Source organism: Acinetobacter sp. YH16044 (assembly GCF_013417145.1).
GTDB classification, from domain to species: Bacteria; Pseudomonadota; Gammaproteobacteria; order Pseudomonadales; family Moraxellaceae; genus Acinetobacter; species Acinetobacter amyesii.
Map to the genome: position 1 here is coordinate 1 of NZ_VPEK01000004.1, position 57,671 is coordinate 57,671.

The window sequence follows — 57,671 nt, forward strand, 5'->3', positions numbered from 1 at the left end:
GCACTAAAAACAATGCTCAAGTATAAATGCGAGAACGCAGGCGTATTGTTTGAAGAAGTCCAAGAAGCCTATACCACCCAAATCTGTTCGTGCTGCGGTGAGATCACCTCAAGTAGTCCAAAAGGTAGGACAGATCTTGGAATAAGAGAATGGGAGTGCATGAGCTGTGGTACAGCTCATGATCGAGATATAAACTCAGCTCTAAACATTCTTGCGCTTGGGCATAAGCGTCTAGCTGTAGGAATCACCCTCTTTTAAGGGGGGGAGGATGTCAAGAATTGGCGAATCTTGAGATGAGTCAATATCAGCCTAAATGGTCTGATCATTTTCAAAGTAGTTATGAAACAAATATGCTGATTGATTTAGCTGAAAAATATGGTTTAAAAACGACGCCATATAACCAAAAGCGTTTGCAATATATGGCTCAAAGTAGCGTATTTGAAAAAATGTGGATGCGAATCAAAGAATTTTTTAGCTCGAAGACATAAACAAAACTGGATCTGGAATTAATCCAGATCTTCCGGTTTTGAATGGACTTTAGAGTGAAAGGCACGGCGCCGAGTTCGTTGCCAAGGAAGAGGGCGATTGAGCGCTTCTGGTGCATCACCACTCATCGAGCGCAGTCGTAAATGTAATGCCGCTTGCGCCATAAGGTTTGCAGAAACCGGTGCTGTAATAAAGGCAAAGAGCGTGATCAAGATCTCTGCAAAACCAAAACGGCCTTGAAATGCCGCATAAATAATTGCAGCTATTAGAAAACTTCCTAAGCCTAAGGTGCTCGATTTGGTCGGTGCGTGCAGACGCATAAATAAGTCGGGTAGGCGAACCATGCCAATACCGCCGACCAACATGAAAAAAGCGCCAATAACCAAAAAAATCGAGACCAAAATTTCCATGACTAATTGCATATTAATGTACTCCTAGTCGATGACGTGGCCAGTGGTGAAATATCGTGCTAAAGCGGCTGTAGACACAAACCCCAGCATGGCAACCAATAAAGCCCCTTCAAACATCGATGTACTTGCCCAATAAATACCTAAAATGACAATTAAACAGGTAGCATTTAAAAATAAGGTATCTAAAGCAAGTAGCCGGTCTACGATTGAGGGTCCCATCACCAAGCGAATGAGACACAGTAACATCGAGATCGTCACAGCAACTAAACAGATGCCAAGCGCATACGGTAAAATTGTCATGCGGATTCTCCTGTATCAGCGCCAAAAATGAGGATGAGAGGGCGTTCATAGCGCTCTTTAATGGTTTGAATTTCCGCTTCAGGGTCATCCGTGCTCAGCGCATGGACCAAAATATCACCACGGTCTTGGTCAATCCCAGCAGACACCGTACCGGGTGTGGTGGTGATGATCATCGCAAGTAAAGAATTGACTTCCTCATGCTGTGTATCGAGAGGAACACGGAACCATTTCGGATGAAGTTTATGTGTTGGCCCAAGGACTAATTTTGCAACATGGATATTACTGACAATAATATCCCACAGCACCACAAAGAATAATTTACATGCCGCCAGCCAGTTGATATTCGGCGTTCGGTCAATAAAAGGGCGAACCAATCGCGGAATAACAATGGCTAAAACCAAGGCCATACAGAGTGTGGCCGCATCTAGACTGTGCGCCAACATAACCCAGCTCAGACCAACCATGACTGATACCAATGGATGCGGAAACCAGCGATTTAATACAGATGTTTTCGCCATGTTAAGGTGCCTCCATCGGTTTTAGTTGGGTCTCTTCAGGTAGTTTTTCTTCTTGTTGCTGTCCCTGAATTTGGCGTTGCTTGTACTCAGAAATATGCTTGCCATGTAGAGTTTCAGGTGCGATCAATGCAGGAATGAGGTGTGCATTTGGATCGGCTGATTCACCACCATATTTGGTTTCAGGTAAATTTTCAGGATCATAAGGTTGAACACTGATGATTTGGCCTTTTTCATCCTTTTTCAGTAGCAACGATTCATATAATGGATTGTCTTGAATTTGCTGTGCAGTTTTGTAGGTATAGTCATAGATCGGCGCAGCAAAAACCATATATCCCACAAGCGCTGTTAACAGCAGATAAATGGTTTTGTCATTACGAAGCGGTGCCTTATTCGGCAAAGCCTGATAACGCTGATATTCTTCAGTATCAATATCATCTTCTGGGCGAGATGAACGCCAGAAAAGCACAAAACCAACTCGGGTGAATGCGATAATACTGAGTAAACTCACCAACAATACGATCAAAATAATCATGATTTGGTAAGGTGAGTTTGCCGTTGCTTGTAAGAGAAATACTTTACCTAAAAAGCCGCTAAAGGGCGGTAGACCAGCCATCATCAACGCAATGATGAAATAGCAGACAGCAACGGTATTATGCTGTTTCATATGGGGCGCAATTTTAAAATGATCTTTAAATTCGCCACGTTGTGAGGTAATCCAACCCGAGAGAATATAAAAAGCTGCACCAATGATGGTACTGTGAATCAGGTAGTAAAGCCCCGCAGCCCATGCATCCGTATTAAAGAGTGAAATCGCAACCAATATTGTCCCGATAGAAGACAAAATCATAAAACCGACAAAACGACGTAAACGATCGGTTCCGATAGCACCATAAGCACCATAGAGCGAGGTTACTAAGCCAATCGGTAACAGCCACTGTTGTAAGATTTCACGGCTAATCCCATCGTCAAACACAGTACCATTGACACGGAGAATGGCATAGATGCCGACCTTAGTCATGATGGTGAATAAGGCTGCGACAGGCGTGGTTGCCACAGCATAGGTCTTTGGTAACCAGAACCCTACAGGCAGCATTGCAGCTTTGATGCCAAAGACGGTAAACAGTAACAATGCACCAGCCACTGCGATACGATGTTGATCCGCTTCAAGCAAAGGCATAAGTCGTGCAACATCAGCCATATTTAAGCTACCTACACTGCCGTAAATCATCCCGAGTCCAATCAGGAAAAGGGCAGAGGCAAATAGGTTAATGGTGACGTAATGAATACCCAATTGAAAACGTGCTTTGCCTTGGCCGTGTAAGAGCAAAACGTACGATGCCATCAACAGGATTTCAAAGAAGACAAATAGGTTAAATAAATCGCCTGTTAGGAACGCACCACACAAACCCATCAGTAAGAAATGGCACATGGCATGGAAATAACGACCACGCTCATCCCATTCTTTGCTGGCAAACCACATCACTGGCACAGCAAGACCATAAGTCAGCACCAACATGAATGCTGAGAGTCGATCTAGAACTAAGACGATACCAAACGGTGCGGCCCATTCACTCAGGTTATAAACCAAGACTTGGCCAGAGCTGGCGATCATCAAATAACTGATAGATGTGATCAGCCCAAGGATGCCAGAAACATAGCTGATTCCACGACGCCAAGGTTGTCGCCAGTCATGCGCCAACGAGCCAGAACCGGGGTTGCCCAGCAGGACTAAAATAAATGCAGTAATTGCAGGAATTAAAATACTGAAAATCGGGCTATGCGTAGTCCAAAATTGGATGAAGTCATGCATTATGGCTCATCCTCCCGCGGGTCAATTTGCGGTATTTCTTCTTTGGAGTCCACATGATCTGTTCCAGTTTCATAGCGGCTACGCAGAGCCAATTGTACGATAAACGCAGTGGTCGCAAAGCCAATCACAATGGCGGTCAGGACCAAGGCTTGCGGTAAAGGATCGGTCGCTTTGGTTGTTTCCGTTAACACAGCTGGTGCGTTGACATGAATACGCCCCATGACAAATAAAAATAAGTTCACAGCATAGCCAATCATGGCTAAACCCAGCACGACAGGAAAGGTACGTGCCCGCAAAATCAGGTATACCCCTGTTGCGGTCAGTAAGCCAATGGCTGAAGCGAGTAAAAATTCTAAACTAATCATCTTATTCGCCTCTTGGAACTGGACCAGACATACTCGAGTGACGCGAGTCGCCTAAGACGGAAATCATTAACATCGTCGCGCCCACAACGGTGATGTAGACACCTGTGTCGAAAAGGGCAGCGGAGGCAAGGTGCATTTCACCTAAAATGGGTGGCGATACATAGATATGAGCACTGGTCAGGAATGGACGCCCCCATAGCCAAGCCGCGATACCTGTCAGCCCCGCAATGGTTAAACCAATACCAATCCAAACTTCATATAAGCGACCTGATTTTGCACCAATCAGTTGTTCAGCACGGTCTTGGCCGAGCGCAATATATTGAATCACTAAGGCTAAAGAGGTAATTAAGCCTGCAATAAAGCCACCGCCTGGTAAATTATGACCCCGTAGGAAAATATATAAGCTGATGACGAGTGCTAAAGGCAAAATCCATGATGATGTAATACGGAACATCAGTGGTGACGGATTAAAACGATAGGTCAGACCTTGCGTAATGGTGGTACCATGAGCACGCATACCATCCATCATGCACAGCGTACCAATTGCGGCAATTCCCAGTACGGTAATTTCACCAAAGGTATCGAAGCCACGGAAGTCGACCAAGATCACGTTGACCACATTGGTACCACCACCAAGTGGGATGGATTGCTGCATAAAGAACCATGAGATGGAATTATGATCGCGGGTCATGATCAGCCATGAAATCCATGCGATCCCTAAACCTGCAATAATCGCAATTATTGCATCTCGCCAACGACGAGACACACTCGACTCATAAGGTGTGAGCTGTGGTAATAATGATAAGCTCATGAGTAAGAGCACGGTGGTCACCACGTCAACAGTAATCTGCGTGAGCGCCAAATCTGGAGCGGAGAAACAGATAAACACCATAGTCACAACCAGACCGACTGCACCACTGATGAGGACGGCTTTAATCCGTTCATGGTGGAACCAAAGCATCATCCAACATGCAGAGAATAATAATAGCCACAGAACGATTGCGATGATTGGTGCATGTATCAGTTCACGGCTGCCTGTGCCGATACCTTGCAGCCAAAATGGAACAATGACGATGGCTACACTAAAGATTAAAATCCACAATAAATAGCTTTGTAATTTGCCATTTTCAGTAAAGCGACGGAACTTTCTTGAGCTGAGTAAAAGATGTTTTAAAAATAAATCGAACAGCACTTTACCTTGCAATCGACCCAAAAGTGGATCTAAGTCGATCCGGCGTAATTTGCCGCCCTTCGCCAATGCGAAATAGAAAACTAAACCACCCAAGAGTGCAATCACACTCATCAAAAGGGGGGCATTTAAACCATGCCAAATCGCTAAATGTGTACCTTCAAACGCAGGGTTTTGAATACTCGCACGTGCTGTGCTGTTGACTATATGCTCAACTAATAACGCAGGGAATAATCCAACTAAAATACATAAAGCAGCCAGTAATGTCGCAGGAGCACGCATGCCAAACGGTGGTTCATGCGCTTCTTTATTCGGAACTTCTTTCCCTAATGGACCATCAAAAAACACCCCGTGAACCAAACGTACCGAATACGCGACAGCAAAGATACCGGCAAAGGTGGCAATGATGGCTGACACGATCATCACTGGCCCAGTCAGGTTGGCTAACAGTTCAGTAAAGAACATCTCTTTAGAAAGAAAACCATTGGTTAATGGGACACCTGCCATAGAGGCCGCAGTGATCATGGTCAGCGTTGCGGTAAACGGAAGTAATTGCCATAAACCAGAGAGTTTTCGTAAATCACGCGTGCCTGATTCGTGGTCAATAATCCCCGCGATCATAAATAGGGCTGCTTTGAAGGTTGCATGGTTAATGATATGGAAAATGGCAGCGGAAACTGCGAGGGGAGAGCCGATCCCGAGTAAGCAAACAATCAGACCTAAATGACTGATGGTGGAATAGGCCAAAAGCCCTTTTAAATCTTCTTTGAAAATGGCAAAGAAGGCCGCCATACATAGGGTAAATAAGCCAATAAAGGTGACCAAGTTGTGATACAACGCCGCGCCTGCAAAGATAGGCAATAAGCGTGCAAGCAGGAAAATTCCGGCTTTCACCATCGTAGCAGAGTGTAGATAAGCCGAGACGGGGGTCGGTGCCGCCATGGCATTTGGCAACCAAAAATGGAAAGGGAACTGCGCACTTTTGGTAAAGGCCCCCATTAAAATTAATAGCAGTGTAGGTACAAAAAGTGGGTGCTGCTGAATTTGGCTACTCATCGTCAGGATTTGGTCAATCTGATAGGTGCCCGTGATTTGCGCCAACAGAACAAAACCACCCAGCATACATAAACCACCCATACCTGTAATGGTCAAAGCCATTCGAGAGCCACGCTGAGCAGCGTCGTAATTACTCCAATAACCGACCAACAGAAAAGATGAAATGCTGGTGAGTTCCCAGAAAATAAGTAATAAAATTAAATTATTAGACAATGAAATGCCGAGCATGGCAGCCATGAACAGCATCAATAAAACATACAGTTTACTGAGCGAATTCTTTGGACTTAAATAATAGTAGGCATAGATATAAATTAAGGTGCCGATCCCCGTAATGAGCAGGGAAAACAACAAGCCCAGTGCATCGAGACGGAAACTGAAATCAATGCCAACTTGAGTGAGCCACGGCCAAGTTTGAATGATGGTTTTGCCATTAAAGACATCTGGGGCCTGACTCAATAATAAAACTAAACTGCTGAGGCTGACGCCAATCGCCCCTAAAGCTGTTACCCCGCGAGAGAATTGCTTCAACCACGAGACAAGTGTTGTGCCTAGTATTAACGGTAACAATATAATAATCGGTAGCACACTCGTATCCATTGTCATGATTAGGCGGTGAAACCTAGGTGTATTTCATCTTTCAAGGATTACAGGACAGCAAAGAGCAGTCCAAAAATTCAATCTTGAAAGCCATGTGTGTCAAAAAAAATTAAAAACAAGCTGTGTTGCGCAACTCGTGAAGCGATAGCAATTTCCGATGTTACTATGAAAATTGCAAATAAAACCGATCATATTACATGCGTAAAACAACATCAATCTTTTTTATGACCCACTTACACATTATACGCCTGACGAAACTGTCTAGACATCTATTGCGGCCTTGTTGCTGAATATTTAAACATAAAGGCTATGGATTACACTCAGTAAATCAACCTCAGTATTTTTAACTCAGCGGTTGGATAGTAACGTCCTGATCACCTCGCTGTGATAAAGCCCTTACCAATTCTTGTTGCTGTTGCTCGGTCAGTTGTGTCTGAATTAATTGCAACATGTGCTGGATGGTATCCGGATTGTTTAGCGGCTCATTTAATTCAGTCTCTTCAGTTTTAGGTGGAAGCGATGGTTTAGATCCGAGTTGCAACTGCTGATAAATTTGATCATAGGTTTCTTGTAGTTTTTCAGGCTGAATCTCACTGAGCTTTTTATTCTGTAATTGTAAGCACTGAAAGCGAGAAGCCTGTTCCATTAGTTCAGGACGGTTGCCGCTGGCAATGATTTGGAGTCGTGGAAACGCTTGATTTAAACGGGTCAAAATCACTTGAGTCATATTTTGATCGAGTTGGTGGTCTATGGTGTCGATCAATAAAATCCCGTCACCTTCTTGGCAAGGATATAAGCTATGAGGATTGAGTAGACACAGGCGACGTACAATATCACCAATTAAGGCCACAAGGTTGCGCACACTATTCGATAGCTGTTGAAATAACATGTCTTTGCCTTGATAGCAGACCATTAACTGTAATTTGGGGTGATATTGCAGATAAATATTACTCACATCGGGCAACACGGTCTCTAAAGCTTGTTTTAATGATCTGAGTGATGGCGCGTGTAGGTCGGCCTGAGCTTGTGCTAGTTTATGCCCAAAAAGAGGCGTGTCTGATGCGTTGGGTATATCGGCTTGGGTTTTAGGATGTAATAAATTTTGAATTAATTCGGCACTTTGCGCATTTTCAATGTCGGATATTTCTCGAAACCACTCAAAAAAACGAATAAACGTGGTAAAGGGAATGGCCGATATTTCATAAGCATGCGAAGGCTGAAAAATAGCAGGATTATTTTTATTGAGAATATTCACATCGTTGACGAAACGTTCAGCAGGGTAATAGGCAATGAGTGGCAACCCTTGTAACGGATCAGCTTTGAGGGCTTTTTGATACAGCGCAACCATCGATTCTAATTGCTGTGTTTCGGCCTTACTGAGGCCGACGCCTTGACTGTTTAAGGTTTTGTACAATTGCCATGAACAACATTGTGGGTCTTGGTCTTGTTGATCACTTGAAAGCTGAAATGAGCCAATGTCTTCGGGAAAACTGACTTGAATATCAAGTTTCGATTGCAAGCGATTTAACATGATGTCTTGATCGAGCATTACCACGCCTGCGGTGCGTAAATCTTTATAACGTGCAGCGAACCAAGTGAGGGCCTGATAACTAAAGCGTAGTAGGGAGGTTTTTCCAGAACTTTGATCACCCAAAATTAAGGTAATCGGCAGATCGTGGTAATTAAAATTGAGGGTGATATCAGTAAAATGAAGGGTGTGCTTGAGTTGAATCGATTGTATTTTCATGGTGCACCTTTTACTGATTTATTGTTTATTCACCTTTTTCATCATACTAGCTGACCGCTTGCGCCAAAGATTTGGGCATTTGACGTTTTAAATGCTGCATCAAGTCATAAATATGATGGATATTTAAACTTACTTTAGCACGTGTGCAGGCCACGTAAAGTAACCGTAACTCTTCGTCACTAATTTTATAATCTTTATCGTTGAGCTTAAATTGGTAGTCATCTTCAATATGTACCCGATCCCATTCTAAACCTTTGGCTTTATGGGCGGTGGAGATGATGTAGTCGGCTTGATCAATCGGGGTGATTTTTGCCAGCGCCTTTTTCAGTGGGTCAGTACCGTGGTCATCGACCAACTTCACTAGCGGTTTAATATCGCTGCCGTCATTGGTTTCACAATATTCATGCACATCATGCCATGAGTTAAACCACGCAAGCTCTGGGACATCGACTACGCGTTTGCCTTGCTTGAGCATGGCTGCTGCATCGACAAAACGATTGAGTCGCGCATGATCTGCTTGCAGGCTGACCTTTTCGCCCTTAACCAAACCCGCCAATAACAGTTCCATCGCGCGTGCATTAGTACGACATAAAATGGCATCGCGCATCTTGGTATGAGGCTTATTAACCACTTTAGAGTTGAGTTGTGGATTACCCAATAACGGTACGGTTTCATTCAATGCGCCCAGCAGAGCATTGGCGTTCAAGGCAATTTCTTCACCAAAACGGAAAGACGTGGTTAAACGTGATTCAGGTAATGGGAGTTGCTGCATGGCATTGACTGCACCACGCCATGCATAAATTTGTTGATGCGCATCGCCAACATAGATGACTTGGGTATTCCGCTGTTTCAGTAAAATCCCTAGCATTAGTGGGTCAGCATCTTGAGCCTCATCGAACAGCACATAATCCGCAGGAATATTTGGTTCAGACAAAGCCCAAAGTTTTAAATAAATATCGTGTCCAATCCCTGCTGCATGGTTCGGATCAATCGACTCTAACCAACGACGTTCAATCGCAGGATATAAATGCTTTTGTAAGCTTTCGATATCGTCAGGATGCAACCAACTCGGCGCTTGTAGATGTCGTGGGGCAGGGTACTGTGAACTGGTCGAACAGAAATAACTGACAGCGTTTGCTACCAGACTCGCCAAGCGCGAAGGCATGAGTACATATTTTTCATAACGACCTCCCATCATACGGCGTAAGGTAATCGGTTCTAGTCGATATTCTTTGGCAATAAAACTCGGACTTAAACGTGGTAGACGCAGTTTGTCAGTCACTCCACGTGGAACACTACGATAGGCCAATGAGTGAAAGGTTCGACAGTCGACATTTTGATGAAAACGATTCTGTGCTTCGGTGGCAATGGCTTTGTTAAAGGCCAAGTACATGCCACGCCGCTGAGGCATGGCATCACTGATCATTTGGAGTGTGGTGGTTTTACCTGTGCCAGCATAGGCAATCACTTTAAATGATTTGCCAAGACGTGCGTTATCTATGGCAGTGGCCTGCTCATAGGTCGCGGTCGGTTTTTTAAGCTCTGGCACGGTTGCGTCTTAGTGCTGACGGTTGGCTTTTTCAACCAAACCGGAAAGGCCTTGACGACGAGCGAGTTCGTTAAGTACCAATTGAGGATCAATATCGAAATAACCCAACATCACAATGGTATGGAACCAAAGATCTGCCACTTCGTAAATCAAATCGTTTTTGTTGTCTTCATTGGCTTCGATTTTAAAATCTTTAGCGGCAATGATGGTTTCAACGCTTTCTTCACCGATTTTTTCTAAGATTTTATTCAGGCCTTTATGGTAAAGCTTCGCCACATAAGAGGACTCAGGATCAGCTTGTTTGCGTTCAGCCATCATTTTACCTAAGTAGTCGAGTACTTCGACTTGCTCAGATTGTGCATTGGATGCATTCATCGCAAGGGTATGTGGATTTGCTGATTTTTCACCATAAATTGCAGCTGGATCTTTTAATTGCGCATCGACAATTTCCCAGCCATTGGCAGTAAGTTTGCGGTAGAAACACGACTCACGACCAGTATGGCAGGCAATGCCGCCATGTTGTTCAATTTGTAGCACAATCACGTCAGCATCACAGTCCAAACGGATTTCATGCACGGTTTGGAAATGGCCAGATTCTTCACCTTTATGCCATAACTTATTGCGTGAACGTGAAAAGTACACCGCTTGATTTTTTTCTGCAGTTTGCGCCAACGCTTCACGGTTCATCCATGCCACCATCAAAACGCGTCCGCTTTGATGATGCTGTGCAATAGCAGGCACTAAGCCTTGTTCGTTAAATTTTACTTCATCGAGCCATTGCAGGTTGTTCATGAGGATTTCACCAATTCAAAAATCAAAAAAATAAATGCCGCAGCATTTGAGCAGCATCATAGTGTAAGCCATCAAGAGAATGATGGGGAGTTAATTCTTAATCAAATTTTAAATTGCGCAGTTCAGCCGCAGAATCATCTGCAGGCTTACGGGCTATGTCGGCATAATTCATTTGCCCAAACGCACCTGTTTTTAAGCCAGAAATCGTGATGGCCATTTCTTTGCGGAAAAACGGCAGCTGATACATGGAACGAAATGAAATATCACGCAGCGGCGCTGTCCAGCGATGATGTGATTGATAAAAAGGAGTCAGCAGGCGGCTAAAAAATTGGTAAAACCGCACGGACGGCAACCGCAGTTGATGATACTGCTGCCAGAGGTTTTGCAGTGAGGAATCCTGTTGATGTTGAAGTAGGGCCTGACTGATGGCCCATGCATCGAGCAGCGCCATATTGGCGCCTTGACCAAGCTGTGGACTCATGGCATGAGCCGCATCTCCTAAGATGCCGATACGGCCTTCACCGAGTTTGCTCAGCACCACATCACGATAGTTGGCAGACAGCCATTGTTGCGGATCATCAGGATGTGGAATCACATGCGCTAACCATTCTGCAACACTAGGCCAGCGTTTTGAAACCTCAAGCAGCCATTGCTGCTGCGCGCTCTTGGTTTTTAAGAATCCCGCTAAATCTGCTGTAGGTAAGCTCCAGAAAATGCTCGAAAGTCGCTGTTCAGGCTGTGTTGGAATTGCTCCTGTTGGCATCACACCCATCATGATATTGGAACGGTCATAGAACTGATGCAAGATTTGTGGATTGAGCACTTCGCATTCAGGCACGATAATCCACTTTGCACCCCAAGGATAGGCTTGGTTGAGCTTTTCCCATGCTTTAGGGCGTAAATGGCTGCGTGCACCATTGGCGATCAGCACGAGATCAAATTGACGTTGAAAGGTTTGATCTGTGGATTGCCCAATCACGTTTATACCGTCACTGGATTCTTGAAGTTCATGCACCTCATGCGCCATGCACCACTCAACGTGTTGAGGATACTCATGGACTTTGGATGCGAGGACATGACAGAGTGTGGCACGGTGAATGCCGAGTCCATATGAACGGTCATCGGCTTGTCGATAATGACTGTTAATCAGCAAGTCGCCGCCAGCCAGTTGACCTTCAAGACCGGTTACCACAGCACCTAGGCTTAAGGCATGTTCCAAAATGCCTAAATGTTCGAAAACTGCCAGTCCGGCAGGTTGTAATAATAATCCTGCACCCACAGGTTCAAGTTGTGAGACTTTTTCATATAAGCAGATCTGATGGCCTTGAGCAGCAAGCATTGCTGCAGCAGCCAATCCCGCAGTACCCGCACCGATGATGGCAATGTTTTGAGTTTTCATTGTTATAAAAGTTGATTTTATCTCAGCCCAATGTAGCAAAGTTGCTGCATAAAACCCCCTAAAAAAGCCCTCTAAAGGGCTTTTTTAGGGGGGAATCAGGTCTTACCAGTGTTCACCAGGGAATAGGCGAGCATATGCTTTTTGTACCCAATTGAGTTTTTCTTGCTTACCAATAGACGCTGAAGAACTTGGGAACAAGTTATAACCAATCGACATGAGTTTGTTGTTAATGTCTGGAGCAATTGAGTAGGTAATAGAAGCCAGACGGCCCAAATTGGTCGCCACTTTCTTTGGACGTTTCACGATGGCATAGGCAATCAGGTCAGTCGCTTGTTCTGGAGAAAGCGTTGGAACGTATTTATAAATTTTGGTTGGAGCGATCATTGGCGTGCGCACCAATGGCATGTAGACCGACGTGATGGCAATATTATGCGAGTGAACTTCAGCGCTCAGGCAACGGCTAAAAGCATCTAATGCGGCTTTAGACGCAACATAGGCAGAGAAGCGTGTTGCATTGGCCAATACACCAATCGAACTGATGTTGATGATATGACCTTCACGACGAATCATCATTTTCGGCAGTAAATTCATCACCAAACGTACCGCGCCAAAATAGTTCAACTGCATAGTACGTTCAAAATCATGGAAACGATCGGTTGATTCATGTACGGCACGACGAATAGAACGGCCAGCGTTATTAATTAATATATCGATATGATCGACGGAAGCGAGGATTTGTTGTGCCACAGCATCAATGGAGTCCATATCATTGAGGTCACATGGGAAAACATCGGCTTTACCGCCAGTGGCTTCAATTTCAGCTTTTACGGCATCAAGAGTTTCTTTGGTACGTGCAACCAGTAGAACATGTGCGCCTGCATTGGCAAGGCGATGCGCTGTGGTTAAGCCAATACCACTCGATGCACCGGTGATTAAAATAGTCTTACCGTTGACACGGTCAACGAAACGTTTCTCAAGTCTTGAATTCACGATGAGGTTCCCTGTTAAATCAGTTTTATTGTATTCATTTATCGGCCCGACAACGCTATGTGCAGGGCTGTTTTAAGTCAGCGGTATGATAGCGTTTTATTTAAAAAAAGCCATATGATAAGTAATTGATAATAAAATAATATTTAGAGTTTTTACTCTAAATTAAAATCCCTATTTACTCAATTTTTAACACATAAATATGTGAAAGAGAAGTGCTTTTATCAACATCGTTGCAACCTAAAAAAGTCGATTTTCAAGATAAATAAAATTGTAAATAAATATAGAAGCAGGGCCATAGATGCCCAAAGTTGGAAGGCGGATTATGTGGGAGTGGTTATTTAAATGAAATGGAAATAAAAACAGGCCTTAAAAATAAGACCTGTGGATTGTGCAATTATGCTTTAAACAGCAGCTAAGGCTTGCTCTAAGTCTGCAATCAAGTCATCCGCATGTTCGATCCCAATCGATAAACGAACCATATCAATGCTGACCCCCGCTGCTTTGAGTTCATCTTCATTGAGCTGACGATGTGTCGTGGTCGCAGGATGGCAGGCTAAACTTTTGGCATCACCAATATTCACGAGGCGAGTAAACAACTGCAAGGCATCGATGAAACGTGTGCCACCTGCAAGGCCATCTTGAACGCCGAATGAAAGAATCGCAGATGGTTTGCCTTTGACATATTTTTGCGCCAAAGCATGTTGTGGGTGGTCTTTTAGGCCAGCGTAGTTAACCCATTTTACTTTTGGATGCGCTTGTAAATATTCAGCCACTTTTTGCGCATTTTCGGTATGGCGTTCCATGCGCAGGCTTAAGGTTTCCAAACCTTGTAAGATCAAAAACACATTGTGCGGGCTGATCGCAGCGCCCGTATTACGCAGTGGTACCACGCGCGCACGAGCAATGTAGGCTGCTTTACCTAAGGCTTCGACATAATTCACCCCGTGGTAGCTTGGATCAGCGGTATTCAGTGATTTAAAGCGTTCAGGATATTTGCCCCAAGGGAACTTGCCGCTATCGACGATGATGCCGCCGATCGAATTACCATGACCACCAATATATTTGGTCAATGAATGCACCACAATGTCGGCACCAAATTCAAATGATTTTTGCAGGACAGGAGTAGCAACGGTATTGTCGACCACCACAGGTATGCCATATTCGTGCGCAATTTTCGAAATTGCTTCGAGGTCAATAATATTGCCCAATGGGTTACCAATAGATTCGACAAAGACCAACTTGGTTTTGTCATCGATGAGGCTACGCAGCGCTTCAGGGTTTTGATAATCAAAGAAGCGAACTTCAATGCCTTGTTTCGGCAGGGTGTGGGCAAACAGATTATATGTGCCGCCATATAGGGTCGAAACTGAAGCGATATTGTCGCCTGCTTCAGCAATAGTTTGAATCGCATATGTAATGGCTGCCATACCAGAGGCTAAGGCCAAAGCGCCAATACCGCCTTCGAGCGCTGCAACACGCTGTTCAAGTACCGCTGTGGTTGGATTCATGATGCGGGTATAAATATTACCCTGAACTTTTAAGTCAAATAAATCAGCACCATGCTGTGTGTTATCGAAGGAATATGAAGTGGTTTGATAAATTGGCACCGCAACCGCTTTGGTGGTTGGCTCCGGTGTATACCCCGCGTGAATTGCTAAAGTTTCGTCTTTATATGTCATGATTACTTCATCTAAGTGAGCTAGTTTTTAAACAGTCTATCATTTTTATATATGAATAAAAGTGCTTTATTTTTAAAATTAATATCATAATTATTCATATTGTTGAAAAATTTTCAGCTAAAGATGAGCGAAATCATGCTTAAAAACGCATGTTTAAATTTTGTTCGCCATTAAACTTGTAACAATGCATTGAAGGCGTGTGCGAAACCTTATTTTTTCACGACTTTATGCGTATAATAGCCGATTATTTTTTCGCTCAATTGAGCAGGGGCAACTTTGTGTTGTTCCGTATATGTTTTGACTATTGAGGAGTCCTAAGTGGCCCAATATATTTACACGATGAACCGTGTGTCGAAGATGGTTCCGCCTAAGCGCGAAATCCTGAAAGACATCTCTTTATCATTTTTCCCAGGCGCAAAAATTGGTGTGCTTGGTCTAAACGGTGCAGGTAAATCTACCTTGCTTCGTATTATGGCGGGCGTAGATAAAGATTTCTCAGGTGAAGCACGTGCTCAACCGGGTATCAAAATTGGTTACCTTGAACAAGAGCCGCCATTGGATGAAAGCAAAGACGTTCGCGGTAACGTTGAAGACGGTTTACGTGAACCGTTGGATGCTTTGGCGCGCCTTGATGAAGTGTTTGCAGAATATGCAGCAGAAGATGCTGATTTTGATGCACTTGCGAAAGAACAAGAGAAGTTAGAAGCCATTATCCATTCATGGGATGCACATAATATTGTGAACCAAATGGATCAGGCTGCTGCAGCGTTGAACCTTCCAGCTTGGGATGCAGATGTATCTAAGTTGTCTGGTGGTGAGCGCCGTCGTGTTGCACTTTGCCGTTTGTTATTGTCTAAACCAGACATGTTGCTTCTAGATGAGCCAACGAACCATTTGGATGCTTCATCAGTATCATGGTTGGAACGTTTCTTGAAAGACTTCCCAGGTACGATCGTTGCGATTACCCATGACCGTTACTTCTTGGATAACGTGGCAGAGTGGATTCTTGAGCTTGACCGCGGCATGGGGATTCCATACCAAGGCAACTATTCTTCTTGGTTAGAGCAGAAAAATGCTCGTTTAGAGCAAGAACAGAAGCAAGAAGAATCTTTTGCTAAAGCATTGAAAAAAGAGCTTGAATGGGTTCGTTCAAATGCTAAAGGTCAGCAAAAGAAAAACAAAGCGCGTATGGAGCGTTTTGAAGAGCTTAACTCACGCGAATTCCAACAGCGTAATGAAACGTCTGAAATCTACATTCCACCTGGTCCACGTCTAGGCAACAAGGTTGTAGAAGTTGAAGGCATCAGCAAATCGTTTGGTGATCGTACGCTTTATAAAGACTTATCATTCGTTGTACCACCTTGTGCCATTGTGGGTATCGTGGGTGAGAACGGTGCGGGTAAAACCACATTGTTCCGTATGATGACAGGCGAGCAACAACCAGATACAGGTACTGTGGTACTGGGTGAATCGGTTAAAGTGGCTTATGTCGGCCAGATTCGTGACACCTTAGATGACAACAAAACTGTTTGGGAAGAAGTTTCTGGCGGTTTAGACATCTTGAAGATTGGTGAATACGAAATCGCATCTCGTGCGTATATCGGTCGCTTTAACTTCAAAGGTCAAGATCAGCAAAAACGTGTAGGTCAATTGTCAGGTGGTGAACGTAACCGTTTACAACTTGCAAAAATCTTGCAAATGGGTGCCAACGTTATCCTGCTAGATGAACCATCAAACGACTTGGATATCGAAACTTTACGTGCGCTTGAGGATGCAATTCTGGTATTCCCAGGTACTGTCATGGTGATCTCGCATGACCGTTGGTTCCTCGACCGTATTGCAACGCACATCTTGTCATTTGAAGGTGAAACCCCTGAATTCTTCACGGGTAACTACCATGAATTTGAAGAATACCGTCGTAAACGTGACGGTGATGACTTGGTAACGAAACGTCAAAAATACCGCAAAATTGGTGGCTAATTCCTTCCTGATTTTGAAATAAAAAACCAGCCTGCGGGCTGGTTTTTTATTGCTTAAGATTCAATGACTACATAACAATATCTTCAAAGGCATGATGTAAGACGTAGTCTGCACGTTCATGACCTTGTGCAGCGGCTTTACTGAGCCAAAGCTGTGCAAGTTCATAATTGCGGTCTAAGCCGAGTTCTCCACGTAAATAACCGAGACCTAAGCGATATTGGGCATCTTTATGACCTTTTAATGCGGCACTTAAGAAATTCCACATGGCATTGCGATAGTCAGTAGGGGATTGGTCTGCTGAATCCATAGTATGGTCACTGAGAAAGTCTTGATGGTGTTGAGCCGCAAGAATTTCAAAATAAGTCCCTTGGGCGTAATCACCCTCGGCTTCTGGAATCGAAAGATGCATTCCTTGCAATTTTGGATTCATCTGTTGTGACAACAGTGCATAGATTTTTTTCAGAGCTTGTATCATCATTGTTAAACTCCTTGTTTCTAAATATAACCACTTGATTAATAAAAATATTAATTGCAGTCATTCGTGCGCTGTGTTGATTGATTTAATTGTTTTAAACAGATCACACTTAAGATGAAAATTAGCATGCTTGTCATGATATGTGAATAGGTATTGAAAAATATTTATAAGTGATTTCAGTCATCTAGATCGCGAAAAATTATTTTTAATAAATTGAAAGTAGATGCTGAAAAAAGCAGTTTTAAAGTTTGAAGGTAAAACGTAGTACTGAAGGTTGAATAATGTAATTTTATTACGTTTACTGCACCTGTTAAGCTCAAGACTGAAGAACATATAATTTATAAAGGTCAGAAAATAATGAGTGAGCATCATGGGCATGACCACAGCCATGCCGTTGTGACGGAAGGGAATGTCAAAAAATTAAGTTTTGCCTTAGCACTGACCACGACGTTTTTGATTATTGAAGTCATTGCTGGATTTATGACTCAAAGTTTGGCGCTATTGTCAGATGCGGCACATATGTTCACTGATGCCGCAGCCCTTGCTATAGCATTGGTCGCGATTAAAATTGGCAAGCTTCCTGCTGACAACAAACGCACCTTTGGCTATCAGCGTTTTGAGATTTTGGCTGCCTTGTTTAATGCCTTGATGTTATTTGTAGTTGCAATATATATTTTGTATGAGGCCTATCAGCGCTTTTCAACGCCGCCGGAAATTCAAAGTATGGGCATGATGATTGTCGCCGTTATTGGTTTGATCATTAATTTAATCTCGATGCGTATTTTATTTTCCAGTTCGCAAGAAAGCTTGAATGTGAAAGGAGCGTATCTAGAGGTGTTGAGTGATGCCTTAGGTTCGGTGGGTGTGATTATTGGCGCGGCGATTATTTATTTTACGGGCTGGATGTGGGTCGATACCCTTATAGCGGTGCTCATTGGTTTTTGGGTCTTACCAAGGACTTGGATTTTATTAAAACAAAGTATCAATATTTTATTGGAAGGCGTGCCTGAAGAAATCGACATAGAAAAGTTACGCAATGATTTATTGGCACTCAAAGGGGTGGAGAGCATTCACCAGTTAAAGGTCTGGGCAATAACGTCAAAGAATGTGCATTTGACAGTTCATCTCTTTGCACCTGAAGCCGATCGTAATGCCTTATATTTTGAGGCGATTGAAATGTTGCAACATGAACATGGAATCACGGAGATGACTTTGCAGATCGAAGAGGATGAATGTGTGGTACACCAACACACCCAAAAGTCTGATCATGCACATGAGCACCTTCAAGATGATCACGCGCATTCTCATGATGAACCACATCAGCACTAATGCTGATGTGATTTAAATGGCCTGTTTAGATTTCCCATTCATGATTACATTCGCGGCATTTCCATTTTTTCTGTGATTGCATAAAACCTTGCATTGAGATTTTAAAATCTGGCAGGTCGCGATAGAACATGAAGCCAGCAATCAAGCAGGCAATAAATACAACAACAGTCGCAGTTTGTAATGTAGTACCTGCACCGTCACCAAAAATCCACATTGCGATGCTGATAATCACCAACAGTAAAAGAATAAATACCGCAGGGATGAGGATAATCAGGCTTTTAGGCACGACAGGACGAGCAACAGGCTGGCCTGCTTGCGCAAGAGGCATAATTTTAGGGCTTTGACATTTAGGGCAACGGTATTGCATTGCAACTCCATAATTTTAATCTATGGTTTATTTTAATCAGAATGACGCAGAAAGCAAAAATACCGTAAATTTAAATCAGATAAAATTTAGGCAATAAAAAACCCAAGTCATAATGCTTGGGTTTTTTATAAGATGATTTGCATCACCTTGAATATGGCGTCCCTACGGGGATTCGAACCCCGGTTACCGCCGTGAAAGGGCGATGTCCTAGGCCTCTAGACGATAGGGACAATTTGAGGCAACTTAGAGTTGGTTGACACCATCTCTCGGTATGGGCGCTATATTAGGGGGATAACGCCCATCCGTCAACTAAAAAATCAATTAAGCTTCATCAACTGCATCATTTTTCGGCAGTTTTAGGCTTTCATTGAGTTTTTCCCATGCTTTTGTTTCTTTTTTACTCGGACCGCCCACAATTTCAAGTGCATGACGTAAGCGAGCAAAGGTTAAATCAGGACCAATGGTTACCATTGATTGCATAACCGGTGTCGAAGATGTCGAACCAGCAATAGCAATAAAGAAGGTTGGCATGAAGTCACGAAGTTTAATGTCCATTTGGTTCGCCAAATCCATAAGCGTTTGGCTGACGGTGTCATTGTTCCAAGTGAACATGCTTTCTAGACGCCAAATGGCAAATTGAAGGCTTTGACGAACTTGTTCTTCAGTCAATTTTTTGCTTTCAAACTGTTCTTTGCTGAGTGTTGGGAATTGGTTGAAATAAAAACCTGCCCAATTCACTGCTTCAGACAATAAATTAATACGCGGTTGAATCGCAGCAGCAATTTCTTCCAAGGTATTACGATCTGATTTCCAAGCCAGTAGGGTATCGAGCAATTGACCCGGTGTTAAACCTTTAATCCATTGACCATTTAACCAGTTCAGCTTTTCAACATCAAAGATCGGACCGCCAAGTGATACACGTTGAATGTCAAAGTGTTCAATCATCTCAGCCAAAGTGAATTTTTCACTTTCATCCGGCATTGACCAGCCCATGCGGCCTAAGTAGTTCAATAATGCTTCTGGTAAAACGCCGATGTCTTTGTAGTAGTTAATTGAGGTTGGGTTTTTACGTTTAGACAGTTTTGATTTATCTGGGTTACGTAACAGCGGCATGTGGCAAAGCACCGGCATGTCCCAACCAAAATATTTGTACAATAATTGGTGTTTAGGCGCAGATGGAATCCATTCTTCGCCACGAATCACGTGAGTGATTTCCATTAAATGGTCATCAACCACGTTTGCCAAGTGATACGTCGGTAAACCATCGGTTTTCAGTAGAATTTGCATGTCGACTTGCGCCCAAGGAATTTCGACTTCACCACGTAGTAAGTCGTTAAATTTACAAATCCCTTCTTCAGGCACTTTCATGCGAATGACATGCGGTTCACCAGCAGCCAAACGCTGTGCAACTTCTTCTGCAGTGTGTTTTAAGCCACGACCGTCATAACGCGGTGATTCACCACGTGCTTGTTGTTCCGCACGCATTTGATCGAGTTCTTCTGCTGTTGCGAAGCAGTAGAATGCATGACCTTTTTCAACCAGTTCCAAAGCATATTGTTTATAAATGTCCATACGTTCAGATTGACGGTATGGCGCATGAGGGCCACCCACATCTGGACCTTCTGACCAGTTCAAACCTAACCAACGCAATGAATCTAAAATCATTTTCTCAGATTCTGGGGTAGAGCGCAGTTGGTCTGTATCTTCAATACGAAGAATAAATTCACCGCCATGTTGCTTCGCAAAACATAAGTTAAACAATGCAATATAAGCAGTCCCAACATGCGGGAAACCAGTAGGAGAAGGTGCGATACGAGTACGAACAGTCATAATCAGCTTTTAATCAGAATGTAAATTGGGATCTATTATAACGAAAAAGCCTGATCACTTAATGCTTAATTCAACATTGAATGATCAGGCATTTTTAAGTATTTTTTAGACGACAGTAGGGGAACTCGTCTAAAACAATAGCTTGGATGACATGAGTATGCTGATGTCGTTATGAGTTGCTACCAGAAAAAATGGCTTGAACAAGACGAGAAAAACTTTGGTTTTGTGATGCAAAGAAACTTTGAGTCGGTGCTGCTTTAATAGACGTAAGTACTTTTAAATTATCGTCTGTACGGCCTTTACCTTCAGATTTTTGCTGATTAATCGCTTTTTCGATCAATGAGGTACGTTCAGCAGGCATCGTAAGTTTGTTATTCGATGCGGTGCTGGTTGCAGCACACAAAGCAGTCTGTGCAGTAACGCTTAAACTTAAGCCTAGGCATAGTGCGTATGAAAATTTCATGTCCAAATCTCCCCCTAGTTTTGGTGATGGAACTTTTTATTTGCAAAATAGTTTTAATATTTAGACTACGATTTAACCATCTTTCGTAATTAAAAAGTAGAACTACGTCACAATTTTTACAAAAAAACTAAAAAAGTCTGTACTAGGATTACCTAAATAGACTGTTTTCTCTAGATTTTCGGATGTTTTAGCAAACAACTATGAAGATAGCATGGAGATCGCTTCTGATTGTTGCTGTATTAGCAGAATTAAAGCTTTAAATACGTTATTTTTAGATATCTTTAAAACAGAAATAGATTTGAATTTATATTATAGATAGCTGATTGTTAAAGTTATTTTTGATTTATATAGTGCTCTCAATATCAATTTGAGTTTGAGCAGATGAAAAAAATAATAGCATCGGGAATTTTCGCTTTGTTGGGTGGGGTGGCGGTACAGGTGTATGCCGTAAAAGATTTCTTAAATGTTTCTTATGACCCAACACGTGAGTTTTATCAGGAATATAACCAAGAATTTGGACAATATTGGAAAAAACGTACAGGACAAGAGATTAATTTTAAACAATCTCACGGTGGCTCTGGCAAACAAGCTCGTGCAGTGGCGACAGGTTTGCAGGCAGATGTCGTGACTTTGGCATTGGCCAATGATATTGATGAAATTGTGGCGACTGGGCAAATCAATAAAAACTGGCAAAAACAATTTCCACATAATTCTGCACCGTATACCTCAACCATCGTATTTTTGGTGCGCAAAGGTAACCCGAAAAAAATTAAAGATTGGAATGACCTGACCAAACCGGGCGTTGAAATTATTACACCAAATCCAAAAACAGGCGGCGCACCGCGTTGGATCTATTTATCAGCATGGGGATATGCTTTAAAACAGCCGGGTGGCAATGACGCCAAAGCCAAAGAATTGGTGAAAAAACTCTATAGCAATGTCAAAGTATTGGATTCTGGCGCACGTGGTTCACTCACGACCTTTGCTGAGCGTGGCATTGGAGATGTCTTACTGTCTTGGGAAAATGAGGCACTGTTAGCGACTCAGGGCCTAGGCAAAGATAAATATGACATTATTTATCCGTCTATTTCGATTTTAGCCGAACCTTCAGTGGCAGTAGTGGATAAAACCGTCGATAAAAATGGTAATCGAAATTTGGCGAAGGGTTATTTGAATTATCTATATTCACCTAAAGGCCAAGAGCTGGCAGGTAAATATTTCTTCCGCCCTCGCGATGCAAAAGCCACAGCAAAATACGCTGCTCAATTTCCGAAAGTTCAAACGTTTACCATTGATAAAGTGTTTGGCGGTTGGGCTAAAGCGCAAAAAACACATTTTGTGAATGGTGCGATTTTTGATCAAATCTATAGTGAAAAGAATAAAGAGTAAGTCTGTAAATAAAGTTGAGTGGTGTAAAACGGATAATTTAGATTATCCGTTTTTTGCATATGTAATGCATAAAAATCTATATATAGGGAATAAGTAGATTGTTTTTGTGTATTTTAATATGAAAAACAAACAATTAAATTCGTAGCCTTAGCTGTATTCAACAAAGCGTCTAAACACGCTGCAATTGCGATTTATGACTTTATTTCATATATTTAGCAGTATTGAATATAACTTTATGCTGGCTGTTATGAAAACTCAATTTAAGGCGTGGCTCAGTGCCGCGTTGCTTGCCACTGGTGTTGCATTTTCAGCGTCTGCTCAGGCCGCTGATCGTGAATTTTTAAATGTTTCTTATGATGCAACGCGTGAATTTTATGACGAATTTAATAAGTCATTTGGTGCATATTGGAAAGAGCGTACCGGTAAAACGGTCGCATTTAAACAATCACATGGTGGTTCAGGCAAACAAGCCCGTTCTGTGGTTGACGGTTTAAAAGGTGATGTCGTGACTTTGGCCTTGGCCAATGACATCGAAGAAATTGTGAAGTCTGGTCAGATTCAGCCGGGTTGGCAAAAAGAGTTTCCACATAACTCAGCGCCATATACGTCAACGATTGTATTCATGGTACGTAAGGGCAACCCGAAACATATTAAAGATTGGTCTGATTTAACCAAACCGGGTGTACAAATTATTACCCCGAACCCGAAAACTGGCGGTCTCCCACGTTGGGTTTACTTGTCAGCTTGGGGTTATGCTTTGAAACAGCCGGGTGGTAATGAAGTGAAAGCCAAAGATTTCGTGGGTAAGATGTACCATAACGTAAAAGTAATGGACTCTGCGGCACGTGCATCGATGACTACATTTGCAGAACGTGGTATTGGTGATGTGTTATTGACTTGGGAAAACGAAGCTTTAGTTACTCAAAAAACTTTGGGTAAAAACAAATTTGATATCGTATATCCATCGATGTCGATTTTGACTGAGCCTTCAGTGGCGATCGTGGACAAAACTGTCGATAAAAATGGTAATAAATGGTTAGCTCAAGGCTATATCAATTATCTTTATTCTCCATTAGGTCAAGAGATGGCGGCTCGTCATTTCTATCGCCCACGTAATGCAGCAGTTTTAGCAAAATATAAATCACAGTTCCCGCCATTAAAAACCTTTACCATCGATGAAGTGTTTGGTGGCTGGGCAAAAGCTCAACAAACACATTTTGTGAATGGTGCGATCTTCGATCAGATCTACAATAACAAGCGCTAATACATCGAAATCTATGATTTGAGATGTTCAAAGACCTCCTTCGGGAGGTTTTTTAATGGATGGCAAAAAATAAAAACGGTTTTCTCTATGGAAAGTAATATTTCTGTACAAAAAGACGTTTGGAGCTTTGCTAAAACAAGGTAATAATGTGCAGTTACATTTTTAGCTGTGTTGAACGAACCCCTATGTCGCATATTTCTGTATTACTTCATGAAACTGTTGATGCTTTACTGGCAGATCGCAATACAGGAATTTTCGTAGATGGCACATTTGGGCGTGGTGGTCATACGCGTTTATTACTGTCTAAATTAGATGAAAATGCACGTGTTTATGCCTTTGATAAAGACCCGCAAGCATTGGCCGTTGCAGCAGAATTAGAACAAGAAGATACGCGTTTTAAAATTATTCACGCCAGTTTTGCCGATTTAAAAGAAGAACTGCGTAGTCGTGGTATCGATTTGGTCGACGGTATTATGGCGGATTTGGGTGTTTCATCTCCGCAGCTAGATCAAGCAGAGCGTGGCTTTAGCTTTATGAAAGATGGCCCACTCGATATGCGTATGGATAACTCACAAGGTCCAACAGCCGCAGAGTGGTTGGTTGATATTGAAGAAGAAGATTTGGCCAATATTATTTTTAAATATGGTGAAGAGCGTTATAGCCGCCGTATTGCCAAAGCAATTAAAGCGGCAGGGTATATTGAAACCACAGCTCAATTGGCTGAAATCGTGAAAGTTGCCCACCCGAAATGGGAAAAAAATAAACATGCAGCAACACGAACTTTCCAAGCAATTCGTATTGCTATTAACAAAGAACTCGACGATATTGATATCTTCTTACCTCAAGCGGTGGATATGCTGAAACCTGAAGGCACTCTTGCAGTGATCAGTTTCCACTCTTTAGAGGATCGTTTAATTAAACAATTTATTCAAAAAGAATCTACACTTGCAGAAGACACAGGCTGGGGTTTACCACAAAAACGCGAAGATACCCGCCGCTTAAAAAAAGTGTCACGAATTAAAGCAAGTGAAGAAGAAGTTAAAGCCAATCCACGATCTCGTAGTGCTTGGCTTCGTGTGGCAGAGCGTTTAGCTTAAAAGGCAAAGAATGAAAACCGAAGCAATCGAAAAAAACTCTGATCAATCGCAGTCGAAGAAAATCATTACATACGGCATTTTATTGCTCTTGGTTTTTGTGAGTGCGATTATGGTGGTCTTTCAAGTCTTTGAATATCGCCAAGATTATCGTCAATTGAGTACCTATATGCGTGAAAGGGATGACCTCAACGCAGAATGGGGACGTTTGCTGATCGAACAACAAACTTTCGGTGCAACAGCCCAAATTGGGACACGTGCAGTTACCCAATTACGCATGTATTCGCCTCCTATTGCACAAACCGTTGTTATTTCATTGCCACAAACTCCAGAACAGAAAAAATAGGCTGCCGGTCACATGGTTGAAAAGAGAAACAAACAAACTCCGCGTAAGAAACAGCAGTCTGTTACTGGTCGTACAGCCATTTCGGTGGAGATGTGGCGCTATCACTTGATGTGGGCGGTGGTTTTACTGTGCTTCATTGCATTGGTGGGGCGGGCTTTTTATGTACAAATCATCAATAAAGACTTTTTACAAAATAAAGCCAATGCCAAAATTTTAAGAACTGAAACCTTAAAAGCCATGCGCGGTGTCATCTATGACCGTCACGGTGTGCCTTTAGCGATTAGTACCCCGATCATGAAAATCGTGATCGATCCACGTGATTATTTTGACAATAAAAAACTCTTTGAAGAAACCACGGCTGAATTGGCTAAAGATCCAAACAACCGGAAGTTAAAACGGCAATTACCTGATAAAAATCTAAGCTTAGATGAACTTGCCGATGCTGTCGGGATGGATCGTGCTGAACTGAAACGCAAAATGAATGAGCGTCCACGTTCACGTTATTTGGTTTTAAAGAAAGAAGTACCGCCGCAACAAGCTGAATTGATCATGAAACGTGACTTTCAGGGCGTATATACTGAGAAAAACTATAAGCGCTACTATCCACAGCCTCAGCCCAACTCACAAATTATTGGCTTAACCAATAGTGAGGGCATGGGTATTGAAGGCTTGGAAATGCAGCTGAATGAACGTCTTTCAGGTGTTGATGGTGCGCAGCAAATTGTCCGTGATAAAAAGGGCAACCGCGTGAAAGACCCTGAGATCGTGAAAGAAGTCGAGTCGGGCGAAAATATCACGCTCAGTATCGATTCACGTTTGCAATACATCATGTATCGTGAGTTGACTGCAGCCGGCGTAGCCAATAACGCACGTTCTGCAACCGCGATTGCCGTGGATGTTAAAACGGGTGAAATTTTGGCGATGACCTCTTGGCCGTCGTACAACCCGAATGATAAAAAAGGTGTCTTAAATAAAGATGCCATGCGTAACCGTGGTGCGATTGACTCCTTTGAGCCAGGTTCAACCATGAAGCCAATGACCGTGGCAATGGCATTGGAAAGCGGTAAATACACGGCAAATACGGTGGTAAATACTACACCGGGTTCTATGCGTGTAGGGAATCATACTATCCGAGATACGCATAACTATGGCCCTCTGACTTTGGGCGGCATTATTCAAAAATCGTCTAACGTCGGTGTGGCAAAAATCGCTTTATCTCTCCCTTATGAAACATTACCAACGTTCTATCAACGTCTTGGCTTTGGTCAACGCTCAGCGGTGAAATTCCCCGGTGAAAGTGCTGGTCTGATTTTGCCGAAGAGTAAATGGAATGTGTCTGAAGTAGCGACCATGGCTTATGGTTATGGTTTGAACGCTACAGTACTCCAACTGGCAGATGCTTATGCCATGATTGCCAACAAGGGCGTCAAAATGCCACTGAGCTTGTACAAGCTTGAGGAAAAGCCGAAAGGTGAGCAGATGGTTGACCCTAAAATTGCTGATCAAGTGCTTTTAATGATGGAAGCGGTGACCTTACCGGGTGGTACGGCACGTCAAGCCAATATTCCGGGTTATCGCGTGGCGGGTAAAACTGGTACAGCACATAAATTACGTGCAGACCGTAAAGGTTATTCGACTTCAGAATATCGTGCACTCTTTGCTGGTGTCGCACCAGTGAGTGATCCACGTTTGGCCATGATTGTTGTGGTGGAAAACCCAACAGGTCAGTATTACGGTGGTCTGGTGGCTGCACCCGTTTTTGCTCGTGTAATGCAAGAATCTTTACGTTTAATGAACGTACCTTTAGATAAACCTTTAGACACTCCTAAGATCCAGTAATAGGTGATGAATGAAAATTACGTTTCAAGATCTATACACCGTTGAACAGCCCGCTGAATGGATGTCGCAATCCTTTCAAGGCTTCAATCTGGATAGTCGCAAAGTTACAGCAGGGCAAATATTTATTGCCCTGACTTCGTTTTCGCAACCTGAAAAAACAGCACAATTTGCATGTACAGCGTTAGAAAATGGTGCGTTGGCAGTTATTTCCGAAACTGATTTGGGCTTGGATCAAAGTGTCGTAATCGCTGATGTGCGTCAATTGATGGGGCAGTGGCAAAAGCAATATTTACAGGCGACTCAACCGGTTCAAGCTGCACGAATTTTGGCAGTGACGGGTACCAATGGTAAAACCACGATCTCACGCTTAATCGCTGAATTACTCATGCTGCAAGGCAAAAAATGTGCAGTGATGGGAACTACCGGGAACGGAATTTTACCGAATTTAGAAGCCTCTTCTCACACCACTTTAGATGCGTTGCATATGCAAAATGCGTTGCATACCTATGCACTTGAAGAAGCAGAGTTTGCTGCCATTGAGGCAAGTTCGCATGGATTAGAACAAGGTCGATTAAATGGGTGTGCTATTGAAATTGCCGCTTATAGCAATTTAAGTCGTGACCATTTGGATTATCATAAAACCCTTGAAGCCTATGCTGAAGCGAAATCACGTTTATTTCAGTTTCCATCGCTCAAAGTTGCAGTCATCAATCTCGATGATGAACATGCCGAAGTGATGATGAATGCTGCACGTCAAAATCCGGCTCAGCCTAAAATTTTGACTTATTCAACGCGTCAGGCTGCGGATTATCAAGTGACCGATATTCAATACAGCTTAACGGGCGCACAATTTAAATTGCGTACTGCTCAAGCTGAATTTGTGGTGCAAAGTCCATTATTGGGGCACTTCAATATTGAAAATATTGTGGCCAGCTTAATTTCAGCGGAGCAAGCAGGTTTTGATTTATCTGCCTTGATCGCAACTGCGCCCGAATTAAAAGGTGCACCGGGCCGTATGCAAGTGATCCGTGATGATGAACGCTTGTTTGTAGTGGATTATGCACATACACCAGATGCCTTGATTCAAGTGTTACAGACCTTAAAACGTCATGTATCGCAACAGTTATGGGCAGTGTTCGGTTGTGGCGGTGATCGTGACCGTGGTAAACGTCCATTGATGACTCAAGCGGCATTAAACCATGCAGATGTTGCGTTGATTACCTCAGATAATCCACGTACTGAAAACCCAGAACAAATTTTTGCAGATATGAAGGCTGGTATTGATTTCACTGGAAAAACTGTCCATGAAATCCATGACCGCCGTGAAGCGATTAAATTCGCAGTCAACCATGCGCAAGCGGGTGATATTGTGGTGATTGCTGGTAAAGGCCATGAAAACTATCAAGAAATTGATGGTGTTCGACATTGGTTTGATGATGTGGTGGAAGTGAAATCAGCGATTGATTCACAGCATCACAACACTGACTCGGCTTATCCAGCGCAATAGGAAACAGATATGCATACTTCAACGACCAGTACGGTTCCGTTAGAACCTTGGACTGCCGAACAGTTGGTTCAAGCGACACAAGGTCACTGGCATAATAATCAAGCGCCGACAGGTCCTGTGAAACGAATTTTGACCGATTCACGTCATGCAGAGCAAGGTGACGTTTTTCTTGCCCTGAAAGGTGAACGCTTTGATGCGCATGACTTCCTTGCTCAAGTGGCTGAAAAGGGTTGTGAAATTGCCATTGTCAGTCATCCGGTCGATGTGGATATTTGTCAGTTGGTGGTTGCAGATACACGTATGGCGCTTGGGCATTTGGGTGCATTTCGTCGTGCCCAAAACCCAGCTTTAAAAGTAATTGCCTTGACAGGAAGCAGTGGTAAAACTACGACCAAAGAGATGCTCGGGAGTATCCTTTCTCGTCTTGCACCAACATTAATTACGCGCGGTAATTTAAATAATGACCTTGGCGTACCGATGATGTTACTTGAGTTGCGTCCAGAACATCAGTATGCCGTGATGGAGCTTGGTGCCAGTCATAAGGGTGAAATTGATTACACCTCAAATTTGGTACAGCCTCAGGTTGCCGGTATTTTAAATATTGGTACTGCTCATATGGGTGAATTTGGTGGGCGTGATGGCATTTGTCGTGCCAAGTCTGAAATTTATGCACATATAGCGAAAACAGGAACTTCGATTGTGCCTGCGGCAGATGATTTTACAGATGCCATTCGTCAAGCTGTGCAAACTGAACAATTAATGAGTTTTGGTCAGGGTGGGGATGTCTTTGCGACTGAGACGGAGCTTCAGGCTCAATCTTCACGATTTATCTTAAATACGCCACAAGGTTCGCGTCCTGTTCAACTGCCATTTGCGGGTGAGCATAATGTGCAAAATGCAACTGCTGCCGCAGCTTTTGCGTTGTCGATTGGCGTGAGTTTAGATGACATCGTTGTGGGTCTTGAACATGCAACAGGTGCCAAAGGTCGTCTAAATTTTATTCAACATAAAGATTATTTGTTTATTGATGATACTTACAATGCAAATCCAACCTCAATGCGTGCTGCTGCTGATGTACTTGCACAGCAAGATGGCATCAAAGTCATGGTCATTGGGGATATTGGTGAGTTAGGTTCATCTGCTGCACAGCAGCACTACATGTTGGGACGTGACCTTGTTTCACACGCCGGTCTTCAATTTGTCGTTGCTGTCGGTGAGTTTTCACCAGCCGTACAAGAAGGCGCGCGCAGTACCCAATATGGTAAAAAATTACAGGCCTTTCTATCTCAAGAACAGGCCTTACCGTTATTAATTAGTCTAGTCAAAACACATCAGCCTCAGTCCATGAGTTTCCTGTTTAAAGGTTCTCGTTATACCCACATGGAAACTTTGATGGCTGAATTGATGGAGAAACTTTAATGCTGTTATGGTTATTTGAGCAGCTTGCGGGTTATCACAGCTCGTTTCAGGTTGTTCGTTATTTAACGCTTCGTTCGCTACTCAGTGTCTTAACGGCATTGGCCATTGGTCTGTTGCTTGGACCTGTGATGATCCGCAAATTGCAAGCTCTCAAATATGGTCAGGCAGTCAGTTCATTTGCACCTGAAAATCATGCCAAAAAAATGGGCACACCGACTATGGGCGGTGTGTTGATTTTACTGTCTATTGGGATTTCAACCTTACTTTGGGCCGATCTTTCAAACCCTTATGTATGGATTGTACTTGGCGTTATGGTGATCTTTGGTGCTGTTGGCTGGGCCGATGACTGGATTAAAATCCGTTATAAAGATAATGCCGGTCTACCTGCGAAGAAGAAATTCTTTTGGACTTCTGTGGCATCGTTAGGCGCCGGTATTGCGCTCTATGTGATTGCGACACAGCAAGCAAACCCAGTACATACCTCAAATATGTTGGATCTGCTGATTCCATTCTTTAAAGAAATTAGCATTCCATTGTCTATTATTCCACTCGGTATTGGCTTTATTGTCTTTACTTATTTGGTGATTAACGGCGCATCTAATGCTGTGAACTTAACCGATGGTTTAGATGGCCTAGCAATTATGCCAATCGTTCTGGTTGCCGCAGGTTTAGGTGTATTTGCTTATCTGGCTGGTGATGTTCGTTTTGCCGATTATTTACATATCCCTTATGTGAAATACGCATCTGAACTTGTCGTGATCTGTGCGGCAATGATCGGTGCTGGTTTGGCATTCTTATGGTTTAACGCACATCCTGCTCAAGTGTTTATGGGTGATGTCGGTGCCTTATCTCTAGGTGCGATGCTCGGTACGATTGCAGTCATGGTTCGTCAAGAAATCGTTTTTGCCATTATGGGCGGTGTTTTCGTGGTTGAAGCTATTTCTGTCTTCTTGCAAATTGGCTCGCTGCGTATGCGGAATAAGCGCGTATTCTTAATGGCACCGCTGCACCATCATTATGAGAAAAAGGGATGGCGTGAAACGCAGGTGGTGATTCGTTTCTGGATTATTACAATTATGCTGGTAGTTTTAGGTCTAATGACTTTAAAATTACGTTAAGCAAATAAATAAACGAAACCGGCATTTGCTCCCACAGATGCCGGTTTTTTTATTTCAAAATCTAGTGGAGTAAATGATGAACCTGTTGATGTGTCCTGTATGCCGTGAAGCATTGAAACTCACAGAGCGGACATGGCGCTGTGAAAATAATCATAGCTATGATGTTGCAAAACAAGGCTATGTCAATTTACATGTGGTTCAGCATAAACACAGTAAAAACCCGGGTGATACGCCTGAATCTGTACAGGCGCGTCGAGCATTTTTAAGTGCAGGTCACTATGCACCTTTGCAACAGGCAGTAGTGGCTTTGATTCAAAAATTAAGGGTTGAAAACTTGTTGGATATTGGCTGTGGTGAAGGCTATTACACCAATGCGATGCAAGCTGAAGTATTACAGTGTGTGGGTGTCGATATCGCTAAAAATGCAGTACAAGTGGCCGCTAAACTGAATAAAGAGGTGACTTGGGTGGTTGGGACAGGGGCAACCTTACCTGTATTAGATCATTCGATTGACTTGTGTACGAGTTTATTTAGTCCTATTCCTCAAGAAGAAATCCTTCGTGTGTTAAAGCCTGAAGGGCACTTGATGGTGGTCACACCTGCGCCAGAGCATCTTTATGCAATGCGTGAAGCCCTGTTTGAAGAAGTAAAACTACATGAACCGCATAAATTTGTGGAACAACTGGCGAATGATTTTGAATTGGAAAGTGAACAAGTGGTTCAAGCGAAAATGTCACTTTCTCAGCAGGATCTCAAAAACTTAATTGCAATGACGCCTTATGCCTATAAAGTGAAAGCTGAGCGTCGAGAAGCTCTAGAAAAAAATGAACAATTTGAGTTGCAAGCGCAGTATCAAATTTATCTCTTTAAAAAGAAATAATGCATTGGAAGTGATAAAAAAGCCCTCGTTTGAGGGCTTTTTTTATGCAGTATTTACTGAACTTGATCGATGAGATGATCAAGTGCGTCAGTTTTATGCTCTGTACTTTGTGGTTTAGGCTGCATTGGTGGTGGCGCAGTTCGAGTAGGTGCAAGATTGGTTTCAGTAGACCCAGGAAGGTCGTCAAAATCATTTTGCGAAGCCTGAGGCTTCGGTGCAACAGGAGCAGGACGATACAGCGGTTGAGCCATTGGTGGCGTTGCTGCACGATCTTGTTCAGGTTGACCTTGAGTCGCTTTAGCCGAATTACGGTTGATTGGATTCTTGGCATGGGTGTCTAAACGCACCCAAGCTTCAGGTGTGCCTTTAAGTGATTTCGCCATAAAATCTGACCAAATAGGCAATGCTGCAACACCACCATATTCACGGCGACCTAAAGTAGAGGGTTGGTCAAAACCGACCCAAGCCACAGTGACCAATTTTCCATTAAATCCAGCAAACCACGCGTCTTTTGCATCATTGGTTGTACCGGTTTTACCACCTAAATCACCGCGACCAATTTTTAATGCCGCACGACCTGTACCGTGTTGGATCACGTCACGTAAGATGTTCGCCATATCAAAGGCCGAACTCGACTTCAAAATCCGCTGAGCTTGTTTATAGTTTGCTGCTTCAGTATCGGAAATTTTTGATTCAGCGGGCTTGTTATCCTGATTGGTGACTTCAATCACTTCATCATCCGGCGTGGTCGGATCTGCAGATTCAACTTCGTCCTTTTGATTGATGCATTGAATACATGCATATTCAGGATTGGCTTGATAAATCACTTTGCCATAAGCATCTTCAATACGGCTAATAAAGTGCGGTTGAATGCGATATCCACCATTGGCAAAAGTCGCATAACCTGTCGCCATTTGAATCGGTAACACTTGTGGGGTACCTAAAGCAATGGTGTAGTTACGTGGAATTTGGTTTTCTTGTAAGCCAAAATCCATAAATAATTGACGAGTACGTTCAATCCCGACAACTTGTAATAAACGAACAGAGACCGTGTTACGTGATAAATAGAGGGCGCGGCGTAGAGGAATCATCCCCAAATAGCGACCGTCAGAGTTTTTAGGCGTCCACTTGCCAATGGTAATTGGATTATCATTGACCATGGAGTACGGTGTCATACCACGTTCAAGTGCTAAAGCATAAACAAAAGGTTTAATAGTTGAACCCGGCTGACGCCAACCTTGTAGAGCACGGTTAAATTTAGATTGATAAAAATTATAACCACCGACAATGGCTTCAATACCACCATTGTTAGGATTAAGTGCAATCAATTGACCTTGTGCTTTTGGAATTTGCACTAAAGCCCATGAGCTTTTATCCGCATTCGGACGTAGGCGAATAATATCTTTAACTTTTACAATTTGTGAGGCTTTGCTTGGCGCATTGCCTACACTATTGGCATTGCGATAGGGGCGTGCCCAAGACAGACCTGACCATGGAACTGTCACACTACTGCCGTCTTGCATCAACACTTCGATACTAGTGTTGTTGACTTTAGTCACTTCGGCAGGATAGGTGTTGGCATATGGAATAAAGTTTTTTAACGGCTCATCATGTGCTTCTGAACCACGCCAACCATGTCGTCTATCGTAAGCTTCGAGACCTTCTTGTACAGCCTGCTCAGCATAGGCTTGGCGTTGGCTGTTGATGGTGGTGTAGACTTTATAGCCTGAATCAGTCGCCTGTTCACCAAACTTTTCGACTAATTCTGAGCGAACCATTTCGCCTACATAGGGAAATTTATTGCTGACCCCACGGTCAGGCATATCGAGATTAATTGGTTCAGCAATCGCTTTTTGATATTCAGATTGATTGATATAACCCAATTGCAACATACGTCCTAAAATCCAATTACGACGTTCTAAAGCACGTTTTGGGTTGGCTACAGGATTATATTTTGATGGTGCTTTGGGTAAGCCTGAAATCATTGCCATTTGAGCCAAACTCAAATCTTGCAAGCTCTTGTTATAATAAATTTTTGCAGCTGCAGCGATCCCGTAAGCATTTTTGCCCAAAAAGATTTTGTTGACATACAGCGTTAAAATTTCTTCTTTGCTTAGATTCTGTTCAATTTTTCGAGCAAGGAAAACTTCAGTCAGTTTACGTTTTAAAGTACGTTCTGGAGTCAGATAATAGTTTTTTGCAACCTGCATGGTAATGGTTGAACCACCCGTTTGCACATCTGAACCCGTAATACTTTCACTGACAGCACGTCCCAATCCTTTGAAACTAATTCCGCTGTGCTCAAAAAACGAAGAATCTTCCGCAGCTAAAAAGCCATGAATGAAATGAGACGGGATTTGGTCGTACTCTACAGGGACCGAAAGTTTGCCACCATATTCTGCAATCAGCTCATTATCAGCACTATAAACCTGTAATGGTTTTAATAATGGAGCCTTTTTTAAGATGGACATTTCAGGCAAAGACGGGGCAATATAGAGATACATGCCATAGAAACCCATTGGAATTGCGACCAAAATAATAATAATGGCCAAAAAAAATGGATGAACAAGGCCTGAACAAGATAGCTTTTTCATAACAAGTAAGTTTTAATAAGAGCTAATGGCAAACTAATTGGTGGTCAGTATATCCTTTCGATATACGGATTGTTAGATGAGTTATTGTATCTGTATAAAATTATAGACCAATGCTAATTAGTGGGTTAATTTTTTTGGGGATAAAAAAATAATAGGAATTATATTGTGCTCAGGTTATATCGTAAGCCAAATAAGGGGTTAATAGGAGTAGATATTAGTTCGACTTCTGTTAAGGTTTTGGAACTTTCTGTAAAGAGTGGGCGGTATTGGGTAGAAAGCTATGCTTTGGTACCATTACCAGAAGGAAGTGTTGTTGAAAAGAACATATTGAATCCGGAAGCTGTCGGTGACTGTTTAGAGCGCGCAATTAATTTGGCCAATACACAGACGACCAATGCAGCTTTGGCGGTTCCAACCTCGATGGTGATTACAAAAATCATCGAAATGGACGCAGATATGAACGATGATGAACGTGAAATTCAGATTCGTGATGATGCTGAGCAATATATTCCGTTCCCACTTGATGAAGCGAGCCTTGATTTTGAGGTCTTGCCGGATCGTTTATCCAATCCAAATCGTGTCAATGTTCTACTTGTCGCTACGCGTATTGAAAATGTCGAAGCGCGTGCGGAAGTTATTCAGCTTGCGGGTCTGACACCAAAAATTGGCGATGTAGAAAGCTTTGCAATTGAAAATGCATTTAAAGTTTTCTCAGATACTTTGCCAATGGGTGTAAATACCGTGGGTATTTTAGATATTGGTCATAGTATGACGACCTTATCTGTTATGCAGAATAACAAAGTGATTTATACCCGTGAGCAAGTGTTTGGTGGCAAACAATTGACACAGGAAATTCAAAATCGCTATGCATTGTCTTTCGAAGAAGCGGGTCGTGCGAAAAAAACACGTGCCTTGCCAGATGACTATGATGTTGAAGTCTTAGAACCTTTCTTAGAAGCTGTCGTTCAACAAGCAGCGCGTTCTTTACAGTTCTTCTTCTCATCTTCACAGTTCAACGAAATTGACCACATCTTATTGGCAGGGGGGAATGCCAATATTCCGGGGCTTGCAAAACTACTTCAACAAAAATTGGGTTACCGTGTCACGATTGCCAATCCATTCTTACAAATGGGTTTTTCACCTCAAATTGATATTAAAAAAATTGAAAATGATGCCTCATCACTCATGGTGGCATGCGGTCTAGCATTGAGGAGTTTTGATTAATGGCAAAAATTAACTTGCTCCCTTGGCGTGATGAGCTAAGAGAGAAACGAAAAAAAGAATTTATTGCACTTTGTATTGGGGCTTTTTTAATTGGGGTAATTGGGGTTGGTTTAACATGGTTGTACTTTGATCACAAATTAAAAGATCAAGAACAAGCGAACCAATTGATTATCAGTCATAACCAAAATTTAGATTTTCAATTAAAGTCTTTGGATGGTTTACAAGAACAGCGTAATGCCATTATTGAACGTATGAAGTTGATTCAAGGCTTACAAGGTCAACGTCCAATCGCAGTACATCTTGTAGATGAATTGGTTCGTGTGACACCTGCCAATATGTACATCACAAAATTTGAGCGTAATGGCGACAAATTTATGATCGAAGGGCGTGCGGAAAGTCCAAATACTGTTGCAGATTTACTGCGTAATTTGGAAGCATCACCTTGGTATCGTAATGCCTTCATGAGCTCATTCCTTGTGGCTGAAGAGAAAAAAGACAAAGCGCCAACGTCAGTGGTTCCTCGCGTAGAAGAATCTTATGGTGCATTTACTGTGACTGCTGATTTGGAGCAAATTGCGCAGCCGACCATTAATGATCCAGCAGCAAATGCAGGACAGTCAGCTTCATCGGCGCAAACATCTGACGCACAAACTGCAGCAACACCAACTCCGGAGGCTGCAAAATGAGTCGTGATGAATTTGAACAATTGAATCAAGATGCTGTTGTCATTCCGAAAAAGAAAATGACTTTTGATAAGTTTGTACAGCAGTTCAATACCTTAGATCCGAATAATTATGGTAGTTGGCCAATTTCAGTCAAAATTACCTGCTGGATTTTTATCATTATCCTTGTGGCAATTTTGGGCTATTTCTTGGCGATTAAAGGCAAGATTGAAGCCATTTCAAGTGCCAATGCACAAGAACAAAATTTGTTGAATGAGTTTCGTGAAAAAGATTCAAAACTACGTAATTTGCAACAATATCAATTGCAATTGCAGGATATGGAAGCACGTTTTAATCAACAATTAGAACAATTGCCGAAAGAAACTGAAATTCCAGGTTTGGTTGAAGATATCAACTTAACAGGCGTGAATTCTGGATTGAAATTTAAAATTATTCGTCTTGAACCTGAAGTGAAGCAAGAATTCTTTACGGAACAGCCAATTCATATCGAAGCAACAGGTGATTACCATGCCTTTGGTTCATTTGTGAGTGGTATTGCAGGGCTTTCACGAATTGTGACTTTGCATAATTTAACGATTACAGCAACTGAAAATAAAGAAAAGAATTCAGATATTCCAAAAATTGATTATGTCATTTCTGCGAAAACATATCGTTACGAAGGAAATACTGAAAGTGCTGCGAAAGCTGCAGATTCAGCAAGCACGCAGGAGGCTCCAAAATGAAAATGAATAAATTGGCACTTTCTGTGATGGTTGGATTTGTATTAGCAGGTTGTGAATCACGTATTGATGTGGTCAATCAAGAGATGGCAAATATACGCAATCAAGCTCCACTAGCGATTGAGCCTGCGCCAGATTTTGTGCCTGTCGAGACTTTTAATTATGCAGCGCATTCTTTAAAAAGTCCGTTCTTACCAAGTTCATTGGCAGCAGAACTTAAAATCATGGCGGGTAAGCGTGTTTATCCAAACTTGAGTCGTCAGCCGCAACCTTTAGAGAGTTATGCACTCGAAACTTTAAATATGAAGGGTAGTATGCGTAACCAATCTGGGCAAATTTTAGCCTTGATTCAGACACCGGATGGTGAAGTTGAACGTATTCAACGTGGAAGTTATATGGGGCTCAATCATGGTCGAGTGGTAAATATTACCCCGACGCAAATTGATTTGATTGAGATTATTCCGGATGGGCGAGAAGGATATGTAGAGCGTCCTAGAAGTCTCATATTAATTGGACCAGCACCTTAAGCTTAAAGGAATAAAAATGAAGAATAGTGTACAAGATTTTATTTTTGGGGATGGCAATACAATGAATCATGTGTTTCGTCAGTTTTCGATGGGGGCTGTTGCAATGGCGATGATGCAAGTTGCCAATGCTCAGGTGAGTGTAACCAATGTGGTACCAATGCAAATTCCAGGTCAAGGGACTGAAATTCGCGTGATGTTTAATGGCTTACCGCCGCAGCCACAAGCTTATCAACTCGATCAACCATCACGACTGGTTTTAGACTTTGATAAAGCACAGCAAAATTTAAAACAAAGTTCAATTCCTGTGGCAACGGCTGAAGCGAGCACTGTGGATGTGAGTTCGGATGCACAACGTGCGCGCTTAACTGTGAATTTAGCCAATGCGGGTGCTTTTACCACGCGTGTTGAAGGTAATACCTTCATTCTAAAAATTAATTCTGCTCAAGCTGCAAGTTATGTACAGCCTACAGCACAACGTCAGCAACAGGGCATCTCAAATATTGGTTTCCATCGTGGTTCTAATGGTGAAGGTCAAGTTGTTGTAGATTTATTAGGTGGAAACACCCCTGTTGATGTTCAGCAACAAGGCAGTAAAGTGGTGATCCGTACTTTAGGGAATAAAGTACCTGCACATTTGACTCGCCGTTTAAATGTCAATGATTTTGCAACGCCAGTTGCAACTGTTGATGCGCATAATGATGGTGGCAATGGGGTGATTACCATTCAGTCGACGGGCAGCTATGAATATATGGCTTATCAAACTGACAATAAATTAACGGTGAGTTTGAAACGTCCGGAAGATAAGAATCCATTACGTCCTAAAGCCGCAAATCATTATACCGGTAAGAAGATTTCTTTAGACTTCCAAGACATTGAAGTACGTCGTGTGCTGCAACTTTTGGCTGATTTCACTGAAATCAATATGGTTGCTGCTGATACAGTACAAGGGAATATTACACTTCGCTTAAAAGATGTGCCTTGGGATCAGGCTTTAGACATCGTACTGAAAACCAAGAACTTGGATAAACGTCGTAATGGTAATGTGATTTGGATTGCGCCTGTTTCTGAGTTGATTAAAGCGGAAGAAGAAGAAGCGAAAGCCTTACGTCAAAGTATGAAGTTGGCACCATTACAGACTGAATATTTAACGTTGAGTTATGCGAAAGCCGCTGATATTGAGAAACTGATTACGCAGTCTAAAACAGCAGGAAACACTGGTTCGTCTAATAGTAATAATGCTGATGAGGACCGTGGCAACTTATTAAGTCCCCGAGGCACAATTTCTGCAGATACGCGTACAAATACACTGATTATCAATGATACTGCGCAAAACATTGATCAAATTCGTAAAATGGTGGATTTGCTTGATGTATCAGTCAAGCAGGTCATGGTTGAAGCACGTATTGTGAAAGCATCTACCGACTTTACCAAAGAAATGGGTGTGAAATGGGGTCTCTTGTCTCAAGGGATTAACCAAAATGACCATTTATTGGTGGGTGGTAGTGATACCACACTTTGGGACTTAAAAACACCGGACGATGATGGGAAATATACCATTCAGCGTCCAAGTAACTTAAACGTGGACTTAGGTGTGACTACTTCAGGTGCAAGTCGAATTGCTTTTGGCTTGATTAGTCTTTCTGATTTTATGTTGGATTTAGAGCTTTCTGCTTTACAAGCGGATGGTTATGGTGAAGTGATTTCCACACCAAAAGTACTGACAGCGGATAAACAACAAGCCAAAGTTGCATCAGGTCAAGAAATTCCGTATCAAACCACAACGGGTACCGGTTCAAATGCGACTTCTTCTACCGAGTTTAAAGAAGCTTTATTAAGTCTAGATGTAACGCCAAGCATTACTCCAGATGGTAAAGTGCAAATGAAGCTGAATATCAAAAGCGACTCACCAGCAGGGTATGCCAATAATGGTGAAATCATCCTGAATAAAAATGAAATTAATACCGATGTCTTAGTGAACAATGGTGAAACTGTTGTGCTCGGCGGTATTTTTAATCAGGAAACACAAAGTAAGCAAACTAAAGTACCATTCTTAGGGGATATTCCTTATGTGGGTCGCTTATTCCGTAAAGATATGAAAAGCGATGCAAAAAATGAGTTGCTGATTTTTGTTACTCCGCGAATTGTTAATGACAGTGTTACCAGAAATCATTAATATATTTTCAATTTAACAAAAGAAATAGGTGACTCCTTGCCAAGCAAAGAGTTTGAAACCCTACCAAATATCTATTTGGTAGGGCCAATGGGGGCAGGAAAAACAACCGTAGGGCGACATTTAGCAGAATTGTTAGGACGTGAATTTCTAGACAGTGACCATGAAATTGAACGTAAAACAGGTGCGACTATTCCTTGGATTTTTGAAAAAGAAGGGGAAAAAGGCTTTAGAAGTCGTGAAACGAATGTCATTGATGAGTTAACTGCAAAAAAACAACTGGTCTTGGCGACTGGTGGTGGAGCAGTGACTCAGCCCCCAAATCGTGAATTTTTAAAACAACGTGGTATTGTTGTTTATCTATATACTCCGGTGGAAATTCAGTTACAACGAACCTACCGCGACAAAAATCGTCCACTTCTACAAGTGGAAAATCCAGAGCAAAAGCTACGAGATTTATTGGCTGCCCGTGATCCTCTTTATCGTGAAGTCGCGCACTATATTATTGAAACCAATCAAGGTGCCGCGCGAGATCTTGCGCAAAAAATTTTTAATTTAATTGTTTCACAAAATATATCTCGTTAGAAAAGGTTAAATTCATGCAAACCTTACATGTTGAACTTGGTGATCGTCGCTACCCTATTTTTATTGGTAGTGACCTCGATCCACAAACTTTACTTGAGCCTTATATTCAGGGTAAACAAGTGATGATTGTCTCTAATACCACAGTTGCTCCGCTCTATTTAAAACATTATGTAGATGCAATTGAGGCATTAGGGAAAACTGTTGCAACATGTATTTTGCCTGATGGTGAAAAGTATAAAAATTTAGAGCATTTGAATTTAATTTTTGATGCCTTGCTCGAAGCAGGCTTTAACCGCGATTGTACGGTTTTAGCATTGGGTGGGGGTGTCATTGGGGATATGACCGGTTTTGCTTCTGCATGCTATCAACGTGGTGTGTATTTTATTCAAGTGCCGACGACTTTGCTTTCTCAAGTGGATTCAAGTGTCGGTGGCAAAACAGGGATTAACCATCCACTAGGTAAAAACATGATTGGTGCCTTTCAGCAACCCCAAGTGGTCCTTGCGGATATGGCGCAATTAAAAACTTTGCCGGCGCGTGAACTTTCTGCAGGTTTGGCCGAAGTGATCAAATATGCATTGTTAGGTGATGTTGAATTCTTAGCTTGGCTTGAACAGCATATGGATGCTTTAGTTGCAGGTGATGCAACCTTGTTGGCTGAAGCGGTTTATCGTTCATGTGCTCATAAAGCGCGTATTGTGGCCAATGACGAAAAAGAACAAGGCGAACGTGCGTTATTAAACCTGGGTCATACCTTTGGTCATGCGATTGAATCGTACTTGGGATATGGTGAATGGTTACATGGTGAAGCCGTTGCAACAGGGATGGTAATGGCTGCAGATTTGTCCCAGCGTATGGGTTGGATCACTGCTGAAGATTTAGAACGTACAAAAAAAATCATTTTACGTGCACAATTACCGATAGTTTGCCCTAAAATTCCGCTAGAGGAATTTTTGTCGTATATGTCCCATGATAAAAAAGTATTGAATGGGCAATTACGACTTATTTTACTGAAATCATTAGGTCAGGCCATCATCACCAAAGAGTTTGATGTTGAGTTAATGAAACAGGCAATTTTGGCAAATCAGGCAGAGTAGGTACATCATGGCAGCGCGGCAGTCTCAATGGCAAAAAGTTCATCACTATGCATGGTTGGTGGGTGGAGCTGTGTGTCTGTTCGCTGCATTGGTTTTCTGGGCGATTACAGATACCAAAGAATTGGTTGAAGTTGAAAAGCAAGCTGAAACCGAAGTGGATTTGCAAATTCAGCCAGAGAAAGTGGCAGCAATGTCCCATCTTGGTGCATTAAATGAAGAAGTACGTCCACTTGATATGACGACCCGTGTGGTTGCTACAGCTCAACATGAGCCAGAATTTCGCGGCACTAAATTTATTAATGACTCTGCCAAGCTTTATGGTGTTGAATTATTTCGGGTTTCTGAAGAAGATATTTTAAAAAGCTTCTTACGCAAGCAGCCTGAGCGTCACAAATTTATTTATCTTCGTCTTTCAGGTGAAGACCATCCTGAGCAATATGTCATTTTAACTGGACCATATTCGTCGCAAAATGATGCCAAAGCTGCAATGTCGAGCCTCAACATTGCTTTGCCTGCTTCAATTAAACCTGAAGTGGTGGAATTTAAACAATATCAAGCATATGTGAATGACTTGGGCACGGAAGAAATGTCGTCGAGTCAAAAGTTATATGCTGTTAAATTAAAATCTGTGCCTTTACCGAAAATTGATGAAGCTCAAATCGCCGCACGAAAAGCAGCGGCTGCAGCGACGGTAACAACACCAACTAATGCAACGACAAGTACAACGGTGACTCGCCGTGATGCGGAAGGGAATGTGATTGATGTGCAAAAATCACAAAGTAGTGTAGATGCACCACGTCCAAAACCTGCACCGGTAGAACAAGAAGTAACCGATCCATTTAATTAGTTCTAAAATAGCGCAAGACATCTTAGGAAAAGTCTAAACTGCACAGAAAAAGTGCATAAAATTAAAAAAGAACAATTTGAATTATTTGTTATAACTAAAAAGTGCTTGTAATCAGCCATCTTAGGTGAAAGTGCATCAAGTTGGCATATAAATTGCTTAATTGGTGCGTAAATTGAACTTTTCTCCCTGTTTTGGCGCGAAAATGATTCGATAAAAGTGCGAAGTCATTAATCCAGTCGTTATCCCTGATCTGAACTGCAAAAGCAGAAAATTTGACTTTTTATTCATGCATCAAAGATAAATTCGGTTTATCTTAAGGGTGTGAATAAGAAATAATTTTGCTCGACAGAACAATTCATGTGAGTAAGTTAAGACGAATCGCAACAAGAAATTAGTTTGTTAAGTGCTCGAAAGAGCTGTAAAGAAAAGAAGGGTACGCTATGCACATGCCATCGCCTAATACTGTAGCTCCCGCTCAAGGTTTATACCAACCGGATGAGTTTAAAGATAACTGTGGTTTCGGTTTAATCGCCCATATGCAGGGTGATGCAAGCCATGATCTCGTCAAAACCGCAATGCATAGTTTAAGTTGTATGACCCACCGTGGTGGTATTGCCGCAGATGGTAAAACCGGTGACGGCTGTGGTCTACTCCTTGCTATGCCAAAAGAATTTTTCCGTGAAGAAGCGAAAAAACTCAGTGACATTACATTGAGTGAAATCTTTGCTGTGGGTACGGTATTTCTAAACCTAGACCCTGCATTAGCCGCACATGCAAAACAAATTTTGACCAAAGAAATCGAAGACGAAGGTTGTAAAGTCATCGCTTGGCGTGTTGTGCCAACCAATAACGATGCGTTGGGTTCAATCGCGATGCAGTCATTGCCTGCATTTGAACAAATTATCGTGAATTGCCCAATGGGTGTTTCAGAGGTTGAATTCAACCGTAAGTTGGTGATGGCACGTCGTCGTGCAGAACAACAGCTGACTGCTGACCCATACTTCTATGTAACCACTTTATGCTCAACTGTGATCAGCTATAAAGGTTTGATGATGCCAGCAGCCATTGCTGATTTCTATACCGATCTTGCTGATGAGCGTTTAAAGTCACACATTGTTGTATTCCATCAGCGTTTCTCAACTAATACCTTGCCTCGTTGGCCATTGGCTCAGCCGTTCCGTTACTTAGCACACAATGGTGAAATTAATACCATTACCGCCAACCGTAACTGGGCGATGGCACGTACACCAAAATTTGAAAACCCATTATTGCCGGGTTTAACTGAGCTGAATCCAATCGTAAACCGTACAGGTTCGGATTCTTCAAGCTTAGATAATATGCTGGAAATCCTTGTCGGTGGCGGTATGGACTTGTTCCGTGCGCTACGCATGTTGGTTCCACCAGCGTGGCAAAACGTTGAAACTTTAGATGCGGACTTACGTGCATTCTACGAATTCAACTCGAAGCATATGGAAGCATGGGATGGTCCAGCAGGTCTGGTAATTCAAGATGGTCGTCATGCGATTTGTATGCTTGACCGTAATGGTTTACGTCCAGCACGTTGGGTAATTACCAAAAATGGTTATATCACATTGGCATCAGAAATTGGTGTTTGGGGTTATGAACCAGAAGACGTTGTGTCTAAAGGCCGTGTCGGTCCGGGTCAAATCTTGGTGATAGATACCTTTACCGGAAAAATGCTCGATACTCAAGATGTGAGTAATCACCTCAAACGTATGCGTCCGTACCGTCAGTGGTTACGTGAAAACTCAGTACGTGTGCAAGGTAGTCCAGAGCTAGAAGAATATTTATGTGATCAAGGCTTAAAAGGTGATGACCTGAAAGCTTCACAAAAAATGTTCATGGTGACATTTGAAGAACGTGACCAATTGCTTCGTCCAATCGCTGAAAGTGGTCAGGAAGCCGTGGGCTCAATGGGTGATGATACGCCAATGGCAGTATTGTCTCGTCAAGTGCGCCATGTGTCTGACTACTTCCGTCAGCAGTTCGCGCAGGTTACGAATCCGCCAATCGATCCATTACGTGAATCGATCGTAATGTCGTTAGAGACATGTCTCGGCCGTGAACAAAATGTATTTGAACAAGGTCCAGAGCATGCAGATCGTCTGATCATTTCAAGCCCAGTACTGTCAAATTCGAAAATGCATCAAATCCGTACCCTTGGTCGTAAAGGGTACGAGATTGCAGACATCGACCTGAACTATGCAGAAGATGAAGGCTTAGAAGCTGCCATCGCGCGTATTTGTGAAGAATCTGCGCAAGCGATTCGCGATGGAAAAACATTACTTGTATTGTCTGATAAGAAAATCCGTCAAGGTTTTTTACCTGCAAATGCATTGATGGCAACTGGTGCGGTTCACCACTATTTAATCAATGTGGGTCTTCGTACCGATGCCAACATCATTGTCGAAACTGGTTTGGCACGTGATGCACACCAGTTTGCGGTGATTCTTGGTTTCGGTGCGACTGCGATTTATCCGTACCTAGCTTATGACGTGATCAATGACTTAATCGCGAAAGGCGAATTGTTGGGTGACCCAATCCATGCGCAAGCGAACTTCCGTAAAGGCATTGAGAAAGGCTTATTGAAAGTCCTTTCTAAGATGGGTATTTCTACTGTTGCCTCTTACCGTGGTGGTCAGTTGTTTGAAGCGGTCGGTCTTTCTGATGAAGTAGTTGCAAAATGCTTTACTGGCGTACCGAGCCGTATTAAAGGCGCAACATTCTCTGACCTAGAAAATGACTTGAAAAAATTGGCCGATTTGGCGTGGAAATCACGTAAGCCAATCGATCAAGGCGGTATGCTGAAGTTTGTATTCGGTAAGGAATATCACGCATTTAACCCAGACGTGATCAATGCACTGCATAAATCTGTGCGTTCTGGTAATTATGCAGACTTTAAAGAATACGCAGAGCTAGTGAATAACCGTCCAATCGCGACGATTCGTGACTTATTCAAGCTGAAAACAGATCAATCGATTGCACTCGATCAAGTTGAATCCGTAGAAGAGATTCTGCCACGTTTTGACTCTGCAGGTATGTCTTTAGGTGCATTATCACCTGAAGCGCACGAAGCCATTGCAATCGCAATGAATACCATTGGTGGTCGCTCGAACTCAGGTGAGGGCGGCGAAGATCCAGCGCGTTACGGCACAATCCGTAACTCGAAAATCAAACAAATTGCATCTGGCCGTTTTGGTGTGACCCCTGCATATCTAACTTCTGCAGAAGTCCTTCAAATTAAAGTGGCACAAGGTGCAAAACCAGGTGAAGGTGGTCAGTTGCCGGGCGGTAAAGTGAATGGCTTAATTGCACGTTTACGTTACTCAGTACCGGGTGTGACATTAATTTCTCCGCCGCCGCATCACGACATCTACTCAATCGAAGATTTATCACAGTTAATTTTCGATTTAAAACAGGTTAACCCACAGGCGATGGTGTCCGTTAAGCTGGTTTCTGAGCCGGGTGTTGGTACGATTGCGGCAGGTGTAGCAAAAGCATACGCAGACTTCATTACCATTTCTGGTTATGACGGCGGTACAGCGGCTTCTCCACTTTCTTCAATTCACCATGCAGGTTCTCCATGGGAGCTTGGTCTATCTGAGGCACATCAGGCGCTTCGTGTGAATGACCTGCGTGGCAAGGTCCGTGTACAAACTGATGGCGGCTTGAAAACGGGTCTAGACGTTGTGAAAGCAGCGATTCTTGGGGCAGAAAGTTTCGGTTTCGGTTCTACACCGATGATCGCATTGGGTTGTAAATACCTACGTATTTGCCACTTAAACAACTGTGCGACCGGTGTTGCAACACAACAAGATCATTTACGTCAGGAACACTATATCGGTGAGCCTGAAATGCTGATCAACTTCTTCCACTTTATTGCGGAAGAAACACGTGAATGGCTGGCAGCGCTTGGTGTAGCAAGCTTGAAAGATTTGATTGGCCGTACAGATTTACTGGAAATGCTTCCGGGTGAAACTGAAAAACATGCACACCTTGATTTGAGCGCATTGCTCCAATCGCATCCTGCGGCTGAAGGCAAAGCACAGTACTGTGAAGTACAAGGTAATGCACCATTCGATAAAGGCTTATTGGCTGAGAAAATGGTAGCTGAAATGCTGCCAGCGATTGAAGCAGGCACAGGCGGTGAATATAGCTTCACTATCGGTAACTGTGACCGTTCAATTGGCGCGCGTATTTCGGGTGAGATTGCAAAACGTTATGGCAACCTCAGTATGGAAGCGCACCCTGTTAAAGTTAAATTAACAGGGACTGCAGGTCAGTCATTGGGTGTTTGGAACGCCGGCGGTTTACACATCAGCCTAGAGGGTGATGCGAATGACTACGTGGGTAAAGGTATGGCTGGTGGTCGTATCTCGATCTTCCCACCGAAAGGTTCACCATTCCAAACGCAAAATACTGCAATCATTGGTAACACCTGTTTATATGGTGCAACAGGCGGTAAATTGTTTGCTGCAGGTACAGCAGGCGAGCGTTTTGCAGTACGTAACTCGGGTGCGTTTGCCGTGATTGAAGGTGCAGGCGACCACTGCTGTGAATACATGACAGGTGGTATCGTGACTGTATTGGGTAAAGTGGGTCATAACTTTGGTGCGGGTATGACAGGCGGTTTCGCTTATGTGCTCGACCTCGACAATGACTTTGTTGACCATTACAACCACGAACTGATTGAATTGAACCGTATCTCTACAGAATCGATGGAAGAACACAAAGAGTTCTTGTGCCGTATCTTAGATGAACATATTAAAGAAACAGGTAGTGCTTGGGCGTATAAGATCCGCAACGAGTTTGACTTCTATAGCCGCAAATTCTGGCTTGTGAAACCAAAAGCTGCTAATTTGCAGACTTTGTTGAAAACAACTCAAGCTGATCCACAATAATTCCACTACTGCAGATTTGATAGGCAGGTGTAAGTCCAAACATGCTTACACCTACCCACGGAGAGAGACATGGCAGAGCGCCTAAATAATGACTTTCAGTTCCTGGATGTAGCACGCCAAGATCCAGAGAAAAAAGATCTAGTTGTCCGCAAAGCAGAATTTGTGGAAATCTATAAACCGTTTACAGCTGAAGTTGCAAAAAACCAAACACACCGCTGCTTAGGTTGCGGTAACCCGTATTGTGAATGGAAATGTCCAGTACATAACTACATTCCAAACTGGTTAAAACTGATTGCAGAAGGTCGCATTTTCCAAGCGGCAGAATTGTGTCATCAAACCAACACCTTGCCTGAAGTTTGTGGTCGTGTGTGCCCGCAAGACCGTTTATGTGAAGGCGCGTGTACGCTAAATGACGGCTTTGGTGCAGTTACCATTGGTAATGCTGAAAAATACATTAACGATACGGCATTTGCATTGGGCTGGCGTCCAGATATGTCACACGTTAAGTGGACAGACAAAAAAGTTGCGATTATTGGTGCAGGTCCTGCTGGCCTTGGCTGTGCAGATATTCTTGTACGTAATGGTGTGAAGCCAGTTGTATTCGACAAACGCCCTGAAATTGGTGGTTTGCTGACATTTGGTATTCCAGAATTCAAAATGGAAAAAGACGTAATGAAACGTCGCCGTGAGATTTTCTCGGGCATGGGTGTTGAATTCCGTCTAAACACCGAAATTGGTACAGATGTGACGATAGATCAGCTATTGGCTGATTACGACGCTGTATTCATGGGTATGGGAACCTATACCTACATGAAGGGCGGTTTCGCGGGTGAAGACCTTGTTGGTGTGCATGATGCACTGGATTTCTTGATTGCTAATGTCAACCGTACGCAAGGTTGGGAAAAAGATCCATCTGAATACATCAGTATGGAAGGCAAAAAAGTGATTGTTCTCGGTGGTGGTGATACCGCGATGGACTGTAACCGTACCTCGATCCGTCAAGGTGCCGAATCCGTTGTTTGTGCCTACCGTCGTGACGAAGAAAACATGCCGGGTTCACGTCGTGAAGTGAAAAATGCGCGTGAAGAAGGTGTGGATTTCCAATTTAATCGCCAGCCGATTGAAATTGTGGGTGAAAATGGCAAAGTGACGGGTGTTAAAGTTGTGACTACACAGCTAGGTGCACCTGATAGTCGCGGTCGTCGTAGCCCTGAACCAGTTCCGGGTTCAGAAGAAATTTTACCAGCAGATGCAGTATTGCTTGCCTTCGGTTTCCGTACCAGCCCTGCAGATTGGTTTACTACATCAAACATTAGTATGGATGGTTCAGGTCGCGTCATTGCTGCTGAACAGCAAGAATTTAAGTTTCAAACATCGAATCCGAAAATTTTTGCCGGCGGTGATATGGTCCGTGGATCTGACCTTGTGGTAACCGCAATCTGGGAAGGTCGCCAAGCTGCAGAAGGTATTCTTGACTACTTAGATGTTTAAGTCATGACATGCCAGTGATTGCATTGGATTTATTCAAAAAACTCGCTTCGGCGGGTTTTTATTTTTTGGAATTTACCTCAAATGACAAGTAAATGGTTTTTGCAGATAAATACGCTGAAAAGTTGTCAGACAGCGCTTTAGAATGGTGAATTATGCAAGTGTGCTAGCACATTTTGCCATGTGTGAAAGAGCTTAGGAATTACATACTGCGATCATGATCTAAATTTTAGGAAGCGACCATGACGCAAGTGACGACACAAAAAACATATCTAAATCGTCCTAAAGCCATTGGCATTACGGTACGTCGAGCACAATTCAATCCTAAAGCGATTCGCCGGCATTATTTTGCCAACTCACCGGTGATGTCGCATTTGTTGACGGCATTGTCATCGACCTTTCCCATTGGTGAGCAATTCTTTGTGCATAGCGTGCGTAATGTACGCGATAAAGTCAGTGATGAAAAATTACAAGCTGAGATCGCGGCATTCATTGGGCAAGAAGCGATGCATTCCAAAGCCCATGCTGAATTTAACGATGCTTGGCGCAGTGAAAGCTATAATTTAGATCGTTTCCAAGCATGGCTGGCACGTAAAGATAGCTATGTAAAAAACTTACATCCAAAAATACAGTTGGCAGTCACCTGTGCATTTGAACATTTTACTGCTTTACTTGGCGGCTATATTTTAAGACATCCTGAAGTGCTCAGTACTTTAGATGATGATGCTGTGAAACTTTGGGTTTGGCATGCGATTGAAGAAATTGAGCATCGCGCAGTGGCATTTGATGTATATCAACATGTCTATGGAGATGACAAAATACGCCGCATGATTATGCGCAGTGTGACCACGGGTTTTGCAAGTCTTACGTTTTATTCTGCAACGAAGCTATTTATGCAGGATAAGAAAAAAAGTTTGCCGAAGGTTGGTGGAAATATATTCGGGGCGTATTTATTGGCAAAAATGTTTATTCAATTGACGCCAGAATATTTGTCATATTACAAAGCAGAATTCCATCCGAGCGAAATTGATTACAGTCAGATTGTGAAATATTGGAAAGAACACCTTGCTGATGAATATCAAATGGAAAGTTTTCAGACTGAAATTACATCTCAATTGTATAGTTAATTCAAAATGTTAAAAAAGCCCGAGTTGTGGGCTTTTTTTAATGCTAAATATTTTTCGAGTAGATCAGTTTAATCACAAAGAAAATACATAATTCATTCGAAAAATAAGGTTAGAATGAATTTATTTAAACAATTACAAATAAATACTTGAGGTTAAGGGTTATGAATTCAATGAAAAAAAGCATGCTCGCAATCGCATTAGTCAGTATATTGACCCTCAGTGGTTGTGGCTATAACACATTACAAGTCAAAGACGAGGCCGTTACAGCAGCATGGTCTGAGGTGCAAAACCAATATCAACGCCGTGCAGATTTGGTACCTAACCTTGTCAATGTGGTTAAAGGTTACGCGAAACATGAGGAACAAGTACTGACCGAAGTGACTCAAGCACGTGCCAATGTTGCGGGCTTAAAAGTGGATAAGGAAGTTTTGGAAGATCCAGCACTGTTCCAAAAATATCAAGAAGCTCAAGCGCAGATGACCAGCGCACTTTCTCGTTTAATTGCAGTCTCGGAAAATTATCCAGACTTAAAAGCCAATGAGCAATTCCGTGATTTACAGGTACAGCTTGAAGGCACTGAAAACAGGATCGCTGTCGCACGTAATCGCTACATTACTACGGTACAAGACTTTAATGGCTATGCACGCCAGTTCCCGCAAGTGATGACAGCTAAAGTTATCGGTATGGATACCAAGCCTAACTTTAGCGCAGAGCAAAGTGCACAAACTGCACCGAAAGTTGATTTTAATTAATTGGCATCACTGCATTGTGAGGTGGGCTGATGGTGGATTTTGAGCTAAAACATACAGGTTTGTTGTGGCTGCAGCGCATGGTTTTAGCATGCTTATTGAGTGTGGTGGGTTTCACACATGCAGAAACTGCCACCGCTACAGATGTAGATGCTGAAACAGTTGTTGTCGGTAAAATATTAAAAGATCAGCAGTCAGCTACACAAAAAGAAACAACAGCACAGCCTGAAATCAAAATTCAGCAGCCGAATATCGCCAATGATATGGCAGATGGCGAGTCGATTCGTGGCTTGCCGACGCTAAATGAACCGGTAGTTGATCAGGCAAATTTACTTTCGGCTGCTGAAAAGCAAGCCATTAGTCAGAAAATTTTACAGTTACACGAACAAGGTAAGGCACAAATTGGTGTCGTGATTGTGCCAACCACAGGTCAAGAAGATATTTTTGATTACGCCATGCGTGTTGCAGAAAAATGGCAACTCGGTTCAGCAAAACGTGACAATGGGATATTGATAGCGATCGCTGTGAATGATCACAGAATTCAAATCCTGACGGGTTATGGGCTAGAAGGAATCATGCCCGATATCATCGTTAGTCGCATTATTCGTAATCAAATCACACCGTATTTTAAGCAAGCTCAGTATGCTCAAGGCATAGATGCTGGCTTAACGGAAATAACACGTATTTTAAATCAAGACCCTGAAGTTGCAGCTCAGGCAGCCCAAGAGTTAAAAGAGCGTCAGGAACAAGCCTTACACGAACAACAAGCCAAAGAGAAAACGTTTACAACGGTTCTCATTATTTTGGTGATTGGTATTTTTGCATCCTTTATTGTGGGTAAGCGCTTAAGTGCGTCAACTGCTGCTGTTGCAGGTACCGTTGCTGGTTTGGTCAATGGTGCTGGAATCCTTACAAGTCTGTTGATGGGTGGGGCAATTTTCTTTCTACTCATCACTGCCATTGCTCAAACCATTTTTCAAATGTTCCTTGCCGGTGGTGGGGGCGGTGGTGGCCGTAGCGGAGGTGGTGGCTTTGGTGGCGGCGGCTATAGCGGAGGCGGTGGTAGCTTTGGCGGTGGGGGAGCATCAGGTTCATGGTAACGAAAACAGAAACAACAGAAATTGTCACCTATCCTAAAACACAGGAAATACAACAACCAAGTTTTAAACGTTGGTTGAAGCACTTCTTTTATATGCCTGCAGCAAACCGATTTTTTAATAAGCAAGATCAGCAGGCCATTGCTCAGGCGGTGACAGAAGCTGAACATGGCCATGTAGGTGAAATACAGGTGGTAATCGAAGGGCATATCCCTTCGAACCAAGCCTATTATCAAAATACCCGCGCACGTGCTGAACAGCTCTTTGCTGAGCTGGGTGTATGGGATACAGAGTTTAATAGTGGTGTTTTGCTTTATTTAAACTTATGTGAACGTCAGGTGGAGATTGTGATTGATCGTGGAATGAGACAGGCGACCGATCCCCAAGTGTGGCAGGCTATTTGCGCGCGAATTATCCAAAATATGCAAAATAAACAATACCGACTAGCTTTGACGGTTGGTGTAAAAGAGATCGGTGAAGTGATGGATCACTTTTATGCAGGGAAGTCTGTAGATCGAAATAATGAAATCGCAAATGCGCCAATAATTCTGCGCTAAAAAACGGTGATAAAGTGACACAAATCGTCACTTTTAAACACAAAAAGAGACGTAATGATTACAAAAAATAAAAATATTTTTTTAAAGTGCTGTTTTTTCTGTCATTTTCACTATAATAAATCTTGGCACGCTCTGTGCTATTTATAAAACAAGCTACATAGCTTTATTAAATAATTAAATTAAAAAACATTTGTGGAGAATGTTATGAAATCAGTTCAAAAGGGTTTTACTCTTATCGAATTAATGATCGTTGTTGCAATTATCGGTATTCTTGCTGCTGTAGCAATTCCTGCTTATCAAGATTACACAATTCGTGCGAAAGTTTCTGAAGGTCTAGCTTTATCAGGTGGTTTAAAAACTGCAATTGCAGAAAGCTTTCAGAGTAAAGGGCCTTCAAGTATGGAATGTAAAGATAAAGCAACTTGTGACTTAATTGGCGCTTCACCAATGGATGCTACATCTTTAGCGGGGAATAAAAATGTAGCTTCTATTGTAAGTGATGCTTCAGGTGTTATTACTATTAAGTATAAACCTGCTGTAGTTCCAACAGCAAAAGCAGATTTAGCGATTGCACCTGTGGGAGCAAATGGAACAACTGCTCTCGCTCTTAATACTGCAGCGAATGCAGGCAGTCAGGTTAATTGGGCTTGTGGTACTGGTCCAGCAGCAGCTAAAACAACTTTAGAAGCAAAATACCGTCCTGCAAGTTGTCGTTAATTAGCATTAAAAAAGCAGCTCTAGTAGCTGCTTTTTTAATTTAAGGTGTAGATAGTCATAATGATAAGCCAATTAAGATTTTTTCTAATCCATTTATCTATTTCTTTCTTCATTGCATTATTGATGGTAGGCTTAGTCTTTTTCATCTGGTATCCTTTACCGCTCGCAAGTGCAGTCGGTGTTACCCAGGTTTTTTTAATGATGCTGGTGATTGATGTCATTGTTGGGCCATTGCTGGGTTGGCTTGTTTATAAAGAAGGTAAAAAAACGCTTAAATTTGACCTAGGTGTGATCATATTTTTGCAACTTGCGGCTTTGTTCTTTGGGGTGTTTAGTATTGAACAAGGTAGACCAGTTTGGATTGCTTATAATGTAGACCGTTTTGAATTGGTACGTAAAAATGAACTAATTACCGAGCATTTAAATCAAGCGAAAATTCTATATCAGAAGCCCTCAATTTTAAGCCCTCAATATGTATCTGTAGAATTTGCTAAAGATAAATTACAACGTCAAAATGATATGTTTGCTGAGGCATTAGGTGGAATTTCGATTGCTCAAAAGCCTGAACGTTATGTGGAATTTACTAAAGCATTACCACAAATAAAAAAGCGAGCGATCAGTCTAAATGTACTGGAGCAATTTAATGATCAGAAACAAGTACAAAAGATATTAGTGAAGTACCCTCAAGCGACTGGATATGTGCCCTTAAAAGCCAATGCTGTAGATATGACTGTCTTGGTGAATAAGGAAACAGGTGAAGTTATTAAAATTGTTGATCTTCGCCCTTGGAAGTAAATTTTGAAGATAAAAAAACCCGCATCCGCGGGCTTTTTTTAATAAGTTTAAATCTGACTCTGAATATAGTTCTCCACACCAACAGATTCAACTAAATCAAGCTGAGTGGTTGTCCAATCCAACCATTCTTCTTCTTTCTCTAAAATTTCCTGAACTAAATCTCGAGTGACATAATCTAACTGTTCTTCTGCTAGCTTAACTGCAGTTTGAATGGCTTCGATGTTCTCTTTGACTTTACGCACATCACAATTCAGTACTTCAACCGTGTGTTGACCAATATACAGCTTACCGAGGTGCTGCAAATTGGGTAAGCCTTCTAAAAATAGAATGCGCTCAATAATTTTATCGGCATGCTTCATTTGACGGATTGATTCTTTATATTCTGCTGAACCAAGTTGCTCAATGCCCCAATCATTAAACATACGCGAATGTAAAAAATATTGGTTAATTGCAGTTAAATGATGATAAAGCACCTGATTTAACTGATTAATTACATCACGATTGCCTTTCATGTCAAACTCCTTAACTGCAATGCTTAAAGTGAAAACTTTAAATTTAATACTTACTTAGAAATATCTTAAACAACAATAAGCTATTTAGCGAGTTTTTTATAGAACAGCAAATGAAAATCAGAATCAAAACAAAGATCGCATGTGTACAAATGGAAAATAAAAACCCGCCTAGAGTCATAAGCGGGGGAGGAGGAATGATCCAAGGATCATTGATTTTATAATTATGGTTGTTAGAATTTTTAAAACGATCTCAAGTTGATTACGCAGCTATAGCAATACGTGCAGCAATTTGTGCAACTTCATCACTAATAATCATACGTGCTTCAGGAGCACAGCGACCACAACAGGTGCCTAAATCGAGCATATCGCGAACTTCACGATAGCTTTCTGCGCCATTGGCAATTGCATCTTTAATGTCTTGATCAGTAATACCACGGCACAAACAAACGTACATGAAATTAAACCAAGTGAATAAATGGGATAAGTAATATTATTGATAATTATTATCGTCTGTCAATAAAAATCATTTAAAAATGCTTTTAAGGTGATTGAGTTTTTGAATAAAAAAATGTACTTAAGCGGAAATCCGAGTGATGCTCAGATTTCCATGAAAGGCTTTTGATCTTTTAGTATGAGATATTTCGCGAAAGGCTTAATCAGAGTTTACTAAATTATTGATTAATAATCACCACGCCATCCATTTCAACTAGTGCACCTTTTGGAAGGCTAGCAACACCGAGTGCTGCGCGTGCAGGGTAGGGTTGAGCAAAGTATTCGCCCATAATTTGGTTGACCAATTGGAAGTTAGAAAGGTCAGTGAGGAAAATATTCAGCTTAGCGATATCTGCTAGCGTACCACCTGCAGCTTCACATACCGCTTTTAAGTTGTCGAATACACGGCGAATTTGAGCTTCAATGCCTTCTACCAGCTCCATGCTATATGGATCTAAGCCAATTTGACCTGATAAATACAAAGTGTCGCCCACTAAAATGGCTTGTGAGTAAGTACCAATTGCAGCGGGTGCATTTTCAGTATGGATTACCTGGCGGGACATCTATTTCTCCTATTATCATCACAGACACGTCACATATAATTATGCGTTGTGTCAGGTTAGCTGGCAACTTTCGCAGGCTCAGCAATGGCAACAGGTTGTGCCAAACGACTGATGCGTGGGAAGCCAAAATGCATTCTTAAATTACGGATAATTTCGGCAATTTGTTTACGGTTATGTACAACAATATTCACATAGGTTTTTTCTTCATGTGAGCGGACAGTTTCTACACCTATTTTTTCTTTACGGCATAGATAGATCAGTTCTGAAATTTGCTCATCATTTAACAGCATGTTTAAGCATAAATAGGCTGTAAAACTAATGTCTTCACTGTCTTCTGTTGTCCAGTGTAAAGGCATGATATTTTCAGGATGTAAATGCTGTTCATGCAATAAATTATGACAACGTGAACGGTGCACAATCAAACCACGACGCGATAAATGACCTTGAATTGGATCGCCTAAAACCGGGTTACAGCAGTGCGCATATTTAACGTCGACACCATCTGTGCCCAAGATCAAGCGTGCAGAATTTGAAGTCTGAATAGTATCTTGAGCATATAAATGATTGGCAACCAATTGAGGCAGTAAATCACCCACGGCAATCTGTTCAAACAATTGTTCTTTATCATTTAAATGACGCCAATTCAGCACATTTTCCCAATCGGCTAATGTTAAATCACTCACAGAACGGTTAAAGAGCTTTAATGCACGATTTAAAGCTTGCTGACCAACTAAGCGTTGTTCATCTTGGTCTTGGTCACGAAGGATATTTTGTAATGCACGACGGGCTTTTTGGGTGTTAATAAAGCTCAGCCAGTCAGGATTCGGTGTTGCAAGAACATCGGTGATGATTTCAACCACTTGACCACTCAATAATGGTGTTGAAAGGGGTTTGGTTTCACCATTAATTTTTGCACCAACGGCATGGTTGCCCAAAAATAAGCTTGCTGAATAAGCAAAATCAACCGCTGTGGCACCCTGAGGGAGTTCATGCAAATGACCGTGTGGGGTGTAAACCCAAATTTTTTCTTGATGTAGATAATCGAGTAATTCACTAAATGTGGTCTTGGCGCATGCACCATCGACTAACACATTTAAATTTTGCATGGAGGCTTGGATCGCTGAACGACAAGCTTGCGGTGCATTTTCACCGAGGACCACACCAAATCGCGCTGCTTTACGCATCAGCTCCGTTTGGATGGTCAGCGATAAAATGGTCTTTTCGCCTTTTAAGCGCATCATCAGTGACTGGTTACCACCAGGGAGTGGGCGACGGATATGATCGGCGTAATTTAAAACTTTAAAGCTTTCTTTGAGGATGTCTGCAAGTCGGTCACAGTCTGCAATGCTTTGTAAAATAATTTCAAAGGCATGACTATGGGTGAGCTCTTGCAGATCGATATCGTTTTTTACAAAGTGGCGAAGTAATTCAATATTATTATTTTTCTTTTTAATTCGACCTGAAATATGGTGCTGTTCAAGTAGGGTAGTGAGGTTGTTTTCCCACTTAGTTTGGTATTCGCAGCGTTTCGGTTTGGTTTGCAATAACGCTTCTTGAACATTGTTATACATATCCAAATCTAGATTTTGATAACACAAATGTTCAAGGTTGTCGGCCATTTCATTCATACCGACGAGGCGTGCCATAGGCACAAAAATTTCAAAGGTTTCTTGGGCAATACGAGCACGTTTGTCAGGGCGTAAAGCACCTAGTGTGGTCATATTGTGATAACGATCTGCTAGTTTAATAATAATGACACGTGGGTCTTGTAGGGTGGCTTGCAGAATTTTACGGAAGGATGCGGCTTTATTATATTCTTTATCACTAGAATGGCTGAGTTTGGTGACACCGTCGACGAGTTCAGCAACGGTCAGGCCAAATTTTTCAGTAATATCTTGTTTGGTAAATTCAGTATCTTCGATGACATCATGCAGTAAAGCGGCCATTAAAGTTTCCGCATCAAGGCGCATATGCGCCAAAATACAGCTCACCGCAATCGGGTGAAGGATATAGGGTTCG

At 42.4% G+C, this 57,671-nt stretch carries 50 protein-coding genes and 1 tRNA gene (1 of these 51 running past the window's edge); 29 read left to right on the plus strand and 22 right to left on the minus strand.

Going from position 1 to position 57,671, the window contains the following annotated elements; all coding sequences use genetic code 11:
• On the plus strand, nucleotides 1–258 hold a 258-nt coding region (locus FTV38_RS03880), incomplete at its 5' end, for a zinc ribbon domain-containing protein (protein WP_180021479.1).
• Between the two features lie 35 nt (nucleotides 259–293).
• Nucleotides 294–488, plus strand: coding sequence for a hypothetical protein (locus FTV38_RS03885; RefSeq protein ID WP_180005485.1), 195 nt, complete (start codon nucleotides 294–296; stop codon nucleotides 486–488).
• A gap of 18 nt (nucleotides 489–506) precedes the next feature.
• Here FTV38_RS03885 and FTV38_RS03890 read toward each other — a convergent pair whose 3' ends face one another.
• The 12 genes from FTV38_RS03890 to FTV38_RS03945 all read right to left on the minus strand — a co-directional run bounded on the left by FTV38_RS03890 (nucleotide 507) and on the right by FTV38_RS03945 (nucleotide 14,887).
• Nucleotides 507–908 (minus strand): Na+/H+ antiporter subunit G, encoded by a 402-nt coding sequence (locus FTV38_RS03890; protein WP_168378199.1) that lies wholly within the window; start codon nucleotides 906–908, stop codon nucleotides 507–509.
• Between the two features lie 12 nt (nucleotides 909–920).
• Complete coding sequence (locus FTV38_RS03895) at nucleotides 921–1,196, minus strand: monovalent cation/H+ antiporter subunit F (RefSeq protein ID WP_078189410.1); 276 nt, start codon at nucleotides 1,194–1,196, stop codon at nucleotides 921–923.
• Nucleotides 1,193–1,714 carry a Na+/H+ antiporter subunit E gene (locus FTV38_RS03900; protein WP_168378198.1) on the minus strand — a complete coding sequence of 174 codons (522 nt, stop codon included), beginning with the start codon at nucleotides 1,712–1,714 and terminating at the stop codon, nucleotides 1,193–1,195. The genes FTV38_RS03895 and FTV38_RS03900 overlap by 4 nt, the downstream gene beginning before the upstream one ends.
• A 1-nt stretch (nucleotide 1,715) precedes the next feature.
• Complete coding sequence (locus FTV38_RS03905) at nucleotides 1,716–3,524, minus strand: monovalent cation/H+ antiporter subunit D (RefSeq protein WP_180021481.1); 1,809 nt, start codon at nucleotides 3,522–3,524, stop codon at nucleotides 1,716–1,718.
• Nucleotides 3,524–3,889, minus strand: coding sequence for a Na+/H+ antiporter subunit C (locus FTV38_RS03910; protein ID WP_078189407.1), 366 nt, complete (start codon nucleotides 3,887–3,889; stop codon nucleotides 3,524–3,526). The genes FTV38_RS03905 and FTV38_RS03910 overlap by 1 nt, the downstream gene beginning before the upstream one ends.
• A 1-nt stretch (nucleotide 3,890) precedes the next feature.
• A complete protein-coding gene (locus tag FTV38_RS03915; RefSeq protein ID WP_180021658.1) occupies nucleotides 3,891–6,731 on the minus strand; it encodes a monovalent cation/H+ antiporter subunit A in 2,841 nt (946 codons plus the stop codon).
• Nucleotides 6,732–7,074: 343 nt separating this feature from the next.
• Nucleotides 7,075–8,478 (minus strand): AAA family ATPase, encoded by a 1,404-nt coding sequence (locus FTV38_RS03920; RefSeq protein WP_180021483.1) that lies wholly within the window; start codon nucleotides 8,476–8,478, stop codon nucleotides 7,075–7,077.
• 46 nt (nucleotides 8,479–8,524) lie between these two features.
• Nucleotides 8,525–10,027: a UvrD-helicase domain-containing protein gene (locus FTV38_RS03925; protein ID WP_180009538.1), complete on the minus strand. Its 1,503-nt coding sequence runs from the start codon at nucleotides 10,025–10,027 to the stop codon at nucleotides 8,525–8,527.
• A gap of 9 nt (nucleotides 10,028–10,036) precedes the next feature.
• Nucleotides 10,037–10,819 (minus strand): bifunctional phosphoribosyl-AMP cyclohydrolase/phosphoribosyl-ATP diphosphatase HisIE, encoded by a 783-nt coding sequence (hisIE, locus tag FTV38_RS03930; RefSeq protein ID WP_180012102.1) that lies wholly within the window; start codon nucleotides 10,817–10,819, stop codon nucleotides 10,037–10,039.
• A 97-nt stretch (nucleotides 10,820–10,916) separates the two neighbouring features.
• Nucleotides 10,917–12,218, minus strand: coding sequence for an NAD(P)/FAD-dependent oxidoreductase (locus tag FTV38_RS03935; protein WP_180021485.1), 1,302 nt, complete (start codon nucleotides 12,216–12,218; stop codon nucleotides 10,917–10,919).
• 102 nt (nucleotides 12,219–12,320) lie between these two features.
• Complete coding sequence (locus FTV38_RS03940) at nucleotides 12,321–13,208, minus strand: SDR family NAD(P)-dependent oxidoreductase (RefSeq protein WP_078189400.1); 888 nt, start codon at nucleotides 13,206–13,208, stop codon at nucleotides 12,321–12,323.
• A 401-nt stretch (nucleotides 13,209–13,609) separates the two neighbouring features.
• A complete protein-coding gene (locus FTV38_RS03945) occupies nucleotides 13,610–14,887 on the minus strand; it encodes an O-acetylhomoserine aminocarboxypropyltransferase/cysteine synthase family protein (RefSeq protein WP_180021487.1) in 1,278 nt (425 codons plus the stop codon).
• A 318-nt stretch (nucleotides 14,888–15,205) separates the two neighbouring features.
• Here FTV38_RS03945 and ettA point away from each other — a divergent pair, with 318 nt between their 5' ends.
• Complete coding sequence (ettA, locus tag FTV38_RS03950; RefSeq protein ID WP_180021489.1) at nucleotides 15,206–16,867, plus strand: energy-dependent translational throttle protein EttA; 1,662 nt, start codon at nucleotides 15,206–15,208, stop codon at nucleotides 16,865–16,867.
• A 67-nt stretch (nucleotides 16,868–16,934) separates the two neighbouring features.
• On the opposite strand, the gene FTV38_RS03955 is transcribed toward ettA, so the two are convergent.
• The gene (locus tag FTV38_RS03955) at nucleotides 16,935–17,345 is read right to left on the minus strand and encodes an SEL1-like repeat protein (protein WP_180021491.1); all 411 of its coding nucleotides are present in this window, start codon (nucleotides 17,343–17,345) and stop codon (nucleotides 16,935–16,937) included.
• Between the two features lie 354 nt (nucleotides 17,346–17,699).
• Here FTV38_RS03955 and FTV38_RS03960 point away from each other — a divergent pair, with 354 nt between their 5' ends.
• Nucleotides 17,700–18,671 (plus strand): cation diffusion facilitator family transporter, encoded by a 972-nt coding sequence (locus FTV38_RS03960; protein WP_180021493.1) that lies wholly within the window; start codon nucleotides 17,700–17,702, stop codon nucleotides 18,669–18,671.
• A 25-nt stretch (nucleotides 18,672–18,696) separates the two neighbouring features.
• Here FTV38_RS03960 and FTV38_RS03965 read toward each other — a convergent pair whose 3' ends face one another.
• The 4 genes from FTV38_RS03965 to FTV38_RS03980 form a co-directional block, all read right to left on the minus strand.
• Nucleotides 18,697–19,038 carry a hypothetical protein gene (locus FTV38_RS03965; protein ID WP_078189395.1) on the minus strand — a complete coding sequence of 114 codons (342 nt, stop codon included), beginning with the start codon at nucleotides 19,036–19,038 and terminating at the stop codon, nucleotides 18,697–18,699.
• Nucleotides 19,039–19,192: 154 nt separating this feature from the next.
• Nucleotides 19,193–19,268, minus strand: a tRNA-Glu gene (locus FTV38_RS03970).
• A 91-nt stretch (nucleotides 19,269–19,359) separates the two neighbouring features.
• Entirely contained in the window at nucleotides 19,360–20,868 is a 1,509-nt protein-coding gene (gene gltX, locus FTV38_RS03975) for a glutamate--tRNA ligase (protein ID WP_168378189.1), read from the minus strand.
• A gap of 169 nt (nucleotides 20,869–21,037) precedes the next feature.
• Nucleotides 21,038–21,331, minus strand: a complete 294-nt coding sequence (locus FTV38_RS03980; protein WP_180021495.1) for a hypothetical protein — start codon at nucleotides 21,329–21,331, stop codon at nucleotides 21,038–21,040.
• A 381-nt stretch (nucleotides 21,332–21,712) separates the two neighbouring features.
• Between FTV38_RS03980 and FTV38_RS03985 the strand changes: the two genes are divergently transcribed.
• The 9 genes from FTV38_RS03985 (at nucleotide 21,713) to FTV38_RS04025 (ending at nucleotide 32,187) form a co-directional block, all read left to right on the plus strand.
• The gene (locus FTV38_RS03985) at nucleotides 21,713–22,720 is read left to right on the plus strand and encodes a sulfate ABC transporter substrate-binding protein (RefSeq protein ID WP_180021497.1); all 1,008 of its coding nucleotides are present in this window, start codon (nucleotides 21,713–21,715) and stop codon (nucleotides 22,718–22,720) included.
• Nucleotides 22,721–22,967: 247 nt separating this feature from the next.
• A complete protein-coding gene (locus FTV38_RS03990) occupies nucleotides 22,968–23,984 on the plus strand; it encodes a sulfate ABC transporter substrate-binding protein (RefSeq protein WP_180021499.1) in 1,017 nt (338 codons plus the stop codon).
• Nucleotides 23,985–24,169: 185 nt separating this feature from the next.
• Nucleotides 24,170–25,081, plus strand: a complete 912-nt coding sequence (gene rsmH / locus FTV38_RS03995) for a 16S rRNA (cytosine(1402)-N(4))-methyltransferase RsmH (RefSeq protein ID WP_180021502.1) — start codon at nucleotides 24,170–24,172, stop codon at nucleotides 25,079–25,081.
• A gap of 10 nt (nucleotides 25,082–25,091) precedes the next feature.
• Nucleotides 25,092–25,424: a cell division protein FtsL gene (gene ftsL, locus FTV38_RS04000; protein ID WP_078189390.1), complete on the plus strand. Its 333-nt coding sequence runs from the start codon at nucleotides 25,092–25,094 to the stop codon at nucleotides 25,422–25,424.
• 12 nt (nucleotides 25,425–25,436) lie between these two features.
• Entirely contained in the window at nucleotides 25,437–27,263 is a 1,827-nt protein-coding gene (gene ftsI / locus FTV38_RS04005; protein WP_078189389.1) for a penicillin-binding protein PBP3, read from the plus strand.
• Nucleotides 27,264–27,273: 10 nt separating this feature from the next.
• Nucleotides 27,274–28,770, plus strand: coding sequence for a UDP-N-acetylmuramoyl-L-alanyl-D-glutamate--2,6-diaminopimelate ligase (locus FTV38_RS04010; protein WP_180021504.1), 1,497 nt, complete (start codon nucleotides 27,274–27,276; stop codon nucleotides 28,768–28,770).
• A gap of 9 nt (nucleotides 28,771–28,779) precedes the next feature.
• Nucleotides 28,780–30,189, plus strand: coding sequence for a UDP-N-acetylmuramoyl-tripeptide--D-alanyl-D-alanine ligase (murF, locus tag FTV38_RS04015; RefSeq protein WP_180021506.1), 1,410 nt, complete (start codon nucleotides 28,780–28,782; stop codon nucleotides 30,187–30,189).
• Entirely contained in the window at nucleotides 30,189–31,307 is a 1,119-nt protein-coding gene (mraY, locus tag FTV38_RS04020; RefSeq protein ID WP_078189386.1) for a phospho-N-acetylmuramoyl-pentapeptide-transferase, read from the plus strand. The genes murF and mraY overlap by 1 nt, the downstream gene beginning before the upstream one ends.
• A 76-nt stretch (nucleotides 31,308–31,383) precedes the next feature.
• Complete coding sequence (locus FTV38_RS04025; protein WP_180021660.1) at nucleotides 31,384–32,187, plus strand: putative RNA methyltransferase; 804 nt, start codon at nucleotides 31,384–31,386, stop codon at nucleotides 32,185–32,187.
• A gap of 53 nt (nucleotides 32,188–32,240) precedes the next feature.
• Here FTV38_RS04025 and ponA read toward each other — a convergent pair whose 3' ends face one another.
• Entirely contained in the window at nucleotides 32,241–34,781 is a 2,541-nt protein-coding gene (gene ponA, locus FTV38_RS04030) for a penicillin-binding protein PBP1a (RefSeq protein ID WP_180021508.1), read from the minus strand.
• A 165-nt stretch (nucleotides 34,782–34,946) separates the two neighbouring features.
• On the opposite strand from ponA, the gene FTV38_RS04035 reads away from it, so the two are divergent.
• The 16 genes from FTV38_RS04035 to tfpZ all read left to right on the plus strand — a co-directional run bounded on the left by FTV38_RS04035 (nucleotide 34,947) and on the right by tfpZ (nucleotide 54,085).
• Nucleotides 34,947–36,005, plus strand: a complete 1,059-nt coding sequence (locus FTV38_RS04035) for a pilus assembly protein PilM (protein WP_078189383.1) — start codon at nucleotides 34,947–34,949, stop codon at nucleotides 36,003–36,005.
• Nucleotides 36,005–36,691, plus strand: coding sequence for a PilN domain-containing protein (locus FTV38_RS04040; RefSeq protein ID WP_180021510.1), 687 nt, complete (start codon nucleotides 36,005–36,007; stop codon nucleotides 36,689–36,691). The genes FTV38_RS04035 and FTV38_RS04040 overlap by 1 nt, the downstream gene beginning before the upstream one ends.
• Nucleotides 36,688–37,410: a type 4a pilus biogenesis protein PilO gene (locus FTV38_RS04045; protein ID WP_078189381.1), complete on the plus strand. Its 723-nt coding sequence runs from the start codon at nucleotides 36,688–36,690 to the stop codon at nucleotides 37,408–37,410. Before FTV38_RS04040 ends, FTV38_RS04045 begins: the two co-directional genes overlap by 4 nt.
• The gene (locus FTV38_RS04050) at nucleotides 37,407–37,934 is read left to right on the plus strand and encodes a pilus assembly protein PilP (protein ID WP_078192530.1); all 528 of its coding nucleotides are present in this window, start codon (nucleotides 37,407–37,409) and stop codon (nucleotides 37,932–37,934) included. Before FTV38_RS04045 ends, FTV38_RS04050 begins: the two co-directional genes overlap by 4 nt.
• A gap of 61 nt (nucleotides 37,935–37,995) precedes the next feature.
• Nucleotides 37,996–40,107: a type IV pilus secretin PilQ gene (gene pilQ, locus FTV38_RS04055; protein WP_180021662.1), complete on the plus strand. Its 2,112-nt coding sequence runs from the start codon at nucleotides 37,996–37,998 to the stop codon at nucleotides 40,105–40,107.
• A gap of 36 nt (nucleotides 40,108–40,143) precedes the next feature.
• Nucleotides 40,144–40,689: a shikimate kinase AroK gene (gene aroK / locus FTV38_RS04060; RefSeq protein WP_078189378.1), complete on the plus strand. Its 546-nt coding sequence runs from the start codon at nucleotides 40,144–40,146 to the stop codon at nucleotides 40,687–40,689.
• A gap of 14 nt (nucleotides 40,690–40,703) precedes the next feature.
• Nucleotides 40,704–41,786 (plus strand): 3-dehydroquinate synthase, encoded by a 1,083-nt coding sequence (gene aroB / locus FTV38_RS04065; protein ID WP_180021512.1) that lies wholly within the window; start codon nucleotides 40,704–40,706, stop codon nucleotides 41,784–41,786.
• 7 nt (nucleotides 41,787–41,793) lie between these two features.
• Nucleotides 41,794–42,633, plus strand: a complete 840-nt coding sequence (locus FTV38_RS04070; protein WP_168378178.1) for a hypothetical protein — start codon at nucleotides 41,794–41,796, stop codon at nucleotides 42,631–42,633.
• A 446-nt stretch (nucleotides 42,634–43,079) separates the two neighbouring features.
• Nucleotides 43,080–47,555, plus strand: coding sequence for a glutamate synthase large subunit (gene gltB / locus FTV38_RS04075; protein WP_180021664.1), 4,476 nt, complete (start codon nucleotides 43,080–43,082; stop codon nucleotides 47,553–47,555).
• Between the two features lie 69 nt (nucleotides 47,556–47,624).
• The gene (locus tag FTV38_RS04080) at nucleotides 47,625–49,046 is read left to right on the plus strand and encodes an FAD-dependent oxidoreductase (protein WP_078189374.1); all 1,422 of its coding nucleotides are present in this window, start codon (nucleotides 47,625–47,627) and stop codon (nucleotides 49,044–49,046) included.
• Between the two features lie 239 nt (nucleotides 49,047–49,285).
• Nucleotides 49,286–50,170, plus strand: a complete 885-nt coding sequence (locus FTV38_RS04085; RefSeq protein ID WP_180021514.1) for a metal-dependent hydrolase — start codon at nucleotides 49,286–49,288, stop codon at nucleotides 50,168–50,170.
• 161 nt (nucleotides 50,171–50,331) lie between these two features.
• Entirely contained in the window at nucleotides 50,332–50,922 is a 591-nt protein-coding gene (locus FTV38_RS04090) for a LemA family protein (protein WP_180021516.1), read from the plus strand.
• Nucleotides 50,923–50,951: 29 nt separating this feature from the next.
• Nucleotides 50,952–52,019 (plus strand): TPM domain-containing protein, encoded by a 1,068-nt coding sequence (locus FTV38_RS04095; protein WP_180021518.1) that lies wholly within the window; start codon nucleotides 50,952–50,954, stop codon nucleotides 52,017–52,019.
• Nucleotides 52,013–52,573 (plus strand): TPM domain-containing protein, encoded by a 561-nt coding sequence (locus FTV38_RS04100; RefSeq protein WP_180021520.1) that lies wholly within the window; start codon nucleotides 52,013–52,015, stop codon nucleotides 52,571–52,573. The genes FTV38_RS04095 and FTV38_RS04100 overlap by 7 nt, the downstream gene beginning before the upstream one ends.
• A 204-nt stretch (nucleotides 52,574–52,777) precedes the next feature.
• Nucleotides 52,778–53,290, plus strand: a complete 513-nt coding sequence (locus FTV38_RS04105) for a pilin (protein ID WP_180021522.1) — start codon at nucleotides 52,778–52,780, stop codon at nucleotides 53,288–53,290.
• Nucleotides 53,291–53,350: 60 nt separating this feature from the next.
• On the plus strand, nucleotides 53,351–54,085 hold the full coding sequence (tfpZ, locus tag FTV38_RS04110) for a TfpX/TfpZ family type IV pilin accessory protein (protein ID WP_180021524.1): 735 nt from the start codon (nucleotides 53,351–53,353) through the stop codon (nucleotides 54,083–54,085).
• Between the two features lie 47 nt (nucleotides 54,086–54,132).
• Here tfpZ and bfr read toward each other — a convergent pair whose 3' ends face one another.
• The 4 genes from bfr to FTV38_RS04130 all read right to left on the minus strand — a co-directional run.
• Nucleotides 54,133–54,597 carry a bacterioferritin gene (bfr, locus tag FTV38_RS04115; RefSeq protein ID WP_180021525.1) on the minus strand — a complete coding sequence of 155 codons (465 nt, stop codon included), beginning with the start codon at nucleotides 54,595–54,597 and terminating at the stop codon, nucleotides 54,133–54,135.
• A 259-nt stretch (nucleotides 54,598–54,856) separates the two neighbouring features.
• Nucleotides 54,857–55,051: a bacterioferritin-associated ferredoxin gene (locus tag FTV38_RS04120; RefSeq protein ID WP_078192519.1), complete on the minus strand. Its 195-nt coding sequence runs from the start codon at nucleotides 55,049–55,051 to the stop codon at nucleotides 54,857–54,859.
• A 217-nt stretch (nucleotides 55,052–55,268) separates the two neighbouring features.
• On the minus strand, nucleotides 55,269–55,652 hold the full coding sequence (locus FTV38_RS04125; protein ID WP_078189365.1) for a RidA family protein: 384 nt from the start codon (nucleotides 55,650–55,652) through the stop codon (nucleotides 55,269–55,271).
• Nucleotides 55,653–55,708: 56 nt separating this feature from the next.
• On the minus strand, nucleotides 55,709–57,671 hold the 3' portion of the coding sequence (locus tag FTV38_RS04130) for a bifunctional (p)ppGpp synthetase/guanosine-3',5'-bis(diphosphate) 3'-pyrophosphohydrolase (protein WP_180021527.1). 143 nt of this gene lie beyond the right edge of the window; 1,963 of the gene's 2,106 nt are visible here — the last part of the coding sequence; the start codon falls outside the window, past its right edge; it ends in the stop codon at nucleotides 55,709–55,711.

Excerpts from the sequence above, each read along its gene's own strand:
- FTV38_RS03885 (WP_180005485.1), top strand. The coding sequence starts at position 294 with ATGAGTCAATATCAGCCTAAATGGTCTGATCATTTTCAAAGTAGTTAT.
- FTV38_RS03890 (WP_168378199.1), bottom strand. The coding sequence starts at position 908 with ATGCAATTAGTCATGGAAATTTTGGTCTCGATTTTTTTGGTTATTGGC.
- FTV38_RS03895 (WP_078189410.1), bottom strand. The coding sequence starts at position 1,196 with ATGACAATTTTACCGTATGCGCTTGGCATCTGTTTAGTTGCTGTGACG.
- FTV38_RS03900 (WP_168378198.1), bottom strand. The coding sequence starts at position 1,714 with ATGGCGAAAACATCTGTATTAAATCGCTGGTTTCCGCATCCATTGGTA.
- FTV38_RS03905 (WP_180021481.1), bottom strand. The coding sequence starts at position 3,524 with ATGCATGACTTCATCCAATTTTGGACTACGCATAGCCCGATTTTCAGT.
- FTV38_RS03910 (WP_078189407.1), bottom strand. The coding sequence starts at position 3,889 with ATGATTAGTTTAGAATTTTTACTCGCTTCAGCCATTGGCTTACTGACC.
- FTV38_RS03915 (WP_180021658.1), bottom strand. The coding sequence starts at position 6,731 with ATGGATACGAGTGTGCTACCGATTATTATATTGTTACCGTTAATACTA.
- FTV38_RS03920 (WP_180021483.1), bottom strand. The coding sequence starts at position 8,478 with ATGAAAATACAATCGATTCAACTCAAGCACACCCTTCATTTTACTGAT.
- hisIE (WP_180012102.1), bottom strand. The coding sequence starts at position 10,819 with ATGAACAACCTGCAATGGCTCGATGAAGTAAAATTTAACGAACAAGGC.
- FTV38_RS03935 (WP_180021485.1), bottom strand. The coding sequence starts at position 12,218 with ATGAAAACTCAAAACATTGCCATCATCGGTGCGGGTACTGCGGGATTG.
- FTV38_RS03945 (WP_180021487.1), bottom strand. The coding sequence starts at position 14,887 with ATGACATATAAAGACGAAACTTTAGCAATTCACGCGGGGTATACACCG.
- FTV38_RS03955 (WP_180021491.1), bottom strand. The coding sequence starts at position 17,345 with ATGATGATACAAGCTCTGAAAAAAATCTATGCACTGTTGTCACAACAG.
- FTV38_RS03960 (WP_180021493.1), top strand. The coding sequence starts at position 17,700 with ATGAGTGAGCATCATGGGCATGACCACAGCCATGCCGTTGTGACGGAA.
- FTV38_RS03965 (WP_078189395.1), bottom strand. The coding sequence starts at position 19,038 with ATGCAATACCGTTGCCCTAAATGTCAAAGCCCTAAAATTATGCCTCTT.
- gltX (WP_168378189.1), bottom strand. The coding sequence starts at position 20,868 with ATGACTGTTCGTACTCGTATCGCACCTTCTCCTACTGGTTTCCCGCAT.
- FTV38_RS03980 (WP_180021495.1), bottom strand. The coding sequence starts at position 21,331 with ATGAAATTTTCATACGCACTATGCCTAGGCTTAAGTTTAAGCGTTACT.
- FTV38_RS03985 (WP_180021497.1), top strand. The coding sequence starts at position 21,713 with ATGAAAAAAATAATAGCATCGGGAATTTTCGCTTTGTTGGGTGGGGTG.
- FTV38_RS03990 (WP_180021499.1), top strand. The coding sequence starts at position 22,968 with ATGAAAACTCAATTTAAGGCGTGGCTCAGTGCCGCGTTGCTTGCCACT.
- rsmH (WP_180021502.1), top strand. The coding sequence starts at position 24,170 with ATGTCGCATATTTCTGTATTACTTCATGAAACTGTTGATGCTTTACTG.
- ftsL (WP_078189390.1), top strand. The coding sequence starts at position 25,092 with ATGAAAACCGAAGCAATCGAAAAAAACTCTGATCAATCGCAGTCGAAG.
- ftsI (WP_078189389.1), top strand. The coding sequence starts at position 25,437 with ATGGTTGAAAAGAGAAACAAACAAACTCCGCGTAAGAAACAGCAGTCT.
- FTV38_RS04010 (WP_180021504.1), top strand. The coding sequence starts at position 27,274 with ATGAAAATTACGTTTCAAGATCTATACACCGTTGAACAGCCCGCTGAA.
- murF (WP_180021506.1), top strand. The coding sequence starts at position 28,780 with ATGCATACTTCAACGACCAGTACGGTTCCGTTAGAACCTTGGACTGCC.
- mraY (WP_078189386.1), top strand. The coding sequence starts at position 30,189 with ATGCTGTTATGGTTATTTGAGCAGCTTGCGGGTTATCACAGCTCGTTT.
- FTV38_RS04025 (WP_180021660.1), top strand. The coding sequence starts at position 31,384 with ATGAACCTGTTGATGTGTCCTGTATGCCGTGAAGCATTGAAACTCACA.
- ponA (WP_180021508.1), bottom strand. The coding sequence starts at position 34,781 with ATGAAAAAGCTATCTTGTTCAGGCCTTGTTCATCCATTTTTTTTGGCC.
- FTV38_RS04040 (WP_180021510.1), top strand. The coding sequence starts at position 36,005 with ATGGCAAAAATTAACTTGCTCCCTTGGCGTGATGAGCTAAGAGAGAAA.
- FTV38_RS04045 (WP_078189381.1), top strand. The coding sequence starts at position 36,688 with ATGAGTCGTGATGAATTTGAACAATTGAATCAAGATGCTGTTGTCATT.
- FTV38_RS04050 (WP_078192530.1), top strand. The coding sequence starts at position 37,407 with ATGAAAATGAATAAATTGGCACTTTCTGTGATGGTTGGATTTGTATTA.
- pilQ (WP_180021662.1), top strand. The coding sequence starts at position 37,996 with ATGAATCATGTGTTTCGTCAGTTTTCGATGGGGGCTGTTGCAATGGCG.
- aroB (WP_180021512.1), top strand. The coding sequence starts at position 40,704 with ATGCAAACCTTACATGTTGAACTTGGTGATCGTCGCTACCCTATTTTT.
- FTV38_RS04070 (WP_168378178.1), top strand. The coding sequence starts at position 41,794 with ATGGCAGCGCGGCAGTCTCAATGGCAAAAAGTTCATCACTATGCATGG.
- gltB (WP_180021664.1), top strand. The coding sequence starts at position 43,080 with ATGCCATCGCCTAATACTGTAGCTCCCGCTCAAGGTTTATACCAACCG.
- FTV38_RS04080 (WP_078189374.1), top strand. The coding sequence starts at position 47,625 with ATGGCAGAGCGCCTAAATAATGACTTTCAGTTCCTGGATGTAGCACGC.
- FTV38_RS04085 (WP_180021514.1), top strand. The coding sequence starts at position 49,286 with ATGACGCAAGTGACGACACAAAAAACATATCTAAATCGTCCTAAAGCC.
- FTV38_RS04090 (WP_180021516.1), top strand. The coding sequence starts at position 50,332 with ATGAATTCAATGAAAAAAAGCATGCTCGCAATCGCATTAGTCAGTATA.
- FTV38_RS04095 (WP_180021518.1), top strand. The coding sequence starts at position 50,952 with ATGGTGGATTTTGAGCTAAAACATACAGGTTTGTTGTGGCTGCAGCGC.
- FTV38_RS04100 (WP_180021520.1), top strand. The coding sequence starts at position 52,013 with ATGGTAACGAAAACAGAAACAACAGAAATTGTCACCTATCCTAAAACA.
- FTV38_RS04105 (WP_180021522.1), top strand. The coding sequence starts at position 52,778 with ATGAAATCAGTTCAAAAGGGTTTTACTCTTATCGAATTAATGATCGTT.
- tfpZ (WP_180021524.1), top strand. The coding sequence starts at position 53,351 with ATGATAAGCCAATTAAGATTTTTTCTAATCCATTTATCTATTTCTTTC.
- bfr (WP_180021525.1), bottom strand. The coding sequence starts at position 54,597 with ATGAAAGGCAATCGTGATGTAATTAATCAGTTAAATCAGGTGCTTTAT.
- FTV38_RS04120 (WP_078192519.1), bottom strand. The coding sequence starts at position 55,051 with ATGTACGTTTGTTTGTGCCGTGGTATTACTGATCAAGACATTAAAGAT.
- FTV38_RS04125 (WP_078189365.1), bottom strand. The coding sequence starts at position 55,652 with ATGTCCCGCCAGGTAATCCATACTGAAAATGCACCCGCTGCAATTGGT.